The 57,391-nt window shown below is 61.1% G+C and carries 54 protein-coding genes (1 of these 54 only partly in view); 24 read left to right on the top strand and 30 right to left on the bottom strand.

The features are described 5' to 3' along the window. A protein-coding gene (locus tag ARUE_RS23330; RefSeq protein WP_162486292.1) for a hypothetical protein crosses the window boundary here: on the top strand, positions 1-589 show its 3' portion. The gene continues 65 nt to the left of window position 1, outside the view; 589 of the gene's 654 nt are visible here — the last part of the coding sequence; its start codon lies off the left edge, out of view; the stop codon is at positions 587-589. On the opposite strand, the gene ARUE_RS23325 is transcribed toward ARUE_RS23330, so the two are convergent. The 6 genes from ARUE_RS23325 to ARUE_RS23305 form a co-directional block, all read right to left on the bottom strand. Then, the gene (locus ARUE_RS23325) at positions 586-1,218 is read right to left on the bottom strand and encodes a helix-turn-helix domain-containing protein (RefSeq protein WP_011928079.1); all 633 of its coding nucleotides are present in this window, start codon (positions 1,216-1,218) and stop codon (positions 586-588) included. The two genes, ARUE_RS23330 and ARUE_RS23325, sit on opposite strands and share 4 nt — an antisense overlap. 3 nt (positions 1,219-1,221) lie before the next feature. Beyond that, a complete protein-coding gene (locus ARUE_RS23540; RefSeq protein ID WP_011928078.1) occupies positions 1,222-6,345 on the bottom strand; it encodes a telomere-associated protein in 5,124 nt (1,707 codons plus the stop codon). Positions 6,346-6,575: 230 nt separating this feature from the next. Beyond that, a complete protein-coding gene (locus ARUE_RS24405) occupies positions 6,576-6,821 on the bottom strand; it encodes a hypothetical protein (RefSeq protein WP_051025169.1) in 246 nt (81 codons plus the stop codon). A gap of 475 nt (positions 6,822-7,296) precedes the next feature. Further along, positions 7,297-7,425, bottom strand: coding sequence for a hypothetical protein (locus ARUE_RS24900; protein WP_286140417.1), 129 nt, complete (start codon positions 7,423-7,425; stop codon positions 7,297-7,299). Positions 7,426-7,917: 492 nt separating this feature from the next. Next, on the bottom strand, positions 7,918-9,270 hold the full coding sequence (locus tag ARUE_RS23310) for a hypothetical protein (RefSeq protein ID WP_011928075.1): 1,353 nt from the start codon (positions 9,268-9,270) through the stop codon (positions 7,918-7,920). A gap of 2 nt (positions 9,271-9,272) precedes the next feature. Further along, positions 9,273-9,500, bottom strand: a complete 228-nt coding sequence (locus ARUE_RS23305; protein WP_043472115.1) for a hypothetical protein — start codon at positions 9,498-9,500, stop codon at positions 9,273-9,275. Between the two features lie 154 nt (positions 9,501-9,654). Between ARUE_RS23305 and ARUE_RS23300 the strand changes: the two genes are divergently transcribed. The 3 genes from ARUE_RS23300 to ARUE_RS23535 are packed head-to-tail and all read left to right on the top strand — an operon-like array spanning position 9,655 to position 11,561. After that, positions 9,655-10,464 (top strand): hypothetical protein, encoded by an 810-nt coding sequence (locus tag ARUE_RS23300; RefSeq protein WP_162486291.1) that lies wholly within the window; start codon positions 9,655-9,657, stop codon positions 10,462-10,464. Next, on the top strand, positions 10,464-10,904 hold the full coding sequence (locus ARUE_RS23295; protein ID WP_011928073.1) for a hypothetical protein: 441 nt from the start codon (positions 10,464-10,466) through the stop codon (positions 10,902-10,904). The genes ARUE_RS23300 and ARUE_RS23295 overlap by 1 nt, the downstream gene beginning before the upstream one ends. A 9-nt stretch (positions 10,905-10,913) precedes the next feature. Next, positions 10,914-11,561 (top strand): DUF7255 family protein, encoded by a 648-nt coding sequence (locus tag ARUE_RS23535; protein WP_011928072.1) that lies wholly within the window; start codon positions 10,914-10,916, stop codon positions 11,559-11,561. A gap of 66 nt (positions 11,562-11,627) precedes the next feature. On the opposite strand, the gene ARUE_RS23530 is transcribed toward ARUE_RS23535, so the two are convergent. The 16 genes from ARUE_RS23530 to ARUE_RS23210 form a co-directional block, all read right to left on the bottom strand. Then, positions 11,628-12,143, bottom strand: coding sequence for a hypothetical protein (locus tag ARUE_RS23530; protein ID WP_011928071.1), 516 nt, complete (start codon positions 12,141-12,143; stop codon positions 11,628-11,630). Positions 12,144-12,203: 60 nt separating this feature from the next. After that, on the bottom strand, positions 12,204-12,794 hold the full coding sequence (locus ARUE_RS23280; protein ID WP_011928070.1) for a prepilin peptidase: 591 nt from the start codon (positions 12,792-12,794) through the stop codon (positions 12,204-12,206). Positions 12,795-12,810: 16 nt separating this feature from the next. After that, on the bottom strand, positions 12,811-15,759 hold the full coding sequence (locus tag ARUE_RS23275) for a LysM peptidoglycan-binding domain-containing protein (protein WP_011928069.1): 2,949 nt from the start codon (positions 15,757-15,759) through the stop codon (positions 12,811-12,813). A gap of 4 nt (positions 15,760-15,763) precedes the next feature. Continuing rightward, a complete protein-coding gene (locus ARUE_RS23990) occupies positions 15,764-16,441 on the bottom strand; it encodes a hypothetical protein (protein WP_051025166.1) in 678 nt (225 codons plus the stop codon). 335 nt (positions 16,442-16,776) lie between these two features. Next, complete coding sequence (locus tag ARUE_RS23265; protein ID WP_011928067.1) at positions 16,777-17,391, bottom strand: hypothetical protein; 615 nt, start codon at positions 17,389-17,391, stop codon at positions 16,777-16,779. Positions 17,392-17,407: 16 nt separating this feature from the next. Then, positions 17,408-17,809 carry a Tad domain-containing protein gene (locus ARUE_RS23260; protein WP_011928066.1) on the bottom strand — a complete coding sequence of 134 codons (402 nt, stop codon included), beginning with the start codon at positions 17,807-17,809 and terminating at the stop codon, positions 17,408-17,410. Between the two features lie 4 nt (positions 17,810-17,813). Further along, the gene (locus tag ARUE_RS23255) at positions 17,814-18,248 is read right to left on the bottom strand and encodes a TadE/TadG family type IV pilus assembly protein (protein ID WP_011928065.1); all 435 of its coding nucleotides are present in this window, start codon (positions 18,246-18,248) and stop codon (positions 17,814-17,816) included. After that, positions 18,245-18,664, bottom strand: a complete 420-nt coding sequence (locus ARUE_RS23250; RefSeq protein ID WP_011928064.1) for a TadE family protein — start codon at positions 18,662-18,664, stop codon at positions 18,245-18,247. The genes ARUE_RS23255 and ARUE_RS23250 overlap by 4 nt, the downstream gene beginning before the upstream one ends. A gap of 82 nt (positions 18,665-18,746) precedes the next feature. After that, positions 18,747-18,956, bottom strand: coding sequence for a hypothetical protein (locus ARUE_RS23245; protein ID WP_043472109.1), 210 nt, complete (start codon positions 18,954-18,956; stop codon positions 18,747-18,749). 107 nt (positions 18,957-19,063) lie between these two features. Next, on the bottom strand, positions 19,064-19,948 hold the full coding sequence (locus ARUE_RS23240; protein ID WP_011928063.1) for a type II secretion system F family protein: 885 nt from the start codon (positions 19,946-19,948) through the stop codon (positions 19,064-19,066). After that, positions 19,948-20,820, bottom strand: a complete 873-nt coding sequence (locus tag ARUE_RS23235) for a type II secretion system F family protein (RefSeq protein ID WP_011928062.1) — start codon at positions 20,818-20,820, stop codon at positions 19,948-19,950. The genes ARUE_RS23240 and ARUE_RS23235 overlap by 1 nt, the downstream gene beginning before the upstream one ends. 2 nt (positions 20,821-20,822) lie before the next feature. Next, positions 20,823-22,388, bottom strand: a complete 1,566-nt coding sequence (locus tag ARUE_RS23230) for a TadA family conjugal transfer-associated ATPase (protein ID WP_011928061.1) — start codon at positions 22,386-22,388, stop codon at positions 20,823-20,825. After that, positions 22,389-23,195: a CpaE/TadZ family protein gene (locus ARUE_RS23525; RefSeq protein WP_011928060.1), complete on the bottom strand. Its 807-nt coding sequence runs from the start codon at positions 23,193-23,195 to the stop codon at positions 22,389-22,391. It lies immediately after the preceding gene. A 3-nt stretch (positions 23,196-23,198) separates the two neighbouring features. Further along, a complete protein-coding gene (locus ARUE_RS23220) occupies positions 23,199-23,885 on the bottom strand; it encodes an SAF domain-containing protein (RefSeq protein WP_051025164.1) in 687 nt (228 codons plus the stop codon). Next, positions 23,882-24,496 (bottom strand): DUF2339 domain-containing protein, encoded by a 615-nt coding sequence (locus tag ARUE_RS23215; protein WP_011928058.1) that lies wholly within the window; start codon positions 24,494-24,496, stop codon positions 23,882-23,884. Before ARUE_RS23215 ends, ARUE_RS23220 begins: the two co-directional genes overlap by 4 nt. Further along, positions 24,493-25,425, bottom strand: coding sequence for a ParA family protein (locus tag ARUE_RS23210; RefSeq protein ID WP_043472106.1), 933 nt, complete (start codon positions 25,423-25,425; stop codon positions 24,493-24,495). The genes ARUE_RS23215 and ARUE_RS23210 overlap by 4 nt, the downstream gene beginning before the upstream one ends. Positions 25,426-26,090: 665 nt before the next feature. Between ARUE_RS23210 and ARUE_RS23205 the strand changes: the two genes are divergently transcribed. The 7 genes from ARUE_RS23205 to brxL all read left to right on the top strand — a co-directional run bounded on the left by ARUE_RS23205 (position 26,091) and on the right by brxL (position 39,162). Beyond that, positions 26,091-26,294: a helix-turn-helix domain-containing protein gene (locus ARUE_RS23205; protein WP_043472103.1), complete on the top strand. Its 204-nt coding sequence runs from the start codon at positions 26,091-26,093 to the stop codon at positions 26,292-26,294. Positions 26,295-26,367: 73 nt separating this feature from the next. After that, positions 26,368-26,997, top strand: coding sequence for a DUF1819 family protein (locus ARUE_RS23200; RefSeq protein WP_043472100.1), 630 nt, complete (start codon positions 26,368-26,370; stop codon positions 26,995-26,997). Then, positions 26,994-27,593 carry a DUF1788 domain-containing protein gene (locus ARUE_RS23195; protein WP_011928055.1) on the top strand — a complete coding sequence of 200 codons (600 nt, stop codon included), beginning with the start codon at positions 26,994-26,996 and terminating at the stop codon, positions 27,591-27,593. Before ARUE_RS23200 ends, ARUE_RS23195 begins: the two co-directional genes overlap by 4 nt. Positions 27,594-27,596: 3 nt before the next feature. After that, entirely contained in the window at positions 27,597-31,097 is a 3,501-nt protein-coding gene (gene brxC, locus ARUE_RS23190) for a BREX system P-loop protein BrxC (RefSeq protein ID WP_011928054.1), read from the top strand. Beyond that, entirely contained in the window at positions 31,097-34,522 is a 3,426-nt protein-coding gene (pglX, locus tag ARUE_RS23185) for a BREX-1 system adenine-specific DNA-methyltransferase PglX (protein WP_011928053.1), read from the top strand. Before brxC ends, pglX begins: the two co-directional genes overlap by 1 nt. After that, entirely contained in the window at positions 34,515-37,007 is a 2,493-nt protein-coding gene (gene pglZ, locus ARUE_RS23180; RefSeq protein ID WP_011928052.1) for a BREX-1 system phosphatase PglZ type A, read from the top strand. Before pglX ends, pglZ begins: the two co-directional genes overlap by 8 nt. Before the next feature lie 13 nt (positions 37,008-37,020). Then, positions 37,021-39,162, top strand: a complete 2,142-nt coding sequence (brxL, locus tag ARUE_RS23175; protein WP_011928051.1) for a BREX system Lon protease-like protein BrxL — start codon at positions 37,021-37,023, stop codon at positions 39,160-39,162. A gap of 99 nt (positions 39,163-39,261) precedes the next feature. Here brxL and ARUE_RS23170 read toward each other — a convergent pair whose 3' ends face one another. Beyond that, positions 39,262-40,002, bottom strand: a complete 741-nt coding sequence (locus tag ARUE_RS23170) for a hypothetical protein (protein ID WP_011928050.1) — start codon at positions 40,000-40,002, stop codon at positions 39,262-39,264. Here ARUE_RS23170 and ARUE_RS24400 point away from each other — a divergent pair. The 13 genes from ARUE_RS24400 to ARUE_RS23110 all read left to right on the top strand — a co-directional run bounded on the left by ARUE_RS24400 (position 40,001) and on the right by ARUE_RS23110 (position 53,670). Continuing rightward, positions 40,001-40,177, top strand: coding sequence for a hypothetical protein (locus ARUE_RS24400; protein WP_162486290.1), 177 nt, complete (start codon positions 40,001-40,003; stop codon positions 40,175-40,177). The genes ARUE_RS23170 and ARUE_RS24400 overlap by 2 nt on opposite strands. Then, on the top strand, positions 40,174-40,503 hold the full coding sequence (locus ARUE_RS23165) for a hypothetical protein (RefSeq protein ID WP_162486289.1): 330 nt from the start codon (positions 40,174-40,176) through the stop codon (positions 40,501-40,503). Before ARUE_RS24400 ends, ARUE_RS23165 begins: the two co-directional genes overlap by 4 nt. A 74-nt stretch (positions 40,504-40,577) precedes the next feature. After that, positions 40,578-41,555, top strand: coding sequence for a conjugal transfer protein (locus ARUE_RS23520; RefSeq protein ID WP_051025162.1), 978 nt, complete (start codon positions 40,578-40,580; stop codon positions 41,553-41,555). A 5-nt stretch (positions 41,556-41,560) separates the two neighbouring features. Next, positions 41,561-41,902: a hypothetical protein gene (locus ARUE_RS23155; protein ID WP_043472093.1), complete on the top strand. Its 342-nt coding sequence runs from the start codon at positions 41,561-41,563 to the stop codon at positions 41,900-41,902. Positions 41,903-41,908: 6 nt separating this feature from the next. Beyond that, positions 41,909-42,454 (top strand): hypothetical protein, encoded by a 546-nt coding sequence (locus ARUE_RS23150; protein WP_011928047.1) that lies wholly within the window; start codon positions 41,909-41,911, stop codon positions 42,452-42,454. A gap of 193 nt (positions 42,455-42,647) precedes the next feature. After that, positions 42,648-44,987, top strand: coding sequence for an ATP-binding protein (locus ARUE_RS23145; RefSeq protein ID WP_043472090.1), 2,340 nt, complete (start codon positions 42,648-42,650; stop codon positions 44,985-44,987). Then, the gene (locus ARUE_RS23140; RefSeq protein ID WP_043472087.1) at positions 44,984-46,969 is read left to right on the top strand and encodes a hypothetical protein; all 1,986 of its coding nucleotides are present in this window, start codon (positions 44,984-44,986) and stop codon (positions 46,967-46,969) included. Before ARUE_RS23145 ends, ARUE_RS23140 begins: the two co-directional genes overlap by 4 nt. 9 nt (positions 46,970-46,978) lie before the next feature. Next, positions 46,979-48,541, top strand: coding sequence for a peptidoglycan DD-metalloendopeptidase family protein (locus ARUE_RS23515; RefSeq protein ID WP_011928044.1), 1,563 nt, complete (start codon positions 46,979-46,981; stop codon positions 48,539-48,541). Between the two features lie 17 nt (positions 48,542-48,558). Next, positions 48,559-49,218, top strand: a complete 660-nt coding sequence (locus ARUE_RS23130; protein WP_043472085.1) for a hypothetical protein — start codon at positions 48,559-48,561, stop codon at positions 49,216-49,218. 68 nt (positions 49,219-49,286) lie between these two features. Continuing rightward, a complete protein-coding gene (locus ARUE_RS23125; protein ID WP_011928042.1) occupies positions 49,287-49,724 on the top strand; it encodes a hypothetical protein in 438 nt (145 codons plus the stop codon). After that, on the top strand, positions 49,721-50,737 hold the full coding sequence (locus tag ARUE_RS23510; RefSeq protein WP_011928041.1) for a zeta toxin family protein: 1,017 nt from the start codon (positions 49,721-49,723) through the stop codon (positions 50,735-50,737). The genes ARUE_RS23125 and ARUE_RS23510 overlap by 4 nt, the downstream gene beginning before the upstream one ends. A gap of 516 nt (positions 50,738-51,253) precedes the next feature. Beyond that, positions 51,254-53,386, top strand: a complete 2,133-nt coding sequence (locus ARUE_RS23115; protein ID WP_011928040.1) for an FtsK/SpoIIIE domain-containing protein — start codon at positions 51,254-51,256, stop codon at positions 53,384-53,386. Positions 53,387-53,394: 8 nt separating this feature from the next. After that, positions 53,395-53,670 (top strand): hypothetical protein, encoded by a 276-nt coding sequence (locus tag ARUE_RS23110; protein WP_011928039.1) that lies wholly within the window; start codon positions 53,395-53,397, stop codon positions 53,668-53,670. Positions 53,671-53,797: 127 nt separating this feature from the next. Here the strand turns inward: ARUE_RS23110 and ARUE_RS23105 are convergent, their stop codons facing one another. The 7 genes from ARUE_RS23105 to ARUE_RS24395 form a co-directional block, all read right to left on the bottom strand. Next, a complete protein-coding gene (locus ARUE_RS23105; RefSeq protein WP_011928038.1) occupies positions 53,798-54,337 on the bottom strand; it encodes a hypothetical protein in 540 nt (179 codons plus the stop codon). Continuing rightward, entirely contained in the window at positions 54,334-54,771 is a 438-nt protein-coding gene (locus ARUE_RS23100; RefSeq protein WP_011928037.1) for a hypothetical protein, read from the bottom strand. Before ARUE_RS23100 ends, ARUE_RS23105 begins: the two co-directional genes overlap by 4 nt. 18 nt (positions 54,772-54,789) lie before the next feature. Further along, positions 54,790-55,209 (bottom strand): hypothetical protein, encoded by a 420-nt coding sequence (locus tag ARUE_RS23095; protein ID WP_011928036.1) that lies wholly within the window; start codon positions 55,207-55,209, stop codon positions 54,790-54,792. A gap of 36 nt (positions 55,210-55,245) precedes the next feature. Then, entirely contained in the window at positions 55,246-55,902 is a 657-nt protein-coding gene (locus ARUE_RS23090) for a hypothetical protein (protein WP_162486288.1), read from the bottom strand. Between the two features lie 137 nt (positions 55,903-56,039). Then, complete coding sequence (locus tag ARUE_RS23085; protein WP_011928034.1) at positions 56,040-56,270, bottom strand: glutaredoxin family protein; 231 nt, start codon at positions 56,268-56,270, stop codon at positions 56,040-56,042. 74 nt (positions 56,271-56,344) lie between these two features. After that, positions 56,345-56,881: a hypothetical protein gene (locus ARUE_RS23080; RefSeq protein WP_011928033.1), complete on the bottom strand. Its 537-nt coding sequence runs from the start codon at positions 56,879-56,881 to the stop codon at positions 56,345-56,347. Between the two features lie 119 nt (positions 56,882-57,000). Beyond that, positions 57,001-57,294: a hypothetical protein gene (locus ARUE_RS24395; RefSeq protein ID WP_043472083.1), complete on the bottom strand. Its 294-nt coding sequence runs from the start codon at positions 57,292-57,294 to the stop codon at positions 57,001-57,003. Positions 57,295-57,391 lie beyond the last annotated feature (97 nt).

The raw sequence follows: 57,391 nt of genomic DNA, 5'->3' as shown, positions 1-57,391 counted from the left end.
GCGGCGGCTGGGGGTTGTTCTGATGCATGCTTTCGAGGCGTACGGCGGACCGCATGGTTTCGATACCCATGTTGTGGCGAGACGTGCGGGAGTATCCGAACGGACCGTGCGCCGCTGGGTGCAGCGTGGCCTTCCAAAGAGCCGGCGTCCTGACATTGAGTCCAAGGTCCTCCCGCCGGCCCCGCTCGTGGAGCAGGAAGCCAAGGAACTGGAGTACGCCCGGGAATCGGTGGCTCGGATCAACGTCCCCAGGTCACGGCTGAATGATGCCTGGGTAGAGAAGGGATGGATAAAATCCCACGTTTTGGCGGTGGTGTGGATGCCGGCGCTTAAGGTGTGCCTGGCCCGAATCGCCCACAACGATGAAAAGTCAGTGAAGCGGCTCCGCCAAGGTGGGGTGATCATCGAGCGCCACATGTTTGAGAACAGATTTGCTGCCCAGGCCGCAAAAGGTGAGTTGCTTCTGGCCGTGGCTCGCTGGCGGCTGGTGCTTCCCGAGGATCTGATTGCGAGGGGAAGAACAGAGGCCTGGCTGGAAAACGCGCCTCGGCCGCCCCTGGAGAGCTTGGCGGGCGGCCGCCAGGACTAGAGGGAACGCGGGTCCCTGGATCCGCGGGTGCTCAGGTCATTGAAGGTCAGCTCCCGAATGGTCCCGAAGCTCCAGTCGGCTACGTACTTATCGTTGTAGATGCCTTCCAAATACGCCACGGCACTCTTTTCTCCACCCTGTTCGAAGGCGTCCATGAGTGCACTGAACGTATCGGGATCGAGCTCTAGCTGTGAGAGCCGGTCTCGGGTGTAGGCCTTGCCGCCGGACCCGGGCGGAGGGCCCTGGACGCCTTTGACGGTCAGGTGGGCTCCGTACTTCTTGAAATGCACGTTTTTCGGTGAAGCTTTGAGTGCCGTCTGGCGGCCGCGCTTGGTCGAGGCCGCCTGGCGGGACTTCGTCTGGATCTTCTTTAGATTGTCCAACTTGGGCTTGTTCTCCTCCTTGAGCCAGCGCTGAATCGTGCGCTGGCTGACTCCAAGATCCTTGGAGGCCTTGCGGGTATCAATCGAGGTCTTCCCGCGCCGTTCGATTCCGTAGGTCGTGGCCAGCATGGCGTGGATGTCCGTGGACTTCCCGGAGGTCTCGACTTCATGGCGCCCCGTGAACGCGGAAAACAACAGATTCCGGCGTGATGCATGGTCAACGTTGCTGACGTCTTCGTAGATCACAGGCTATGCCTCCCACATTTCCAGTTTGTCTTTGCCCTTGTAGCCGCTCCCTGTGAGGAACTGCTGGTGGTCTGCCATCAGCGCAGATCCTTCGTATTTGAACTGGCCCAAACCGCGGCCGTAGTGCTTCTGCAGGCCGGGCCACGCCGCCACTGGATCGCGCTCATCGCTGGTGTAGAGGATGGTGTCCTTGGTGACAGCAACCGGCCAGCGGCCGTGGTCATTGCCGATCTGGTTGATCCTGCGGATGATGTTGGCTCGCGAGCGCGCCTGAATGAAGTGGTAGCGCTCGGGGGCGAACATCGGTTTGCCTTCCATCCAGTCGTAGCTGGCCATGAGGCCCAGGGACTGGACGTACAAGGTCTTCAGGAGGTTTCTGGCCTGAATGTCATCGGGATCTGGGGTGTCCAGCAGGGTCCTGGCGTCCCGTACGCGCTCGTACCAGGTGTCCAGGATCCGGGACTTCTTCTCCCATACGTAGGCTTCGGTGACTTCGAGCTCGTAGCCGAGTTCGACTGCGACATCGAGGGTCGGAGTGCTGACCCAGGTGAGGCCGTTGATTGCCCTGTTCTGAGGGTCCAGCGGGTTGGGGGCGAGCCATTCTGTCTTTTCGGGCATGTTCACGCGCCAGTAGCCGGGCTTCTTCTTGTCGAAGGCCACACCGGACGGGTGGTAGGTCGGGTCACCGATTCCCAGATCGAGGCCGGAGACTCCTGCCAGGTAGGAACCTCCGCGGTCGTAGGCGTGGAGGTACTTGTGTTCCAGTTCGGTCGAGGTCGGCACACGGGACCAGAGGGCGTCAGCTTCCAGGGTGCGGATGCGGGACGGCTCGATGGGGGTTGAGGGTGCGAACAGGGTTTCCCGGTCCTTCCAGTGCAGGGTTTTCATCAGGTCCAGGCCGGTGGAGGAAGCAGCCACGGTGTACGGGTAGTTCAATGCTGAAGCGAACTTCTGAAGCCGCCGCGCAATGGTGGCGGGCGTGGGGTTGCCTTCGGTTATGGCATCGAAGTCGTCACGCATGGCTGGCAGCATCACGAGTACGCCGCGGTGGTTGCTGTTCTTTTCGGACCAGGCTCGGGTTGTGGCGTTCATCGAGATCTTGTCCTCTTTGAGCCCGCCGATCTTCCAGCCGTCGGCCATGGCGTCCACCAGGAACGGGTGGTCCTTGGTAGCGGCTTCAATGGCCTTGGTGTACGCGTACCGGTCCTGAGGCATTTCGCTGAGATCGATGCCGACAGAGGCCAGGCCTTCGGCCGTTGCGTACAGCTGGCCGGCTTCGTTGCGCCAGCTGGTCACGGCCGTGCCCAGGTTCAACTGAGTGATCAGGTTGATGGCGTCACCGATGTGCCGCAGCGGTGCCGCGAGTTCGATGCGCTCCCCTGACGGCAGCCAGACTCCGTCGTCGTGGAGAACGGCCAGGCTGGCCCGGAACTTTGTCATCGTCCTGGCGGCGGCGGGCCGGCGCTTGTCATTGGCAGGAACGATTGCCCGGGCATCGGAAGGCGCCTCCGGTGCCTGGATCTCGGTGGAGGCTTCTTCACGGTGCAGCGGCTCGATCGAGGGAGCTACCGGAGCTTCCTTGCTGTGTTCAGCGCCGGCGTAGCAGCTCCAGTGCAATGGAACCTCGTCCACGGCCGTTTCCGTCTGCTGGGAGCACCATGCACATATCTGGGGCTCGCTGAGTCGGGTTTCCACGGCAATGCGTCCGTCCGGTCCCGTCTTCTCGATGCCCGCCGGTCCTGCGGTCGGTGCGGGGGGTGTGGGAGGTGCGGTTGGTGAGGGTGCCGCTCCCGGGTTGTCGAAGAGTGCCGGAGGCGTGGGGCCCTGGCCGTCATTGCCGTCGTTGTCGTCGTGCTCGTCACCGTTGAGGACAGCCAGCGGGATGTCCCAGACGCGTGAGAGCACCCCGTCGATCCGGCGGCCGACAGCGCGCTTGCCTGCTCCATCAACACGCAGCCAGTTGTGGGCTGCCAAAGCGGAGGCAATGGAGTCCTTGGGTGCGTCGAAAATTTCGTCCGCCCGCTGGGAAACCTGCATGACCGTCCCCAGGGCGACGCTGGGGATGATGTAGGCCCGGTCGTCCTTGATCACGCCGAGGCGGGCACCGCTCGGGCGCCACTGGAGGTATTCCCCGGATCCTTGCTGGACCCATCCCTTCCCTGAGGGGTTTTCCGGCGCCGTACCGTGCTCGTCAGTGAGGTGCGCGCTGTGGCTGCCGAGAGCTTCACGGAGGTAGTGCAGGAACTGTTCGGCGGAATCGCCGCCGTCGGTGTCCTGGAGTGCGATCGCCTGATAGATGCCATCCTCGGCCCAGCGGTAGAACTCATTGGCCTGGTCGGTTGACAGAGCATCGTTGGAACGGAGCATCCGCAGCATCAAGCGGATGCCGTGGTCCATGGACATGGCACCGGTGATCAGGCGGCCTTTGTGGCCCTCGTCGTGGGGCAGGGACTCAAGGCGTTTGTGCCAGTAGTTGTAGGAGCTGCCCGGGGCAGTGAGATTGTCCAGCTGAGTCTTGTGCTCGGCCTGCAGCTCGGTCCGGTGGTCGGCGATCCATTGGATCAGCGATGCGCCAAGCTGGCCACGGGCGCTGCGCAGCTCTTCGCGTTCGAGCAGCCCGAAGGTTTGCCCGGGGCTGGGGATGGTCCCGGGATCCAGGGGCAGGCAGATCATTCGGGTCAGGCTGGAACCGGTGATGCCCATCTCGCCGGTAGTGATCACCGTTGCCCTGGTCGGTTCGTCAACACTGACGCCACCGCGCTGCTTGCCAACGACACGGCCGGTGCCGTTGAAGATCAGTCGAGCCAGATCCATCAGCTTCTTCTGGGCCTTCTTGACATCGCCGTCCGGGGCTATGTCATCGATCAGGATCGGCACGTCATGTGCCATTCCCAGGGAACGGACGAGACCGATGGTCGTACCGCCCATGTTGGCTCCGGAAAGGATCTCGGTGTCACCGAGGTACTTCATGGACGGTGCGAAGTAGTGCATCGCCTGCCGTGCCGTGGAGGTCTTTGCCGAGGCGCGGCCGCCCTGGAGGTGGGTGATCATGGGAACCGGGTGGAACACCGATTCCCAGACCACGCCCAGGAGCGGCGCCATGATGCGGGCCGGAAGGTCCATCAGCGGAACGGTTCCGGTAGCCCAAGCCTCGGCCAGGGCGGCGCCGTCGGTAACAGGCTCGGGAAGCTTGAAGGGGCTGAGTGCTTTCGGCATTCCGGTCTTGATGGACAGGGTGCCGCCCTTAGCGATCGCGCCCCCGCCATGGACAAAGAATGGTCCGGTTTCGCTTTCCCTCCAGCCGGGAGCTGTGTAGACCGTGTCCCTGTTTGCGGGGGTCGGGCGGGCAAGGAAGATGGCGTCCCAAGCGGCGTCCTTGCCCTTGCGGGAGGAGGACTCCACCATGCCAGGGAAAGGCAGCCGGCTCACCCATGAGCCGTCGCGGATGCACTCGGAATCAAAGACCTCGACCTGTGATTCCACGACAGGCCGGCCATTTTCGTCGATCTCGTGCTTCTTGCCATCATCCAGGGGCTTGAAGCGGGAAAACTTGATGGCAATTTCATGCGTCAGTGGCGCCACGGTGGTCGCTGTGCCGTCGTCCTCGATCGACATGGACTGAACTTCGGCCCAGCCGCGCATGATGCGCTTGTAGCGTTTGCGGAAGGTGTCGCCGCTGCGCTCCCACTTCAGTTCGACGGTGTCGCCGTTGCGCACCAGGTACTCGATGCCCTCGTTGGCCCCGGCCTCCGGGTCGAAGCCGAACCCGCCGTCGAATCCAACCAGCGTGGCAGCGGTATTGGCCGTCGGCAGCACGATGACCTCGTGCAACGGGTGTGCAGGCTTTTCGGGTGCTTCAGGGTCAAGGATCCGGGGAAGTTTTACCTTCGCCACGGTGTGGGCCTGACGGGCCTTGTCCGCGGCTTCCTCCAGGGCAAGCCTCATGTCCTCATGGGTACTGGTCTCCAGCTCGGACGCCGTCGCGGCATCGAACGGAACTGCCTGGTACATCTCTTGAAGCCGCTCAAATTTGAGCTGTGCTTCCTTGGCCCAGCGGCCGGCGCTCAGCAGCTCGTCCTGGGCGTCCAGCTTGCTCATGGTCTTACGGCTGGCGAGCTGGACCCTGGCCCGGGCTTCATCCAGGCACACATCCAGGGCCTTGATGGCCCCCCGCACATCCCCCAGTGCGGCCAGCATCCGGGCTTCACCGGCGGTGAATTCAACCAGCCCGGCAATGCCGTGACCGGCTTCCAAGTGGTCCGTCAGATCAGATTTGGCTTCCAAGGTGGCCGGCAGCAACAGCCGCACGGACTTGGCCACCGGGGTCAGCACTGCGTGGAGATTGGCTGCCCGCTTGTAGCCGGCGGTGTCCCGGTCAGCCACCACGTTGACGACAGCGCCGTGGAACGGCTCAACAAGGACCTCAGGGAAGGAAAGGGCGCCCTGGGCGTTCGTCGTCGCGGCAAGGCCAGCGGCGCGAGCGTTGTCGGTGTCCTTCTCTCCTTCACAGATCCAGATTTCACGGCCCGCTGCAACAGCCTGAACGATGTCGGGCTGGTGGTACAGGGCAGGAATGAAACCTTCCGGCTTGGTCGTGACTTCCTTCCCGGTGAAAGGGTTGATGAATGACTGGGTGAAGCGCTTGTCAGGATGGGTCGAGACCTTGCACTCCTGGCGGATGACCTTCTGTACGAGCTCCCCGTCAGCGTTGGCATACTCATAGGTCGCCGTGGTCACCCACTTGTGCCGCGGCGCGGGAGTGTTGTCCTTCTCCGGTGCCGTGAGGCGGGCAGGCAGCTTGGCCAGCTTGGCCAGCTTCCGCTTCTGCGTAGTCCGGGTCCAGGCTGGCCGGGGCTCCAAAGGAGCATCAAAGGTTTCGGTCGCTTCCAGACCCAGCGCGTGGACGATGTCCGCAAAAGGGGCCTGGCAGCTGTGGCACCACATCGTGGTCAGTCCCGTGTCCTTCTTGTAGGTCACGGAAAGCGAAGGGTTGTTGTCCCCGTGCACGGGGCAGCAGGCCATGAAGTGATCGGCATGACGGGTTGGGCGGAGGCCCTGCTCGGAAAGGGCGTTAAAAACGCGGTCCAGGGACGAGCGGGCGTAGTTCTGATCCGGCTGGCTGCTCATTGCACCTCCCCGCGAAATACGGCGGGAACGGCGCAGCTAAGCCACGCCGAAACCCGGCTGTGGTCTAAAAACTGCAAGACATGTAAAATCATGTCAGAAGGGTCCTTTCACCGAAGGTCCTACGAAGGTGTATTGCAAGGTTCGGATCGCATTCCCGCCAAAGATTGACGATCAGAACCACATACTTTTTGAAGGTCCTCCAGCTGCCAGGCTCGGAGGGCCTTCCTCGTTTAACCGGCAGCCAAGAGATCCCCCTGACCACTGATCTGACGCCTTGCCCGGGCCTTGTCCAGATCATGCTGAACGAAATCCGGAATCGGCAGGCCCTCGGCTTCGGAGAGCCTGAGCAGCACGTAGGAACCCAACGGAATGCCGAGTTCGTCCGCGTGGGCCTTGAATGTGTCGTAGTGCTGGCGAGGGGGGCGAAGAGGGAACTGCCTTCGATCGCCTCTTGAGGGTGCTCCGGGCTTTGCCATGAGTCCGTTCTATCACTCGCGGGATTCTGAATCAGGAACGCCGCCTGCGTCGGCGTGGCGTTAATAATCCCTTGCGAATCCATTTCAGCCCTCATGACACGTCAAGGGTGGGCCGCCCGGAGGTTTTAGACAGAAGTCTGCGGATTTTTCTGGCCGCGGCAGAATCGGCGCCGACTTACATGGCGCATCCTCTTAGTAGTTTTTGGGGTAGGTATGTCGTTTCTAGGGTGTAACAGGTGTAACAGCGCAACGTTTTCGCAGGTCAGGCGGGTTTTTTGCTGTTACCCACCCCATTTTCACGGACCGTGCCCGTTTTGGCCCGATGGCGTGAAAATCCGCGTAAATCCGCGGGTTTGGGGTGTATTCGTCGTCATGGTGCTGTTACACCCTTTTGTCGGGTCGAGGTGTAACAGCACCATTTGGAGTGCCCCAAAGTGCACGGTTGCATGTACTTGGCACAGAAACCGCCCGGCTGTTACCACCGTCCGGTCAGGATCCAGACGTCGACGATCGCCCGGAAGATGGCCACGGCCAGGCTGGCTGCACCGATCCAGATCCCTGCCACCTGGAGTTTCCGGCCATTGTCCTTGTGTTCGCGGTTCACGCACCTCTCACCTTCTCCGGGTTGGTCCCGGCCCACGATCTTAGGTCTTCGCTGGAGGGCTGTGGGCGCCGGTCGCTCAGTGCCTGGGCTGTGTCCACAGGTGGTCCACCGGGTGCGGTGCGGGCTTGCGGGCTGAATTGTGCTGGTGGGGAAAGGTTCTCCGCACAAATGTCATGGCGAGTCGCCTCATCCGGGTGTGTCGTACCGTGTGGTGCACTTACGTTCAAATTTTGGGGCATTTTTGGGGTATGCCGTGTTTTTAGGTGTAACAGGTGTAACAACGTCCAGCGCGGCACCAAATCGGTGCCGCGCTAGATGTCCTGGAGCCGGGCCTGGTGGCTAGTCCGGTAGGTGATCCTTCAGATACTGGAGTCGCATGTCGAGCAGCTCATTGCTCGCATGGTCGTGGGCGTCCCTCAGGGTTTGGCCTCGATGTGCCTGGCGTCGTCGGGGTACTGGAAATTGCGAAGGAAGCTGCCGAGGGTTTCGGTGTCAGTAGAATCCTGGTGCGACTTTGACCGCCTTTTGGGCTGCGTAAGGTCGGTCTTTGACTGGTAGCCATCCATCGGTGCCTGCTTTCTTCAGGGAGAGGCCGGTGGGGTCCTGCATGTGGGGGCCTGCGTTTGTCCAGACGTTCTGGGCTCGTGTTTCACACCAGAGCGCCAGGTGGGCATCGCGCGGAAGCGAGTTGCGATGCGTCCACCAGGCGCGCTTTTCGCCTTTTGGACCGAATTGGAATCCGTCGCCGTGGGCGAACGCGTCATGCACGGCGCGGAAGACGTCGTTCACGGGTGCTTCGGATTCCGTTCCGTCTTTGTGCCGGGTGGTGACGGTCTGAGCCATAGGGTGGTTTGGTGGCAGCGCGCCATCGGTAGTGTCGGAGACTTCAGTCCGGTAGAAGAACAAGTGCTTGTTTTCGCGGACGTCTTTGAGCATTTCTGCGGAGTCCCGATAGGGCTGCTCCTGCTGGCCGTGCCAGGGCTCGAAGGTGTAGCCGGCCTCCGTCAGTGCGTTGTGCTGTTCGACGATATGGCGGCGCAATGCGGAGTAGGAGCGCTTTACGGCCGGATCGTCTGGAGCGTGGCGGGCGGCTTCGTAGGCTTTCGCTGCTGCGATGTCGTCCAGTTCGCTCATGTGCGGAAGGGGCCGGCGCTTTTCAATCCCTTGTGCGCTGGCGTATTTCTGCCTGATGGCCTGGATTTCCTTGATGGGTGCATGGTCCAGGTGTTCGGGCGTCTTTTCCACGAAGATAGCGCGGACAGGGGTAAATTCGGGTTCCCCGTAGCGCAGCTGGAGTCGCTGGAGTGCCTTGGTCGATGGCCCATTGTCATCCTGGATGATTTGCAGGTCTCCGTTGACTACGCGGCCGCCGTCGATTCCTGCGAGCTGAAGGTCTTCTAGCGCCTCGGCGGTATTAATCCCGCTCTGTTGCTTGAAGGTGTAGAGGGTGTCCGGCCCGTTGTCGTCAACGAAGGCCACCATGACGGAGTCCTGGTTGTATCGGCCGGCGACTTCTCCTGCCCAGGCCTTGATGTCTTCCTCACGTCCCTGAACGATATAGGCGCCGGCCGGTTCGGCGTCGCCTTCCCAGAGTCCGTCGGCAGGCCTGTTGTCTATCAGGGCGATGTTGTGTCGTTCGGCCGCGAGCTGGATGGTGTCGTCGTACTCGCGCCATTCCTCGGAGTCGTAGTACGCAGGCCGGGAATTGAGCTTGAGCAGTTCGGCTGACTCCGGCCTGAATGGCGTTGCGCCGATGAAGGCGGTTAGTTCGTAGGCGGCAGCGGAGGCTTTGCTGATTGGATCCCCGCACCGGTATCCCCCGGGTTCAGAGAGATTCTTGCACATGGCTACTCCCCCGGTTCATTGCGCGCGGGGGAATCGAAGAAGGCGACGGCGTTGCCGGTAGTGAGGTTGCTTCTGCGTCCGATCCGGCCGCGTTGCGGCGTGTCGTCCGTGGATACTTCAGCGCGCTTTAGTGCCTCGACGAACTCTTCCCTGGACATGTCCTTAGGGTGTTTGCCGTCTTCTGCGACGATGCGAGCCTCGTCTTCAGGTGTGAGTCCTGACTCAACCATGATGGATCTCCTTTCTGGTCCTCGTAGCAATACCAAGGGGCTCGGACCGGCAGCTTTTAGACAAGCACCCCTCGGCAATCTTTGAGGTCTACCCTATTGCACGAAAGGTCTAATTAACTAGACCAAACGGATATATTGAGTTATCTTCGGAGTTATGGCCATGTTTTCACGTCGCAGCAGCCCGGTAGAAGCCCCTGCACCCGCACCGAGTCTTTTGGACACGATCGCCCAAGCTGTTCGACGCATGGACCGTGCCCGCTCCGATAGGGACAATGCGATTTTCGCCGCCCGCGGCCGGCATCCGCAGCGGGAGATCGCAGAGGCCGCAGGATTGAGCGTCAGCCGCATCAAGCAGATGGGTGAGGGGCCGCATCGGTTCCACGGCCCGGATCCGGCCAGGTTTGATCCTGTCACTGACGTCGACGCACCTGTTGCAGTGACGGACCGGGGCTCCACTGTGGACCGCGTCCTCTCCATTCGGGACATCGATCCCTTCATCCCGGAGTGGCCTTCGGAGCGGGCCTTCCTTGAAGAGAAGCCCGAACGGGGATCCCGCAATGTGTGGGACATCAGTCATCGCTTTTTCGATCTTGACCCCCGGGAAGCCTGGAATATTTGCTTCCTTCAGGCGACCAAGGAGGTTTATGCCTTCAGGTCGATCCTTCGATCACCGAACGATCCCCCTTTGCCTCCCGAGGAGCAGAATATTCCGGGTCGGGGCTCCGCCAATGGTCCGTGTATTCTTCTTGGCCACGTCGCCAGTCAGAAGCTCATGGAACTGGCGTTGGACCGGCCTGCTTCGGTCGTCCGGGAGCGCCCGGGCGGCCTGGCCTGGGCGTATGGCAGGATCCGCCTCACTAACACCATCCTGAAGGCAGTTGCCGATCCTCTGACGGGTCTGACCGCAGACCCTGAAACCATCTGGACGTACCTGCGTTCACTACCTGAAAGCGAGCAGCCCTGATGCATCCAGCACATGCACTCGACGAGGCCCTGTCCACTCTCCCGGGAGACGTCAATGCACTGAAAGATGAGTTGTCATCGCTCATGCGGTTCTCGTTCCGCAGCACACGTGACAACGCGGAAGCCAAAGCGGTCCTTGAGAAGGTCGAGGCCCTGGTACGGCGTATGCCCAGCGGTGGCGCCACCAGGGTGGCGGGAAGCGCCAGGGGATGGCACATCCGGTGGCACGCGGAATGGTGGATGCTCTACGGCACTCTGTATATCAATAAAGACAATGACATCGACATCACGTCCCCGATCATGATCGTTGACCGGCGCTCTGGTGAGGGCGGCCACGATGCCGTCTATGGCCCGGAAGTTCCCGGAATCGCGAAGCACTGCCTGGCCGCCGTATTGCTCTGGCACGAGCTTCGTGGAGAGACGCTTTCCACGGCTCGCTAGGATGCGGTCATGGGAAAGCACGGGAAGCGGGCCAGCGCGTTCAGGGCCTCTTTGGTGGCGGCCGGGTACGACGTTCTGGAAACGCCCCGCGAGCATGGCGTGGTGGCAGCCACCACGAAGCAGCTTTCTGATGACGTCCGGGGCTCCATCGTCGATGTCTACCGCGCACTGGGTGGTGTCAGGGACGACGCTGAGTTCACGGCCGGGGTGTGGGACTTTGTATGTTCGGACGGGTTGTTCGTCGAGTTCGACGAGGCCCTGCACTTCAACCGCTACCGGCCGGTGACTCTTCAAACGTCGTGGTCATCTGAACTCCCCTGGGCGCAGGAGTACAGCGGCTACAGCGGGGCCTTGGAAGGAATGTGTTTGAAAGACGGGAAGTCCGGCGGCAGATGGGCCAGCCCGTCATCGGACGCCATGTTCGGTGGCTCCGACGCTCCGGGGGTGTTTAGCGACAAGGGTTCATCCCGGTGGAAGCAGCGCGCGCTCTATGATGCGGTGCGCGATGCCTACGCCTGGTCCACCCCGGGAGTAAACCTGGCCCGCGTCTCGATTCACGATGAGATTGGCGGCCTTAGCGTCAATTGGGCGACCAGCCACGGGCTCCTGTTGGACCCGATGGAACTGAGGGCATTCATCGAATCGCGCACAGCTTAGGGATCCCGACACTGGATCGCCACGACCCCACGTCCACGCCAATTGCCAAATTAATGAATGCTCAACTTACTGCCCGGTATGGCTTATGCCGGCGGGTACGAGCTCGGGTCCACCGAACTTGTCAGGCCGGGTACAGGGGCGGTAGCCGGCGTCCAGGAAGAGCCGGAAGTACATCGTGGTAGCCCTTCCGCCTACTCCGGACAGGGTTCCTTGCTGGTAGGCATGGGGTGCCCATTTGTCCCCTAAGACGACTCTGATCCAGGCTTTTGCTTCTGCGATGTTGACAGGGACACGTGAGTCTATGACGCGATGGTGGCCGGCGATGGAGACGGTCACGCAGGTCCCTTCGAGTGAAGGGTTTTGTTCGAGGAAGACGAGATCGGCCATGTCAGCCACGATGGTGAGTTTGGTGAATCTGTCGGTCAGCGAGGCTACGGGGCCGATGCGGGGAGTTTTCCGGTTTTCGTTGTCGATGGTCTGCTTCGAGAGTGTGCCATCCTCGCCGAACAGTTCATGGTGAAGGGCGGAAATTTCCCTGCGGTGTTTCTGCCGGATTGTCTGTGCGAGCTGATCGATGTCCACGCCATTACCCTAGCTTCCGTGCCGGACGATAGACCGGACCGTACGTTAACCGTGGACCGGTCAGGATCCTGCTGATGTGTAGAGAATGACCAGTGCGCCGGCGACAAGGTACGGGCCGAAGGCCAGATGGGTCTTTGACGATTTCGTGGTGATCAGGACTACGATGCCGGCGATCGCGCCCAGGAGGAATCCGAGGGCGGGCCCGTAATATCCGGCTGTCCAGCTCGACCACCCCAAGGGTATGGCGAGCATGCCGGCAAGCTTGACGTCGCCCAAGCCCAGGGAGGTGTAGCGGTGCAGGAGGAAAAAGACGGCCAGGGTTGCAGCTGCCACCAGCCCGGCGCGGGCTACATCTGACCATTCCTGCGTGATGACACCCTGGGAGACCAAGAGGGCCCCCAGGATGCCGTAGGAAGGCCAAATGAAAGCATTGGGCAGTCTATGCGTCTTGAAGTCGGTCACAGCCAGGACAAGCCCGATCATCGTGGTGTAGATGATGGCCGCGGTGAGGAGCGGGCGGTCCCCCAGGCTGCTGCGCATGCCCAGTGTCAGCACAAAGGTCCATGCGTAGGATCCCCCGAGAATAAGGTGGACCAGGCCCCGCCTCAGGGGTATGGAATCGCGATCTGAGGCAGGGCCTGGTCCGGTCATTTGGGCTGGCTGCACGTCAGCTGGCCAGCCGGAGGCGGCCGCGGAGCTGATCAATGAGCTCTGCGGTCTCGCCTTCGGGTTCGTCTTCCATCTCCGCCAGGCGGGCTGTCAGATCTTCCGACACCTTGTCGAAAGCTTCCCAGTCCTTGGCCATCGCTTCAGTCCGGAGCCGGTCCCTCACCGGAATTTCACTGGCGGGGTCCACGATGCACGCCTTTGTTGACGCGTTCCTTGCCATGGCCACGTCACCGGCGAGCAGAGCCCTGTCGGTCAGCTCGTGGGCGACGTCGACGATTTCACTGATCATGTCTTGCTTGTCCAGATCAGAGAATGAGAACCACTTGGCAGGTGCGGCTGTGAACGGCTGGCCGTTGACAAGGCCCATGGCGGCCGCGAGGTCTGCGGTGGATGTTGTGCGGTAGTCATCTCCCACCAGGGCTTTCCAGAGGTTCCAGTCGCTGGTGACGTGGTCCAGGAGCGCGTGGCTGTCCGAGGAGACAACGGGAAGGTAGTTTTCGCCCTCGTCATCTGTGCCGAGCCAGCGGCGGGTCCTGGATACGTACTGGTTCCGCTTCTGGGCGTTCTTCTGGTCATCGTGACGTTCGTTCGGCCAGATCGCGTGGTGCAGCTCCGCGCGGGTGGCCCCGGGGTGCAGTACCAGGAACGTCGCTATGGCGGAGCAGCCTGCGACATAGCTCGCTTTCGCTGTGCGGGGTTCGATGCCTTTGGCCCCTTCAACACGGACGGAGCCAAGGACACGGATCATCGGATGATCCGCTTCCGGCAGTTCAGTAGCGGTTATCCCCTCGTGGGCGGGGGCTTCGCTCTCTGCGGCCGCCGGCTGTTCTTCCGCGGGAAGCGGCAGGGTCTCGTCCGGGCCCTCTGACTCGGCGTTCACTTCGATGGGCGCCTGGATAGGGTCCGGGTCCTGGGCGGGGGAACCTTCGGGGTCAATGGGTGTCTGTGGTGCAGGAGCCTTATCACGGGAATTGGAGAGCGCGGCTTTGGCGGCAACAGCTTCTTCTTCGGCTACAGCGAGGGTCTGGACAATCTGTTCGTAGTTCTTGCCCATGATCACCTGTGCCTGGATCGGGATCCCGGCAGGGGAAAGGGTCGCGGAGAAGTCCTTCTCGATCCGCAAAGCCCAATCTCCACTGAGCTGGCCGTTGGTGATCGCGGCGATACCGACGCGCGGCACTCGCTCGATAAGTGCTGCCAGCTCCTTGCAAGTCTCCTCGTCGGGCAATTCATTGAGCAGGACAATCTCTGGCGTCCAGGTGTCCGTGTCAGCAACGACGCGCGCGTGTGCAATGTCGTCCACACCGAGATCCTTGAAGGTCCGGCTGTAGGCGCGGGCGCGGCCGCGGAGACTGGACATCAGTGACCGAACATCGTCAAGGTGCTGGACGCGGCCGGTCTTGAAGGCATCCGCCAGTTCCGGGGCGAATCCAACAACGGTGACTTGAAGATCGTCGGCCCATTGGCTGCATGCCAGTTCGACGGCGAGGGCTGTGAGGGCGCCCTCGGTGATTTCCTTGTTCGGGCCGGAGATGTTCAGCGAGCCGATCTGTTCGACGTCGACCAGGATGTGGCCGTCGCTGGCGTCCTGTCCCAGGGTGACCAGTCCCGGATAGGGAGCTGTGGGCCGAGGATCGAATGCGGGGATCTCGTCCGGGTCCACAACCCATGCGGTTTTGTCGGGAACCGTCATGGTGAATGGCGCAGGGAGTTCAGCCGGCTCATCCAGGTAAAGCTCGACGTTCGTGGGAGACAGTCGCAGTGCGAAGAGCTTAGGCAGACGCTCGTCGTTCTCACGTGCCCATGCGGCCAAGTAGCGAAGGGCCTTGTCGATGTCGTCAACGCCCTTGGGGTTCTCGACGGCGCGCAGTTCAAGCTCAGTGGAGGTAATTTCCGGGGACGGCATGCTGATTCGCTCCCCGACCTTGCGGCGTCGCCTCTGCTGGAAACGACGAATGCCCAGGACACTCAGGACGGAGGCAGCCAGAAGACCCCCAATGCCGCCTACGGTGCGAACCTCAAACATATCTGCAATCGGTTCTTCGTCCGCTGCTGAGTCGTTGGCACCTGTTGATGTAGCCGGCGCTGACTCAGAAGAGTCCCCGGCTGGCTGTTCAGCGGACGTCGCTGATGCAGCCTGGTTCTGGTTCTGGTCTTGGGCAGGCGCCACTGCCGGGGCAGCATTCACCTGATCGCTGGGTGCGGCCCCAGGGACGCCTTCGGGTGCCTGCGCCTGGGCGTCGGGCTCCTGCTCAGGGGTAGGTGCAGGAGCGGGCGGTGCCGGTGTCGGCGTTTGAGTCATCGTTGGGACGTTGATCGTCCAGCCAGGTTGGATGATGTCAGGGTTTGAGATGGTCTGGCCATCTGCCTGAACAATGCCCTTGGATGCTTCGTACAGTTCGGGATACCGATCGCCGTCGCCAAGACTTGACTCGGCCATGCCCCAGAGCGAATCGCCTTCATTGACCGTGAGCGATTTCATCACCACGCCATCGGTAGCGGGGGGTGCCACGGACGGTGCAATTGTCTGGGGTGCCTGCTGGGCGGCCACACTGTGTGAAACGGCGGGTGCCGTCGGTTCTGCGGCTGTTGCAGCTCCTGCGCCGGCCAGGCCACCGAACATCACGATGACGGCTCCAAGAAGGGCACTGGCTGTCTTCTGCTGAATTGCGAGCCCGCGGATCTGCGGCGGCTTCACTCCTCGAAGTGCAGAGGGAATGACGGTCAGTAGAGAAAAGACGAAGCTTGCCCAGGCAATCCAGGCGATGATCGGCAGGAGACTTCCCATGAGGAAGGATCCGCCGTAGTCCGGGTGGGTGAAGAGCCCTGCGATTGTGTCCCAGGAAGGGATGGGGTTTCCGGCGACGGTAAGCAGCAACCACGGCACTCCGGCTACGATCACCGCGAGACCTGCGAGAGCTGCTAGTCCTTTGAGGAGCTTTAGCATCGTCCTACCCCTGTCCTGGATTCTTTACGTTGACGGATTGAAGTTCGCCGATTGCAATCTGGGTGACTGACTGGGCAGTCGTCGTATCAGTGCCCGTTTGGCCGCCGGCGGCCCATTGGAATTCCCAGTGGGACGTAGCAGTCACTGTGTACATGCCGCCAGCCAGGCTCTTGGACATGGTCTGGTAGACGTATCCGCACGTCGGGGACTGTTGGAGGCCGTAGGCGGTGACATAGGGCGTGCCGATGTTCGCGCAGCTGACAACCTGACCGTCGCCCATGCCCCAGTCAATTCGGGTCACTCTGGCAGTGGCCGTCACGGCCAAGCCCTGAATGGTGTCGCTTTGAGTCCACGGACCGTAGCTGTCCTGCCCAGGGTTATTGACCCACATCCAAACCGGGAGACCGACAGAACCTTGGAACCCGGGCTGATTCTTCGGGACAATCCCCACATCGACACCCTTGAACTGGAACCGCTTCATCAACTCCGCGGCAGCCTGAGCCGGAGTGATTGTGGGCGTACCTGGTGGGACATCGAGCCAAATAGGCACCTGCGCTGCGTCGACATAACTTGCACCGTCACATCCGTAGTAAGTGCCTATGTCGTTCTTCGGCTCAACCAGACTGCCGTTGTTCCAGATTTCTCCCTCTGGATGTCCAGGTTCGCCGCGGTATTCGGACATGTAGCATTGGTGCGCGTCGTCCCAGATAGCTCCGCGATTATTGACGCACGGCAGTGGACCGGCTTTGCGGATTGTCTTTTGAGAGCCAAGGACTCCTGTTCCTGTTGCGGAGCATTGCCGAGGTCCAGGATCGCCGACACTTCCGCCGGTGTTCCCTCCACCGCCTGGAGTGGGCTCTGTAGAGCCTCCACCGGTCCCCACGGAAACGACACAGGCCCCAGGAACGGCTGGATCTGGTACTTGCCCGACAGGGCAGCCTCCGGTTCCCTCCGCATATGATGGCCCAGCTGCGATCGTTGCTCCGATGACAAGGGAAGCAGCGACGAAGAAAGCTCCTACGAGGCGTCGCACGCTGTCACCTTGTCGTCAGTGATCCAGTCACGATTAATAAGCCAGCGCTCTCCGTACCAGATTGCGCGAACGCTATACAGCATCTGCTGCGGACCATGCTTTCCGGCGTCGGTGCCGTCTGCCCCCACAACACGGAAATCATCCTTGTTGAGGCATAGCGACATATCGACCTGACCCAGAGGTACTTCGGCGTCGCCGTTGATCGGTTTGAAGGATGTGACCTCTCCGGAGAGGTACTTGTAGGACAGTTTCCCGTCGAAATGGCTGTTTGTTCGCTTCAACGAGTCGAATGCGTCGCTTACATGGCCGCCGTCGATCAAAGATTGAGAGACGGACCTAAGAGGTTCCTCATTCTTGCCGCCTTCGGAACCGACCGCCATGTAAACGTCGAGGTATTCCTTGTAGGCGGCCTGGGCGCTTTCGATGGACTCTTCCTTCGACACGGGAGGAAGAGACTGTTGAGGAGTGGGCGCGGCGGTTGGTGTTGCGGAAGAGCTCGTGGGGCTTGGGGTGCCCCCGCCTACGGCGCAGCTGGTCAGGGCCAGTGTGGCGATTGCCAGGGCTCCGATGATTGAGCGCTTGGTGCGTGCTGTGGTCATGGTGTTTTTCTCCTGGTTATCGCTGCGCCAGTTGCGCGGTTGATGTTGCGGAGCCTGTGAGTGTGTTGATGCCGGCCAGGCTCAGGAAGACCGTTTGGTAGTTGCTGGTGACGGTTACAGTGACATTATTTCCGTTGATGGTTACGGTTCCGGTTTTTCCTGCTGCGGCTATATAGGTTTGGGCTGCTGCTTGGGCGCTGGCTGTGTCGATGACTGGCGTTCCGCCGGTGGCGTCAGAGATGTTTACGACTGCGGCTCGGGCTGCGGATTGGGCGACGCTGTTGGCCTGGTCTTTGGCGTTGACTTGGCCTCCACCGTCGACGACGAGCCCGACCATGATGAGGAGTCCGACGGCCAGGATCAGGATGAAGGGTGTTGCGGATCCTCGTTCCTGCTGCGCATCGTTCTGGTTGCTCATGGCGTTATCTCTGACGGTAGGGGTCGACGGGGCTGATGCTGTCTTTGGAGATGGTGATGCTTCCTGGGAAGCCCGGGAGGGCAGCTGCGCTGAGGTCAACACTGCACGTGATGGTTGCTCGCACGGATCCTGTGACTCCGAGGGGCGCGGCGAACGCGCTGGTGTCGACGGAGGTTGACTGGTTGATGCAGCTGAGTCCGCTGTTGACCAGTGACAGGCCGGCGGCGTTTGATCCTTGCGTCTGGGCTGCACCTTCACTTCGGGCGAGTGAGGCGTCGCGCGCGGCAGCTGTCGCTGCGCTCTGGACGGCGTTGTGGGCCATGGCGATACGGCCCCCTGCGATGAGTGCGCCGATGAAGAGCAGCATCGTGACGCCCAAAATGGCGAATTCGACGGATGAAGAACCGCGTTCATTTTCGTCGGGTTTCCTGGTTCTCATGGCGCCGTGAACCTTTCGACCGGACCCGTGACTGTCTCGGAGATCTGGGGAATTCCGAGGAAGCTGAGGATGGTTGGTGCTGTGCCGGTCACGGTTACTGTCACTGTGGTGGCGGACCTGGTGACTGCGACATTGCTTCCGTTGAGTGAGCTCTTGCTGCTGTCCAGGATGGTGTGCCCGGCCAAGGTGCCATCAGCTTCGCCGGCGTCATTTAGACGTGCTTGGAAGTATGCCGTGGAGGCTGCGCTGTGGGCGATGTCCCGGGCGTGGAACCAAAGGGCGCCTTGAATGACGCCGAAGACGACCAGGATCAGTACGGAGAAGAGGATCGCCGTCTCAACCGTTTCGGATCCACGCTCGGAATCCCCTGCGCCGGGTCGGCCGGGGGAAGCGTCTGTGTTCTCGAACTCGGTCATTGGATGTTGCCTCTTTTCAGTGAGGGCTTCTCCTTCATACTGTCAGGTGCACTTGCGTTTGGGCAAGGAACAGCGGTTGCTCTTACTTGGGCATCTCGGCAATTTTGCCGTTCACCAGACCGGTGATTGCGGCGCCCACAGCAATCGCGAGGCCAGCGACGACGACTGTGATGATGATCTTTTCCACGGTGGTTGATCCGCGTTCGTCGGACATTGCGGCCTGGCGGACTCTGGCCGTGAACATGGTTGCGGTCATCTGGGCCAGTACCGCGAGTTTCATCAGAGGGGACATTGGTTCGTTTCCTTTGTTCGTTGGTGATTCTGTTGTGGTGCTCCTGTTAAGAGGGTTTTGAGGCCCCTCAGTGAAGCAAGGGGCGCGCAGCTGTCTGCTTTAGACATCTAGACGGCCATCAATGTGAGAAGTGGTGCGGTGATGAGGATCGCCATGAACACGGCGCCGAGGAGAGTCATAGGCACAGTCATGCGTTCGGTCTGCTTGTTGCCTTCCTGGTGCTCATCGGTCACCATCTGGCTGCGCAGGGACTTACCGCGAGCCCTGAGGCTTTCGTAGACGGCGGCGTCCTCTTCACCGCTGAGCTGCATGATGTCGGCCAGGTCCCGGAGTTCCTTGACTCCGATTTCCTCCGAGAGTTCGCGGAGTGCGTTCCAGGGCATCTGTGACTGGAGGCTGGCTCGCAGCAACTCCTGGCGGATCCTGCGGAACACCCATGAATCGGCGACGCCGGCAGCTTCGCTGAGTGCATGTTGAGCGGGGGATCCACGACGGCGCTCAGCGGCCACGAGCTCGAAGTAGGTTGCGACAGCCCGGGAGAATTCTTCACGTGCCTCCACTGCCTGTTGCTTGACGCCTGCATCGACCAGCACGGCGAGTCCAAGGCCGAGGGGAACGGCTGCAATAGCCGGAACTGCCGGGAACAGAGGAGGTAGGCCGAAGAGCCAGAAAACCGCGCTCAACACGATTAGGGCCAGGATGCCGGCGGCCGCTGCCTTGACCTTGGTGGCCAGGTGGGTCTGGGCAGTGATGTTCAGCAGCGACAGGTCCCGTGCCGGGATCCCGAACCCGGTGATTCCGCTGAGGTGGCGTTGGGCCCAGCTTCCGAGGAGCGAGTTGATGTTCCTCGACGTCGAAACATCTTCCACGGTTGTGGTGCCGAGCCGTTCCAGGGCGGCCGAAAGTTTGGGTTGTTTGGGGACGAGCTCAAAGATGAGCAGAGTCAGGCCGAGGCCGGCGACCGCTCCGATGATCAATGCAAGTGGCCACATCAGCTGGCCCTCCCGGTATCTGTGAGGAATCGGGGTGCAGGCTTCCCTATGGTCATTTGACGCATCCAGATGAGAATCATGACGTAGCCGGCCAGATAAATGGTCAGGAGAAGCTGTCCAAGTGGTTCTTTGTAGGCGGCAAGGAACTGGCCGGCAAACAAGGCCATGAAGGTCAGGGACACTGCGGTGATCAAGGTGACGAGCTTGGCGGTCGTGCGTGGCTTTTCGCGGTCGGTTTCGATCTCGCGGCGGTGCCGTACTTCGTCGTTGATGATGGAGGCCAGGTCATCCAGTGCGTCTGCGAGTCCGCCGCCGCGGATCTTGTAGGCCAGCAGGAGATGGGCGACGACGATGTCAGCTGTTGCGTCGTTGAGCTCATCGGCGAATGCCTTCAGTGCCGCGGGCGGAGACCAGCGGTAGTTGAGGCGGCTGACTAGGTTGCTGACCTGGGGTTTGATCTCCTCCGGTGCATTGCGGAGGGAGACCTGGAGGACGTGTTCCAGGATTGCGCCGGTGGTGATCAGGCCGGAAAGGCTGTGAGTCCAGGTTGCCAGGGCTTCAAGTTTTTTGATGTCGGCGGTGGCACCGGACTTTCCCACGAGCGCGGGAAGGCCGAAGGCGGCCAGCGGGACTGCGATCAGGCAAACGATCCATCCCGTGGCGTACCAGGCGACGATCCCACCTACGACGGAGGCCGCGAAGATCATCCATTTTCGGCTGCCCCAGGTGCCAAGAAGGCCGTTGGTTTTGCGTCCGAGCATGCCTTTGGGCCGGGTTGCATCTTTGACGGGCTTGGGTTGGAAGGCGACATAGAGGAGCAGGAGCCCAGCGCCAAGGGCTGCGGTAATGATCGCGGCAATTATTGGCATCATGGCTAAGCCCCCTCCCCCAGATTCGGACGCAGCCGATTTCTATCAAAGCCGACGGCTTCGAGCCGCGCAAATTCCTGCATCCGCGGCAGGTTTTCACACTGGGCTTGGGTGGATCCGCTGGTGGTCTTGAAGATGGGCAGAACGGAGGGCCGGTCGCCTTCGCCGGGGAGGACCTGGCTGATGTCGGAGATGAATCGTTCCCTCGTCCTGGTTCCGTCGACCTGGTTACTGATCTGGACAATGAAATCGATGTGCTGCCCGATTTGGCGGTAGGCGAAGGAGGGTGACGTCTGCATACCTTGCTGGAGAAGGGTGGCCAATCGCTCGATGGCGTCGGCGGGACTGTTGGCGTGCAGCGTCGACATGGATCCCGCACCGGCCTGCATGGCCTTGAACATAGCCACCACCTCGTCACCACGGACCTCGCCGACGATTACGCGGTGGGTGTTGAGGCGAAGGCTGGAAACCAGCAGGTCCTCAAGGGTGATCTCACCCGTTTTGCGGCCGTCCTGGGAGGCCTCGCCCTGCCCGGGCCTGGCTTCCAAGGGCCGGATCCGGTCATGCAGCCCGCTCTTGTCCAGGTGGAGCTCGCGTTCGTTTTCTATCGTGACGATCGGTTCGTGGGGAGGCAGAACGTGCGCGAGGGAGCGCACGAGCGTGGTCTTGCCAGCGCCTTGGTGGCCGGAGACAACAATGGACATGCCGGCTTTGACCACGGCGGACAGGAACTCGGCCATGTCCGGGGTCAGCGTTCCCCAGGAGACCAGATCCATAAGCCTGGTAGCCACGATCGGGTGGCGGCGGATGACGATGAGGGGCCGCGGGGAAATCGGCGGGTGTAGTGCTTCCAGGCGTTCACCGCCAGGCAGAGTCATGGACAGGATGGGCGTTCCGGCGCTGAAGGACCGGCCGCGTTCACCTCCGCCGCCGGCAATGAACTGAATGTCACTGATGAGCTGTTCGTCGGAGTCCGCTACAGGGGGAACGAGCACGACTTCACCGCCGCCGTAGTCAACGTGGACGACGTCGCCGTAGATTTCCACGTTCTCGACACGAGGGTCATCGACCAGGGACTGGATACGGCCCAGTCCGTAGATGGAATCGTAGAGAGCCTTCGTCATGCGATCTTCGGTTTGCTGGTCCCACGCGGTTTGTCCCCCGCGGACCAGCGCATCGGTGTGTTCCCGGATGACCTGCTGGATCATGCTCCGGCCAAGATCCTTGTCCGAGGTCTGGCCGTCACTTCCATCCGCTGTCATGGCGCTGGACATGCGCTTGGAGATGTCCTGCCGGAACGCGGCTACCAACATCCAGTCAACGCCCTCAGTGCTGGTGCCCGCGGCGGGGAAGGAACCATGCCGAGGCTGGGCTGGCTGTGGTGCGGGAGGAGGGGCAGGCTCATCCGGCGTTTCCACCGTGAGAGTTCGTGCGGTGCCGATGGCCGCGGCGAGGTGATTTGCGGCAGCTGACCTACGGGGACTGGCTTCGACGTCCTTTTCCGGAGACTCCGTGAAGAGCGGGAAGCGGTTCAGATCCAGCCCGATGTCGTCTGGTTCAACGGCATTCATTTAGACGCGCTCCTTTGTTGATGAGGATCTTTCGGACAGACGTTCCCGACGTTCCCGGACTTCCTGTTTCAGGGTGTCCATCGCCGCTGCCAGAGCCTTCATGTAGGGGCTGCGGTCCAGCCGTCCAGGTTGCGGCTGACCGGTATGGAAGACGGGGGCGGTCTTCGGATCCCAGGGAAGCTTGCCCAGGACGGGGACGCCAAGGTTCTTGGAGATATCCCCGGAAGAGTACGACGGACCCGACGACGGGCTGACCAGGAGGAGACCGAGGTGGTCGGGGTGCCCGTGCTCGGCCAGAAGGGTTTGAATCGCCGGCAGGCGGTCCCGTAGGGCCGTGATGTCCGGAAGTGTGGGATGGGCAAGGATGACAACGGCGTCGGCAAGGGTCATCAGCGGCGAACGCTGGTCCGAGACGGACCAGCGTCCGGCGTCGAAAAGGACGTCGATGTTGGACCGTTCGAATGTACCTGCAGCGGTGCCGAGTGAGCCCCAGAGCCCGGCGAGGGAGGGCGCGGCTGCCGGCGTGACCAGTCCCGGGAGGAGCCAGCGGTCTTTGGCCAGTTCGACGGTCTGGGACCAGATCTGGTCCGAGTTGATGGTGCCACTCCCCCGGGCCGCCACGGCGAGGTTAATCAGGCTCCGGGTGTGTGGCTGTTCTCCGCGGAGGTAACCGGGCAGGATGCAGCTCGTCTTGGAGGTGTCGATTTCTGCCAGCATGGCGGGGTTTGGCCAGGTCATGGTCATGGACAGTGTCGTGTTGGTGACGCCTGGTGATCCGGTGACGCTCATGAGGAGGATGTTGGCCATCGGTCAGCCCTTCAGTGAATCAAGAATCAGTGCGACGCGTCCGGTAGCAGCGCGGGCGGCCAGGTCCGGCGCCTTGGCTTCCAGGACTTCCACGGCCACGGTGGTCTTCCCGCTGACGCTGTCGGTTTTGGAGGTAATGACAGTTGCCTTGATGCTGTTCGGGGTTTCCTTGGGCGGTTCGCCCTGGTTGATCGGTGTATCGACGATGCGTACTTGGTCGCCGGCTTTGAGCGGGTAGGGCGGGAGTTGGGCGCTGGTCAGTGAGATACCGACGATCGAGTTGCCTGCCTGGAGGCCTGTATCTGATGTCGTGTTGTTCTGCGAAAGGAGGGTCCCCTGGGGGATGTCGACGGCGGCTGTTTTGCCGATGACATCGGATGCATTGGATGCGGAGAGTGCTGGTATGGGCTGGTTCGCGGGGATCTGGACTGTTGTGAGGTCTGAGGCCTGGACGATGGCTCCCCGCGTGATGTCTTTGCTGGCGGAGAACACGGTGATGTTGTTCCCGCTGGAGTTGACCAGCCATGCGACTCCGAGCGCCGCGGCGATGATCAGCGCGAGTGCGCCGGCCAGCATCCCGGGGCGTACGCGGCTGCGGACTTTCGATTCGACGAGAGGCTTTACAGCCTTCGCCGGCGTTTCCTTTTGTTTGCTGCGACGCTGTTCCGGCGCTGCGGTGTCGGTACTCAAGGGGTCTCCTCCAGATAGGCATCTATGCATGTGATGATCAGGTGGTTCCGGCTTGGTGCGTTGTAGGTCGCCTTCAGGTTGTCCAGGACCTGGATGTTGTGGGCAGTGACGCGCATGGGCAGGTCTTCCGTTGCTTCCTTGGCGAGATCACTGACTTTTGAGACGGCTGTCGGCAGATCGAACAGGTTGTCTTCGTCCTTGGCCAGGTCGATGGTGCTGGTCGCAAGGAGCTCCGGGAGCCGTTTGTGGGTTTTACTGACGGCCGTGAACATCAGGTTTGGGTAGCTGATGCCTTCGCGTTCCTTCCGAGCCTTGAACCGGTCGTAGAGACTCTTGGGCATGCGAAGCGTCAGTCCTTTGTCCGCCCTGCCGGGGTCCACTGGTGAAGTTGGCGCTTGGTAGCGGGGCCGGTCCTGGGCTTCTGCCTGAGTGCCGTGGGAGGTTTCTGTCGCGGCTGCCTCGTCACGTGGCGGGGGTGACGGTTCCGGCGTAGCTACTTCAGGTGTGGGTTCTGCACCAGGAACTTGAGGGACGGCCGTCCGCTTGAGGGTGAATGACTCCCCGAGGCTGGGGCGCTTTTGCTGGACCGGGTCCTTGCCAAGTGCGGTCACTTTGCCGCCTCCTGGGCGAGGATTTCTTCTTGGGTTTCGAGTTCCTGGACTACTTCCCTCGCGAGGGACATGTAGTCCTCGGCCAGGTTGCTTGCACTGCTGGCGATGACGGGACCCGTAGCTTCGCCTCGCAGGCGCTTCCAGAAGGGCTCGGCAGTCTGAGCATCGTTGGCGAGCTCATGTGCGAGCTGTCCGCGCCGTGATCCGTCGGCGTCGGCCGCGGAGACGTAGCGGATGGTGCTTTCGAAGATCGGGGCGGCATCGCCCAGCATCTCTTTGAGGTCCTTGCGGGCCTCGGCTTCCATTTTGGTGGCACCCTTCGTCACGCCATGGAGAACAACGCCCAGAAGCGCAAGGGAGTCGTTGTGGCCGCGGATGTTGCTGATCCGTCTGGCGAGCTTGGCCAGACCGCGCAGATTCTTCTCCTCGCCTGTGGTGGGCACAAGGACCCAACGGCTGGCCAGTAAGGCCTCATCGAGCAGCGCCGGGTAGAGCGGCGGTGTGTCGATGACGATGACGTCGTACAGGTGGGCGACCTTTGCAAGCGCCCGGCCGACGGCTCCTTGCTTGCTGCCACCGCGGCGCATGTCACTGAGGATCACATCGGCAAGGAGTTCCGTGTACTCGTCCCCAGCGGGCAGGACGTCCAGGTTCGGACGGACGTCCTTGACCGGAACGGGTGCTTGATCGAAAGTGACGGCCTCGTACAGGGCACGGCCTTCGTCGCCGAGTCCGGCAGCGTCATAGCCGAGATTGATACCCGCATTGCCCTGCGGGTCCATGTCGACGAAGAGGACCTTATAGCCGGCCTCAGCCAGGATCCCCGCCGTGTTGGTAGCCAGCGAGGTCTTGCCCACTCCCCCCTTGCCGTTGGCGACGACTATGACCCGTCGGAGCAGCAGTCTGAGTTCAGAGTTGATGACGGACATGCGCCCGCCATGTGCAGTTACGGCGACAGCAGGGCGCGATCCCTGTGCTCCGTTAGCGCTAAGAGCGCGATTTGATAGCGATTCCATAGCAACAGCGTAGTGCTTCCCATGCGCATGATCAACACTATGAGCGCGCTTTGCATGCGCATATCCAACGCTCTCGTGCAACTTTGCAAGCACCGGGATAGCGCAGACTTGGTGCAGCACTTGCGCATAAGCAGCGCTTCTAACGCGCAGACAAGGCGAGGAGCAAGCGCAGGTAGGATGCTGGAGAAGTGCAGAATATGCGCTATGAATGCACATTCAGAACGCATTCAAAACGCATTCTTGATGCGTTCGATGCGCATTCAATGCGCTTCTTCCTTTGTCTACCGCTGTTGGGCGCATTCGCTACGCAGTCAGCCACGTTAGCTCAAAAGCGTCCTGCAACTCCGGGTGCCAGAGCCAACCGGAGGAGGGCTTGCACTCCAACAAGCCGATGGGACGCACGCACAGAGCGCCACACCGGCCGGCCGCGGACCCGGGCGTGACGGACGTGGTCGATGGCCATCCCGTGCACAACGTTCCAAAATGCCGTGCTTAACCCGCTTAGACCCGGTCAAATCCTCCTGAAGCCGGTCGTTTGCGATAGCCTAGGCGTCTAGTGCCTGACTGGAGGTTCCACCTTGGCCGAACCTTGGCTGTCCGCCGATGACATTGCCGCCCATCTGGGGATCACAAAAGACACTGTCTATACGTGGATCAACGACAAACGCATGCCGGCCCACAGGGTTGGCCGACTCTGGAAGTTTCAAACAAGCGAGGTCGATGAGTGGGTCCGTAGCGGCGGCAGCGACGTGTCAAAGGACGCCGGTGACGGGATCAACTGACGTCCGAGTGCCCAAGTGCCAGCATTCGACAGAACGCCATTTACTTACCGTGACATCTGAGATGAGGCCTCCTATGGTTGAGCAGCATGCGGCGACGCAGCGCTATGCACTCTCATTTACCAGTGGAGCCCTCCTCATGCGTGAGGCAGCGATCGTTGCGCCCATCTATTTGCGCGAACGCCACTGGGCAAAAGTTCGATCGGTGATCGCTGAGGAGAACCTACTGCAAGCCCGCACGGTCTCCTCTGGGTCCAGGCTCGCGCGCGAGGTTGTGCAGCGGCTCGCAGTCCTCACCGGCGACGAGATCGAACTGCTCATTGAGGCAACGGCAACCGAGCGCGGACATTTGCTGTGGGCGGCGGCGTGCCGCCGGTACGAACTAATCGGCGACTTTGCCGAGGAGGTCGTCCGCGAACGCTTCCTCCTGATGACCCCAACCCTGGCCTACGAGGACTTCGACAGCTTCGTTCGCAACCAGGCAGTGTGGCACGGGGAACTCGCCGAGTTGAAGAAGTCGACGTTGCAGAAGTTGCGGCAGACCGTTTTCCGAATGCTCGCGGAGGCGGGACTCCTTTCTGGCTCGGGTGACCTGGTCCCAGTTGTGATGTCGCAGCGAGTCGCCCAGGCCCTCGCCCGGCGGGAGCCTAGCGACCTTCGCTTCTTCCCGCTGTCGCCCGTCGGAATTAGGAAAGGAGTGCGATGACCGCCAAGACTCTCTCTCAGCAGGAGGAGCACCTGTTCAGGATCCTGAGTAGCCAGCGGTTCCTCCGCATGGAGGGTCTCGGCAATGAGGTGCCGTTCTTCATCTACCCCTACGACCCGGAGCTCGCGCTTGAGGTCGCCGATGTGAAGAAGCGGGTCAAGAACAAGCTGGCGAACGCCGGCATCCAGGTTCGCGAGATCAACCTCTACGACCTGGCCGTCGCCCTGATCAGGGAGCGCGGTGATTGGGACGACGTCATCGAGCTGGAGACCTCAGTCGGCAAGTCTGAGTTTGGCGAGGTGGTGCGCTCGATGCTGAACCCTGAGGTTCACTTGGCACCAGCCATCCGCGAGCGTCTGTTGGATGGTGCGTTTGACATCTTCTTTCTGACCGGCATCGGAGAGGTCTTCCCGTTCATCCGGTCTCACAACGTCCTCAACAATCTCCAGAGCGTCGTGACGAACAAGCCGATGCTCATGTTCTTCCCCGGGCGGTATGAGTTCTCTGCGACGCTTGGGTCATCACTAGTGCTCTTCGGACGGTTGAAGGACGACCAGTACTACCGTGCCAAGAACATCATCGACCAGGAAGCGTGACCGGTGCAGCTCAACGAGATTTTCGCCAAGGACGTTCAACGCCCCATCGAGGGCGTCGTCAAGGCCGACGACGTCGTCAACCTCGGAGTCGAGGTCGATGAGTATGTCCTCACCAACGACGCGGCCAAGGGAGTGGCCCCACTTCTGGAGGAATACACCAACTACACCAACGCCAACGGCGTGTGGATCTCCGGATTCTTCGGATCCGGTAAGTCACACCTCTTGAAGCTGCTCGCTCACCTGCTGGGAGACGTCGAAGGTCAGGACTTCCAGCGGGACCAGGTCACCGCCAGCTTCGTGGGCAAGACCGACGACGCCATGCTCAAAGCCTCGCTGACCAAGGCGGCTTCGATCCCGGCCACGAGCCTTCTGTTCAACATTGATCAGAAGGCGACGCTGATCGCCAAGGACCAGCGCGACGCGCTCCTGCGAGTGTTTGCCAAGGTTTTCGACGAGTCTCGTGGCTACTTCGGCGACCAGGGCCATGTCGCTCGCTTCGAACGGCAACTGGACGAAGAGGGTCAGTGGCAGGCCTTCCAGGACGCCTTCAAGGACCTCGCAGGAAACGATTGGAAGACGCGAAGGTCCAGTTTCGGGCTTCCCAAGGTCCGTGAGCAGGTCAACCGGGCCTATGCGCAGGTCGCCGGCGTCGACATCGAGAGCGTGGGTGACATCCTCTCCACATATCAAGCGACCTACAAGCTCTCAATCGAGGACTTCGCCGATGAGGTGAAGGCGTGGCTGGATACGAAGGGCCCCAACTACCGCCTGAGCTTCTTCGTCGACGAGGTTGGCCAGTTCATAGCGGACAACGAGCAGCTGATGCTCGACCTCCAGACGATCGCTGAGACCCTGGACACCAAGTGCAGGGGAAGGTCTTGGGTCTTCGTCACCTCGCAGGAGGACATGGAGAAGGTCATCGGTGACCAGACCAAGCGGCAAGGTAACGACTTCTCCAAGATCCAGGCTCGCTTCAAGACGCGTGTGAAGCTCACCAGTGCGGACGTCGAGGAGGTCATCCGCAAGCGGCTTCTTGAGAAGAACGATGCCGGTGACGCTGAGCTTCAGTCGATCTACGCCACGGAACACGCTAACTTCAAGACGCTCTTCGATTTTGCCGATGGTGCCAAGACCTACCGCAACTTCGTGGATGAGTCTCACTTCGTTGGGTCGTACCCGTTCGTCAGCTATCAGTTCCCGATGTTCCAGGCGGCGATCGAGGGTCTGTCGGACCACAACGTGTTTGAGGGCAGGAACAGTTCGGTAGGTGAGCGCTCGATGCTTGGGGTGGTCCAGCAGGTCGCCAAGGACATCGGCAATGTAGAGGTCGGCCGCCTCGCTACCTTTGACCACATGTTCGCCGGCATCAGCGCATCACTGAAGGCTGCCGCTCAGAGCGCCATTCTGCGCGCTGAGCGCGATCTGCCCGACCCTGACTCCGACCTCACGAAGCTGGCCGTCCGGCTCCTCAAGGCGCTCTTCCTGGTGAAGTACGTCGACAACTTCACCGCGACTCCCCGGAACCTGACGGTGCTCGTATACGACCACTTCGGGATCGATCTGCCTGCTCTCTCGAAGCGAGTCGACGAGGCCCTCGCTCTTCTCGAAGCGCAGACCTACATCCAGCGCAACGGCACCGCATACGAGTACCTCACCAATGAGGAACAGGAGATCGAGAAGGAGATCAAGAACGTCGACCTCGATGCCTCTGAGCTCTCAAACCGGCTCTTCAAGATCCTGAACGGCGACATCCTCAAGGCGACCAAGCTGAAGTACGCCAAGAACGGGCAGGACTTCCCGTTTGGCTACAAGCTTGACGACCAGGCCCACGGCCAGCAGAAGGATCTGACGATCCACTTCATCTCACCCTCGACTGCATACTCGTCCGAGGAGATCCGGATGCAGAGCGCCGGTAAGGACGAGCTCCGCGTCGTGCTCGAAGCTGATGATCGAGTGATCGGCGATCTCCGACTGCTCCTGCAGACCGAGAAGTACACCAAGCAGAAGCAGACCACGGCACTGACCTCCTCGGTGAGTTCGATCCTCCAGTCAAAGGCGATCCAGAACTCGGAGCGGGAGAAGGAACTCATCGAGCGCGTCAAGCGTGCCGTTGGACACAGCAAGCTGATCATCAATGCGGCCGACATCCCGTCTGCCTCGCATGACGCTGTCACCCGAGTGACGGATGGTTTCCAGGAGTTGGTGGCTCGCACCTACACGAGCCTCAGCCTGCTCGGCGGGATGAGATACAGCGAGAGCCAGATCGCAGGTGCCGCCAACCCCGAGGGTGGCATGTTCGACGCCGGTGGCCTGTCCGCATTCGCCACGCCCGGCATGGAGATTTTGAACTGGGTGACCCTCCGTACGAACCAAGGTGAGCAGGTCACCGTCAAGAAGATCTCAGACGCGTTCCAGTCAAAGTCCTACGGCTGGGACTTGGCCTCGATCGAGGTGATCATCGCCTGGCTCGTTGGGTCGTCAAAGTTGGCGCTCACGCTCGACTCCAACCTCGTGAAGCGATCCGAGATCGCCATGGTTCTTCGCAACACGCAGAAGCACCAACACCAGGTTGTATCCCCACAGAAGTCCTACGATGCTGGCAAGGTCACGGCCTTCCGCACGTTCTGCATCGACTTCTTCGATGAGGGCAACCCTCCGACTGACGCTCTGGAGCTGGCACGCCACGGATCTGACAAGCTCAAGGGGAAGCTGGACGAGTTGAAGGCTCTCCAGACGGCAACGGCCTACCCGTTCATCGCCCAGCTGGAGCAGCCGATCGATCTGTTGGAGCAGGTCGTCGGTAAGCCCGACGAGTGGTATCTGGCCGAGTTCGCCCTCGCCGACGAACTGATCGAGGCAAAGACCGACGTCGTTGACCCTATTCATGCTTTCCTCAACGGACAGCAGCGCTGGATCTACGACGGCGCTGCAGCTCTGCTTGCCACGAACTTGGGCAACATTGCCTACCTGCCGCAAGACAGTGACGCAACGGTCAAGGGGCTGCTCGGCGATGAGAACGGCTTCCGCGGCAACAAGATGAACCAGCTCAAGCAGGCAACTAACGCGCTTGCGAATCAGATCGACCTGGTAGTCGCCTCCAACCGCACGAATGCCTCGAGGGCTGTCGATGGTAGGAAGGAGGAGATCCTCGCCAGCGCGTACTTCGCTTCGGCAACGGATGACGCTCGGGCCAGTGTCCTCAGCAAGGTTGACCAACACCTTGCCAAGATCAACGCTGAGCCTCAGATCGCTATGATCCGCGAGTTGGCCCACAGCTTCGAGGAGACGATCTACCCAGCCCTGATCGACCAGTTGGCCTCGTCGTCGAAGAAGTCCGATGACGAGGATGCGCCGCCACCCAAGCAGACAGTGGCGGTCTCCACGATCAAGGCCGACGGTGCTCCCAACATCCTCGAAACCGCGGGAGACGTGGAGAAGTACCTCGCCGCGCTGCAGGTGGCGCTCGTCGCCACCATCGATGACGGAAAGCGGATTTCGATCTAATGGAAACTGCACCACTGAAGTCCTTCGCAACCTGGGCGCGCACATCACTCATCAAGGAGGTGACTGCTCGCCTTGCGGCAGTGTTGGCCCCGGGTTCGCCCGAGAGGGTTGAGCGGCCTGGCGTTGTGTCCGCGCTGGAGAAGGCCATCGCCGCCGCTGGAGGCGAGGCCGGCAAGGCCGCGATCGCAGATCGCGTCGCCTACACCTGGTTCAACCGCATCATTGCCCTTCGCTTCATGGACGCCAACGCCTACACCGGGATCGGTGTTGTCTCGCCCGGCGCGGACGCTGGCGGACAGCCCGAAATCTTGTCTGCGGCGAAGGGCGGCCAGATCGACGCGGCGGTCGTGACGAGCGCGCAAACACGAGACACCGTTCTCGGCCTCCTGGGCGGGACCCGCAAGAGTGCCGACGCACAGGGCGAGGCTTACTCGATCCTGTTGGCGGAATATTGCCGTCACTGGAACAAGGTCATGCCGTTCATGTTCGAGCGCGAGGGCGACTACACCGAGCTTCTGATCCCGAGCAACCTGCTCGCGGATGCGTCAGTCCTCAGCCGCGCGGTCAGCGTACTCACGAAGGAGGTCTGCCAGGACGTCGAGGTCATTGGCTGGCTCTACCAGTTCTACATCTCCGAGCGGAAGCAAGAGGTGTTCGACGGGTTCAGGAAGAACAAGAAAGCCGGCGCCGACGAGATCCCCGCCGCCACCCAGCTCTTCACCCCGCACTGGATCGTCCGCTACCTCGTCGAGAACTCGCTCGGTCGACTCTGGATGCTGAACCATCCAGCATCCGGGCTGGTCACTCAGATGGAATACTACATCGCCCCGGTCGACGAGGAGACCGACTTCCTCAAGATCACCAAGCCCGAAGAGCTGAAGGTCATCGACCCTGCCTGTGGCTCCGGCCACATGCTCACCTACGCGTTCGACCTCCTCTACGCCATCTACGAGGAGGAGGGCTACACGCCGTCCGAGATCCCCGGTCTGATCCTCACCAACAACCTCTACGGCACTGAGATCGACGCGCGCGCGGGGGCCTTGGCCGCCTTCGCTCTGACGATGAAGGCGCGATCGAGGCAGAAGACGTTCTTTAGCAAACGGGTCGAGCCGAACATCTGCGTGATCGACCCGATCTCGTTCGGTCCCGAGGAGCTTGACTTCCTTGTCACTCGGGGCGGCGACCGAGATCGCGAGGTCGCCCATTGGAATCAGTTCGCGCGCGCAGACATCTTCGGTGCGCTCGTTCAACCCAGCGAAGACCTGATCGTCTCGCTCTCAGCACACTTGGCCATGCACCCACCGGCAGCCGGCGACCTGATTGCAGCCGACATCCATGACCGGGCATGTCAGGTGCTGCGATATGCGCAATTCCTCAGCCCGCGTTACCAAGTTGTGGTGGCGAATCCCCCATACATGGATGCGCGAAACATGGCTCCAACGCTTTATGAATACCTGTCAGACAAATTCCGCGCGGGCCACACGGGTGTTGATCTCGCGTTCGTTCTGCGGGCGCAATCGCTTGTCCCGCGTGGCGGGTATCTTGGCCTGCTTAGTATGGACAGTTGGCTGGGCAATGTGGAGTGCGCTGACTTTCGGGACATCGTTCGAGCCGACCTGCCACCCCAGCTGGTACTTCACCTCGGCGCTCGTGCTTTTCCAGAAATCGACGGCGAGGTAGTCCAAGTCACCGCAACGCTGTTCCAGCGAGGCGCAAACAGCTCGTCCAAGACGACCTTCATCGGCGCCACCGAGGGGACGACTGTTAACGCGAAGGTCGCTCAGTTCCATGATCCCGAACGACGATTCAGACACGCACTGGACTGGTTTGACGTCTTTCCGGGCAGGGTTCTTACCCCTTATGCCGCCTCCGAGAAAGCACATGCGACGTTCGGTACCGCTCCTGCCATGAACACCATCGCTGAGGTTCGGACAGGGCTCCAAACTGGTGACAACGTGAGATTCTTGCGCCACTGGTATGAAGTTTCGTTCGAGAAGGTTCGCACGGGCACCGCGTCTCCGGGAGCGCGATGGGTGCCCTACGTGAAATCAAGTTCGCCAACTAGGTGGTTTGCTCGCGAGGACCTAGTCGTAGATTGGGCGAACGAGGGCGCGGCAGTTCGCTCTCACCAGAGTTCGGTAGTTAGAAACTCGTCCTACTATTTTCGGTCAGGGCTCTCGTATGGGGGACTCGCAGGTAGCCTCAAGGCCCGACTCGTTGCTGCTGATGCAATCTTCGACCAGAAGAACTCGATGGTCTTCCCGATCGGACGGACCACTACGCATCAGCTGCTTGCGCTGATGAACAGTTCCGCATTCGAGACTCTGGCGCGCCTGGTATCACCGAAGGGTTTCGGTGTTGGCACGCTGGCCCAATTGCCTATCCCTGCTGAGGCGTTGGTTGCTCCGCGGGTCGAAGAACTCGCCGAGCGGGCGGTGGAATTGACGGCACTGCTATTTGACCGATCTGAGACTTCGCGTGGCTTCGAAGGTCTCAGTTCAATCTTCTTGGGTCAAGGAACTAAATCTGGTTTGCAGTTCGCCGTCGAGCTTACCGCCAAGACTGAGACGGAAGTCCGTACGGAGTTGCACAACCTAGACCTTGAGAACCACGCCTTCTTTGCAGAAGCGCTACCTGCGACGCGTGCTTCCGAGGACGGACACAACCCAACACGTGCAGATGCTGTTGCTTCGTCCGTCGTGGTCAAGGATCTCCTGTCCTACGCCGTCGGTTGTATGTTCGGGCGCTACAGCCTCGATGAGCCGGGCCTGATCCTGGCCGACCAGGGCTCGGCGTTGCAGGACTACCTGGCAAAGATTCCAACGCCGACCTTCAAGCCGGACGCGGACAACGTCATCCCAATCGTGGAGGGCGATTGGTTCGCGGACGACATCGTCGCTCGCTTCCGGCAGTTCCTTCGGACCGCCTTCGGGGAGGAGCACTTCGAGGAGAATCTCCACTTTGTGACGACGTCGCTTGGCGTCAAGGACATCCGAGACTACTTCGTGAAGTCCTTCTACAAGGACCACTGGCAGCGATACAAGAAACGGCCGATCTACTGGCTGTTCTCCAGCCCGTCGGGCGCCTTCAGCGCAATGATCTACATGCACCGCTACACGCCATCAACGGTCTCCACTGTCCTTAACGAGTACCTCCGTGAGTACCGGGCCAAGCTCGAAGCAAGCCGCCAGCACCAGGAGAAGCTCGCCGTCTCCGGCACTGGCCGCCAGCAGGCGACCGCGCTCAAGGAAGTGGATCGTATGCGTAAGATCCTGTTGGAGCTTGACGACTATGAGCACAAAGTCCTCTATCCGTTGGCGACGCAGCAGGTTGCGATCGATCTGGACGACGGAGTGAGGGCAAATTATCCTAAGCTGGGTGCCGCGCTGAGGAAGATCCCAGGCTTGGAGGCAAACGATGACTGAAGCCTCGACCGTGAAGTCCCACCTGGAGCAGCGATTCACCGAGAAGCGCGTCGTCTTCTGGCACGACGCAGATGGCGACTACATCAACGACCTGGATTCCCTCGGGATCGACGGAGTCCAGATCATTCGTGTTGCAGGAGACGAGTTCGCGATCAAGAACCGGCTCCTTGAGATCGAGCCCAAGGCCAAGTTCCTCATCTACCGCCAGGGCGCTGCCCCTGCCGGGCTCGACAACTGGCTCCTCGACTTGGAGTTGGCCTACGGCGTGTTCACCGCGGACAGGGCATCGCTGCTGCAGCAGGAACTCGGGCTCACGGACCCAAGAGTGATCCCAGTGCTCGAGGCGCGAACGAAGTTCTTCGGCGCCTCCGCGCGCCGCCAAGCCCTTGCCAAGCTCCTGTCGCCTAGCGACGACCCGACGACGCTCCAGGCCAAGATGTGCGCAGCCCTCCTCAAGCAGAGCGAGCACAGCCTGCTCGAGATCACGCGCGCACTCCTTCTCGAAGCCGCGGAGTGGACGTCGGCCAAGTACGAGGAACTAACCGCCTATGGACTCGATGGGTTCTACTGGGAGGGCGTCGCCTCGATCTATGGCTACTCCTCAGCTACGCCGACCCTCCCGGACTTCGTACTCTGGGTGTTCCGGAAGGCCATGGACAACTTCAAGGCCGATACCCCCAACTCACTACGCAACATCCGACTCGACTTCGCGGCCCTGCGGTACGACATGCGCAGCAAGGAGGCCTTGGCCACCCTTGCCAGTCGCGCGGCAGACGACCTGGACGTCAAGCCAAAGATCGCAGACGTCAACCTCGGCGAGCTGATCGGCAGTGACCTGTTTGAGCAGATCGACCAGAAGATCATCACTGACCTCGCCCGCGGAGTCGTCGAGCAATCGATGACCCCGAGACAGGTCGCCGATGTAGTCCGGCAGCGCCAGAGCAGCATCTGGATCGACCGATACCGCAAGCTCTACACCGCCATCGAGTCGGCCTCGGAGTTGCTCTCGACAATCGCTGCCCTTCCGGGGACCATCGATTCCTTCGACACAGGGCTAAAGCGTTACCAGACGGAGTGGTTCCGGATCGACCAGCTGTATCGACGGTTCACCTACGCCGCCAAGACCGCCGACTTCCAGGCCCCGCTCACCGCGCTGCGGGCTGAAGTCGAGAAGTTCTACGCCAACAAGTACCTCTTCAACTTTGGGACTGCCTGGCAGCAGAAGGTCGACCTGGTCTCGGATTGGACGTCGGGATCCTTCCGCTCGCAGGCGTCGTTCTACGCCGGCTACGTGGCACCGCTTGTCAGCGACGGGCGCAAGGCGGTCGTGATCATCTCCGACGGCATGCGTTATGAGGTGGCCGATGAGCTCGGTGCCCGGATCCGCCGAGAGAACAAGTTCGAGGCTGAGCTGTCGGCAGTCCTCGGCGTCCTCCCCAGCTACACCCAGCTAGGTATGGCCTCACTCCTGCCACACTCTATCCTCGAGCTGTCCCCCGAAGGCATGCCGGTCTACGCCGACGGGAAGCGCACGGATGGAACAGTCAATCGTGCGAAGGTCCTGGAGTCCGTCCACGGTTTCGCTGTCCAGGCTGAGGAACTCCTCGGGAAGACCCGTGACGAGGTGCGTGCTGTGCTCCAGCAGCACCAAGTGATCTACGTCTACCACGACCGAATCGACGCGACTGGCGACAAAGCCGCCACGGAGAGCCAGGTCTTTGAAGCCGCTGAGGAGACCCTCCGCGTGCTCGTCGACCTAGTGAAGAAGATGGCCAGCGCTGACGCGAGCAACATCTTCATAACCGCGGACCACGGCTTCCAGTATCAGGACACGCCACTGGACGAGACCTTCTTCCTGTCCACGCCCCCTCAGGGTGATCAGATCACCCGCACGAACCGGCGGTACGTGCTTGGCAAGGGACTGAAGCACGACCCTGCCTTCATGACCTTCCAGCCAGCACAAGTCGGACTCGGCGGCGAGATCGAAGTCCAGATCCCCAAGTCGATCCACCGAATCAAGCAACCCGGCGCCGGCACCCGTTACGTCCATGGGGGAGCCTCACTCCAGGAGATCGTCGTCCCGGTGGTGACCGTCAGCAAGAAGAAGAAGAGCGATGTGCGCCCGGTCAACGTTGAGATCGTTCCCGAATCCGACAAGATCACGACTGGCCAGCTCGCCGTACGGCTCTACCAGGTCGACCCGGTGAGCGACAAAGTCCAGTCTCGCACTGTCCGGGCCGGCATCTACGTCGGCGAGACGGCGCTCTCTAACATCCCGGAGCTGGTGTTTGACCAGACTTCGACAGACAAGCGCGACCGCTACCAGACCGCGACGCTCTACCTAAGCCAGGAGGCGGACGACTTCAACAACCGCCCCGTCGAGGTCCGATTGGAAGAGCCGATCCCGAACACCAACCAATGGAAAGTCTTCACGAAGGCCCCATACACGTTGAAGCGCTCGTTCACGGCAGACTTTGACTTCTAGGAGGAGCAGAAACATGACGGAAGCTGAAGTTGAGTTCGAGGACCCGGCAGGGGATTTCCCTGACCCCGATCCTGGCCTGCAAGCCCCCGAGAAGTCGGCGCTCGACCAGAAGATCAACGACCTCTTCGCAGGCGTCGTCGTACGCAAGGACCTCGTCAAAGCCGTCAAGGGCAACGCGATCGTCCCCTCCTTTGTCCTGGAGTACCTGCTCGGCCAGTACGCGGCATCCGACAATGAGGCCACCATCCAGACCGGCATCGAGACGGTGCGCAAGATCCTCGCCGACCACTACGTCCACCGCAATGAGGCCGAACTGGTCAAGTCCCGGATCAAGGAGAAGGGACACCTTCGAATCATCGACAAGGTGGGCGTCACTCTCAACGAAAAGGATGACGTCTACCAAGCCGAGTTCGCCAACCTCAGCATCAAGGGCGTGCTGGTCAGCTCCTCGACAATCAAACAGCACGAAAAGCTTCTGGTCGGCGGTGTCTGGTGCATCTGCGAGATCGAGTACTCCCACACCGATGACCACCGTGCCGTGCCCTGGATTCTGAGCTCGATCAAGCCCATCCAGCTCTCGAACTTCGACTTCGACAACTACGTCAGCACCCGCAAGAAGTTCACCACCGACGAATGGATCGACTTGCTGATCCAGTCGATCGGCTTCAACCCGGAACTCTTCGGGCGCAGAGCGAAACTGATTCAACTCGCCCGGTTAATCCCGTTCGTCGAGCGCAACTACAACCTCGTCGAACTTGGGCCGAAGGGCACCGGCAAGTCACACATCTTCTCGGAGTTCTCGCCCCACGGCATGCTCATCTCGGGCGGCGAGGTCACCGTGCCGAAGCTGTTCGTGAACAACGCCAACGGGAAGATCGGCCTCGTCGGGTACTGGGATGTCGTTGCCTTCGACGAGTTCGCAGGCAAAAAGAAGCGCACTGACAAGGCGCTCGTGGACATCATGAAGAACTACATGGCAAACAAGTCCTTCTCCCGCGGCGTCGAGACGCTTGGCGCAGAGGCGTCCATGGTGTTCGTCGGCAACACCTCGCACACGGTGCCCTATATGCTCAAGCACTCCGACTTGTTCGACGAGCTTCCCGAGAGCTACCACGATTCGGCTTTCCTGGACCGACTCCACCACTACATCCCTGGCTGGGAGGTCGACATCATCCGTGGGGAGATGTTCTCTACCGGATACGGATTCGTCGTCGACTACATCGCCGAAGTCCTCAAGTCCATGCGCTCCTTGGACTTCTCTGATCGCTACGAGTCGACCTTCACGCTTGATCCGAGCATCTCGACCCGCGATCGAGATGGGATCTACAAGACCTTCTCCGGCCTCATGAAAGTCATGTACCCGCACGGTGCGGCAACGAGCGAAGAGATCGAGGAGGTCCTTCGATTCGCCATCGAGGGGCGGAAGCGTGTTAAGGACCAGATCCTCCGCATCGATTCCACGATGAACAAGGTGAACTTCGGATACGTCGACAAGTCCGGCGAGTGGCACGCGGTCACGACTCTCGAAGAGGACGAGTACCCGGAGTATTACCACCGAGAGGGCAGTGAGGGTGCTGAGGTCGGCGAACCGAAGGCGGGTGGTGCCGTAGCTACTGCCGGGGGTGCTCAGTCGCCTTCGGCGGAAACAGTCGTAGACAAACCGCTGTTCGAGGGCCACCGGGAGTTCCAGGAGAACCAGCGGGGAGTCTCGTTCGACACCCTCCTCGTCCCGTACCTGCGTGGAGCTACGCAAATCACCATAACTGACCCATACATCCGGCACTTCACCCAGGCCCGCAACCTCATGGAACTCATCGAGTGCATCGCGGCCACCAAGGACGCGGCCGACGAGGTAAGTGTCAATCTCATCACGTCGGAGAACAGCGAGGGAGGGGACAAGCTCCGAAAGCAGTTCGAGCTTTTGCTGAAGGTCAAGCAGGGAGCGGCTGTCGGCGGTATCAACGTCGACGTCATCTTCGACGGCAGCATTCATGATCGATCTATCGTCACCGACACCGGATGGAGGATCCTTCTCGGCCGCGGGCTAGACATCTTCCAGTACGTCACTGGCGACGCCTTTGACCTCGCCACCCGCCTCCAGGCGTTCCGTCAGGTGAGGGCGTTCGGAGTGACCTATATCCGCGAGAGTGAGTGACCGCGGGGAACTCGTGCGAGGAACCCGTCGTCTCAGATGTACACGAAGGCCGGCCCCGTGGGGCCGGCCTTCGTGTGTGTTGTGGGGGAGTGCTTGTTGTTACCAGGTGCCTTCGTTTTGTACGTGCTGGCGAACGGCGGCGATCAGCTTGATCCTGATGCGGCTGGCTCGCTTCTGGAAGGCGAACTTGGACAGGCCGAGTTCGGCGGCGCGTGTGTGCAGGGATTGTGGGTTTGGGGCCAGGTAATAGCGGCTCATGAGTGTTACTTCGTCGCGGCTGAGAATTTCTGTTTCCAACGCCCACATGAGAACTTCTGCCAGATCTTGGTCGGCGTTGGATTCTGTGGGGGCTCCGCGCTCCACGGCCCAATCCAGGGCGTCTTGGGCTAGGAAGACCTCGGCGCCGGCTACGCGCTGGCGGTCGATGATTTCCATGGCGTTGAGGTAGAGGTTGGCGGCTGTCTTGCTCTTGCGGTGCAAGGGGTAGGCCCGTGCGGCTTCCCAGAACGCGGCGATCGAGCAGGAGACGGCTTCGGTGTGGGGGAGTGACCGCAACGCGGTGCAGGACCGTGCCAGACGCACGGCCTTTGCGATGAAGAGGCGAACCACCGTGAGGGTTGCCAGGTCATCGCCCGCAGCAGACTCGCTGAGTAGTGCATAGAGAATGCGGTCCTTCTCTTCGGCGGAAGCTGAATGCAGGAAGTGTTCATGAAGATCTTCGAGGGCGATGGCGCCAAGGAACGGGTACGTGCCAGCTGTTGCCGATTGGTCGGCCCACATGTCCTCAATGGCACGGACGCTGGGTGCGTAGTTGCGTGGGTTTGTTTGTGTGATGGTCATGGCCGTCTCCTGGCGTGTGTCGCGCGCGGGTGATTTGTCTGATGGCCATGCTTCTCAGCGGGTATTGGTTGCTTTCTTGGTTGGATTTGAACAGGCAGTCGATGGAAGCGCTTTGGTTGTTGGTTTTCATGAGAAACCGCAGGCCAAAGGGGTAATGCCGGCCAAAGAAAAGTGACTGAAATTTCGGTTCCCGGGGTGTCTAAAAGTGCCCTCGCCGTGGCCCTTGTGGTGGTGAAGAGAAACAGGTTCGCGACTCTGCGGGTCTGTCCACCACTGAAAGGCGCAGTGACGATGAGGAAGAAGAATCGTGAGGACCGGGACGAGTTGGATCTGGCTGTTTCGGCATTTCATGTGTATGAGGAGCTGGACGCGAAGCTGGCGTCGGTATGGCAGCGGCCTACTGATGTGAGCGCCAGGCGACAGCTCGGGGAGTTGCTTGAGTCGCCAAGGCTGAACGCGTTGTCCCATCTCGGCGGCCAGGACCAGGGCGCGGTGGCGTAGTGGCTTTCTGGACGAGGAAGGCCACCACGGAGGAGCCATCGGGTAGTCGCCCTTTGTCACCTGGTGACGCGAGCATGACGGGGGAGGAAAACTCCGCTCCGCAGCCTGCCAAGGCGCAGGCCTGGACGAAGGGTTCCGAACTTAAGACCCGTGCCGTCAAGGCGGGCATCTGGTCTGGGATCTTTGTCTGGCCAGTGGCCGTCGCCATCGTCCTGAGTGCCGGGGGAAGCCCGACCAAGGCCGACGTAGCGGACAGTGTCCGCCCTGGAATCACCGAGCAGTCCGCTGGAGCAGTCGCCAGTGGATTTGTCGGTGCGTGGCTCTCTTCCACCAAAAAGGACCCGTCAGCGCTGAAGCAGTTCCTCGACCCCTCGACTCTGACCCTCAACGACCAGCCCTGGGAGTACAGGAACCTCTCCGTTGTTTCCGCGACTGATCCGGGGCCCGCTGGGCTCATCGCTGTGCAGGTCTCGGCTGAGGTCAAGGAATCGGCCTTGGATGGTGAGGGAAAGCCAACCACGCAGTGGCCGCAGCGGTTTTTCAACGTCACCATCCGCGTTGATGGGTCTTCCGTCGGCGTCCTGGGCTTACCGTCCCCGGTGGCCGGGCCGAACCGACCTGCATCCGACCCTTCACTGGTGTACGGAACCAGGGTTTCTACGTCGGACGCTGCTGGTCAGGCCGTCGTCGCATTCCTCGCCGCTTATCTCACGGGAAACGGTGATGTGAGTCGCTACGTCAAACCCGGATTCCAAGTCACGCCAGTGCTTCCCGCACCCTACGTCTCGGTAAAAGCCGGAGACATCTCGGTCGACAAGGACGTTCCGGCATCTCCAAAGGACGGCTCAGTCCTGCGAATCAAGACAGATGTCCTGCTCACCGCAGCGGGAGGCCAGCAGTTGCCGGCCCAGTACACCCTCACCCTCACTGCAAGGGCCGGACGGTGGGAAACCAGTTCGATCGATCCAGTCCCCGCGGTGCTCACCAGCAACAAAAAGACCAACAGCACCTCAACCAAGACACCCACAAGCACGCCAACGGAAGGCAAGTAACCCAAATGAGCATCATTTACACACTCGTAGACCCGAGCACAATGGTCGCGGCCGAAGGCGTCACCGATTGGCTCAATGGCAAGATCGCGGACTGGACCACAGTCGTCAAGGGCGCGTCGGTGCTTGGGGGCATCGGTATCGCCTTCTTTGCAGGGCTCAAAGGGAAGGGCCGCCTGCCGGCGGTCATTATGGGGATCATCGTGGGCGCCCTCTTCATCTGGGGTGTCATTGCCGGCGTCGACTGGTTCAAGGTCAAGATCGAGGGCGAAACACAGGTAAGCGCCGCAAGCCGGATTCAGCAGATCGAGGTTGCCGCACCTGAATCCCAGATGTACTTGCGTCAGTAGCCCGTGATGGAGGAGCAACCAGAAGTTGCGCGGTTCTATCGGGTAAAGAAATTCACCCGATATCTCGGTCGCTTTCCCGACGGAACGAAGATCTGGGGCGGCCCCTACAACATGACCCAGGGGGTTGTGGGTGCTATCGCCGGCCTGATCGCCATGCAGACCAACGGACTGTGGGGTACAGGAAACATTTTCTTTGATCTGCTGCTCGGCGGCGGAACTGTCTATCTCATCGTCCGAATGGCCGGGCGGATCCGCACCGGGAACCGCAATCCGGCCTCGCTGCTCCTGGGACTGTATGCGGCAATGACTGCCCCTTCTACCGGCATGTACAACGGCGCTCCACCACGGGACCGGACACCCCGGCAGGTCAGCGGCCGCGTCCTCATGACTCCCTCGGACCCCGGACTTGTGGCGCCGGTGGAGGTCCTTGACCAGGAACAGACCGGGCTTCAGGTCGTGTCCCAGCAGGCTCCCGCACCCGAGCGGCCGGTCGGAAGGCCGGACGCCGTGACTGCCGTCGAGCGACTGCTGGCTCAGTCGAAATCCAAATAGAACAGAAGGAATCCAAACCATGCGAGTACCGGCAACAGCGCTCCACCGCCACCTCATGTGGACCCGGTCAGGAACAGTCTGGGCCACATGGCGGCTATCTCCTGTCTCTTACGCGTACGCACCTCGAAAACGGAAGAAGCTGGTCCGCAGAGCCCACACGGCGCTTTTCCAGGCGCTCCGAGGAGATTCCCTCATGTTTGGTCTGACAGCTGACCTGGACCCTGCATCCGTTGCCATGAGAATGCTCGAAGGACTTGACCCTGAAAACTGCCCCGACTGGGTCGACGAAGTCGAGGCAACCCTGGACACGCTGGAGACCATCCCGCTGGGCACGAGAGCCTTTTGGCTGTCGGTTCCCCTGGCAACGACGGGCCCCCTCCAAGCCATCAAGGAACAGGCCTCGGCCGCAATTGCGGACATCAGCGACGTCCTGGCCATGCCACGGACCATGCCCTCGGAGAAGACGATCGACGAGGCGCTGGCCCGTGCCAACGAAATAGGCCGGGTCATTCCCAAGGTCTTTGAACCACGGCCGATATCGCCGGCAGAGCAGGTCTGGATGGCCCTTCACTCCCAGCAGAGAGGCCTTGGCAACGACACCACTGTGCCCCTTAGCACCGTCGGCGGCGACGTCACCGAAGAAATCATCCACACCGGCTCCCAGATACCCAATCCATGGCTGGACGAAGGCGGACAGTCCGACCTTCCACGAACGTCCCTGGAAATACTGAAGCCGTACAAACGGAAGTTCCTCAAAATCGCCGGCCCCACCGGATTGGAGTCGTATCAGGTCATCCAAGGACTGACCGGCATCCCTTCGGCCGGTTGGCAATTCCCCGACGCCGAGTGGCTGTCCTATCTGGACAAGCTCCCTGTCGACGCAGACTGGGCCATCAGGATGTCCACCACGGACGCCGAAACGGCCAAGAAGGAGGCAAAAACCCAAGAGAACACCCTGGACGAGCAGTACACCCAACGGACCGACGGCGAGCGCATCACTGGGACCGGTAGCGAGCTGGACATGGTGGCTGAGGACATGGCGTTGCTTCAGTCGACGCTGAATGCTTCGGATCGCGAGGTGAAGGTTGAGGTCACTGCCATGATTGCGGTCGGCGGTCGTACTGCGGAGGAAGCTCAGGAGAAGGCTCGGTTTGTTGCCGAGTCCTATAAGGGAAACGACTTCATTTTTGATCCTCCTCTGGGAGGGCAAGAGGACCTTTGGTGGCAGATGCAGCCGGGGGTTCCGCATAGCCGCTTGTGCCGGGAGCTGTCCAAGGTGACGACGGGTTCTGATCTTGCTGCTGCGGTGCCGCTGGTTTCCACGGGCCTCGGCGCCTCGAAGGGTTCCTTCGTGGGGAAGAATATTTCCACTGAGCGGCAGACTCCGCTGTTCCTGGATCCGGAGGGGTCCATGATGGGCAATACCTCGGGATCGTGCGCTGTCGGTGGGGAGACCGGGGCGGGCAAGACCTTCTTTATGAAGAAGGAAGCTGGCAACGTCATCGGGATGGGTGGCCGGTTCGTTGCCGTGGATCACTCGTCAACAGGGGAGTGGGGCTTCTTCGCTCAGTCAGTTACCGATGCCACCGTTGTTGAGATCCTGAACCCGCAGTATTCGCTGGATCCGTTGAGGATCTTCGGCCTCCGGGCGGGATCCCGGATCACGCAGTCATTGTTCGCCAGTGTGCTGAACATCGAGCCGACATCTGACCTGGGTATTGCAGTCGCTGACGTCCTGGATCCGGAGTACCTGGCCGAATGGAAGCTGACGTCTTTGGGCGGCGTGCTTGAACACCTTCAGAGTGAGCAGTGCGAGGTCAATGGGGCTGATCAGATTGCCCGGCGGATCCGGGTGTTCTCGCGGAAGGACATCGGGCGGGTCTTGTTTGATCCGGACCTTCCTGCGCTGTCGTTGGATTCGCGGGGAATTGTGTTTCTCACCAGGGAACTGGAACTTCCCGACGGTGATGACCTGAAGACCCCGCACCTCTTCGCCCGGATGAGTGTGGAGAAGATCCTCGGACGGGCGATCTACACGCTGCTGTCCGGTATTGGTCGTGAGATCTGCTTCAAGGACGACTGGGACCTGGCCGTCATGTTCATCTCCGAAGCGCATCACATGACGAGCTCCCCTGAATGTGAGCGGGATATCAAGGCTTTCGTTCGTGAAGGCCGCAAGGCCAAGGCGGCCATCTACCTGGATTCCCAAGACCCGGACGAAGACTTCGGCTCCGAGACTACGAAGGGCCTCATTCCGGTCCGTATCCTCATGCGCCAGCGCGACGAGACCCTGGCCCGGAAGTCTTTGAAGTGGCTTGGGGCCGATCCTGAGGACGAGGAACTGCTTGAGATGGTGATGAAGGACCTCTCTCCGGTGGATGAGAACGAAAAGGTCATCCCTGGCCGCGAAGGGGAAGGCTTCATGCGTGACGCGAGGAACCGGTACGGAAAGATTCAGGTACTGCCGCCTGCTTTGAAGGCCCGTGATATCGCCGTCCGAACCACGCCCAAAGAGTCAGTGGACGCCGCATGAGGTTCGGTTTCGCACCACCTTTGTTCTTCTGGGCGGCCCGTCATCCCGGCGCGGTACGCGCGATAGCCCTCGCACTGTTGCTCATGTGCGTCCTGTTGGGCCAGGCTGTCCCGGCGCACGCTGATGATGGGTCCACGGTTCCGGATCCAGGCGAGGGGCTTACTGACTCGAAAGATGTTCCGATCGAGAAGTACACGGTGCTCCCGCAGGACCGTGGCGGCTGGGATAACTGGGGCAAGTCCATGAACGGATGGTTCCTGGATCTGTTCTGGCAGATGCTTCAATACTCGATGGTCATGCTGATCTGGCTCCTGCAGTGGACCCTTAGCTTTGAATGGGTCGACGGACTGACCAAGCCCTTTCAGGACCTTTCAACAAACGTGCAGAACTTCACCGGCGGAATCAACTGGATCCCGTTCGCTCTGATGATCGCAGCTGTTGTGTGCGGCATCGCGATGGTGCGCGGGAAGATAGCCGGCGGACTCATGAACATCGTGATTTCCTGCCTCCTGGCGGTAGCCGCAACCGGAATCCTCGCCAATCCCTCGACCATGGTTTTCGGCCCTGGCGGAGCACTGGACCAGGTGAAGCAACGCGGAGGACAGATCGCCGTCGCAGTAAGCACCGACGGCACACAGAACCACGGAGACCTGACACCGACGAAGATCATCAACCAAAGCGTCGTCAAACCGCTCGTGGACGTCATGCTCCGCCACCCATCCCAGCTGATCAGCTTCGGAAAGATCCTCGACGGGCCCTGCAACGATGTCTTCACCGAAAAGATGAAGGCCGCACCAACCGCGAACGCAGGCGACAACTCCGTCCGCGACGCCGTGGCAGCCTGCGACCCGGAGGTTGCTACGTTCATCAAGTACCCCTTCGGGCAGTTCGTCACCGCCTTCGTCGTCGGCCAGGCTGTGCTCTACCTGGCACTGCTGGCAGTGTTCCTGGCAGGGGTCCTGATCCTTACAGTCCTCTGGGCCGGCTACCAAACGGTCCTGTTCGGAGTGAAGCTGCTCGCCGCGATCATCCCCACCGACAACCGCGGCGGCGTCTGGAAAACCGGCATGGATCTGGTCGTATCACTGGCCCTTGTGGGAGCCTCCATCATTTTCCTCACGCTCTACCTGAAAATGATCGTCGCCATGAGCGAGGCGACAAAAGACCTCGGCCAAGGCCAATACCCAGTCATCGACATCCTGTTCGTCGGCGGAATCATCGCCTTCTGGATCATCCGCCGCAAGCTGAAAAAGGCCGGAGAAAGCGTCGCTGAACGCCTCAGCAGACTCGGGTTGGGCAATGCAGTCAAGAAGCAGCCAGTGAACATGCTTAGCAACATGGCCAGCCTCGGACGCACCTACTCCGACCTGAAAACCATGGGCAACAAGATGTCATCACGCAAAGGGCTGCCAGTCAGACGTGAACCACAACCGATGCCTAAACCACAACCGCTCCCCGGCCCTGACACTTCCGGGCCAGGCGGACCGGGATCCATGCCGCAACTCGGACCAGGGAAACCGCAACAGCCCGGCCCCGGAGGAGGATCCTCGGCGAGCGCCCCCAGCGGTGCCATGCGCGCCCTTGGGGCGGCCGCAATGAAGACCGCGGCACTAACGCCCACACCTGTCGGCGCCGCGGCCAAGACGGCAATGGCGGTCTCGGATGGAGTATCTACGGCACGGTCCCTGGCCGGAGCTGGTCACGAGGTGGCCGGAGCTGGTCACAATCTGGCCAGCGCTGATCACACGACCTCCGGACGAGCACCCGAAGGCCCGTCCGGAACTGCCACGACACGGCGCAGCTACCCGATGGGCCCGGCTACTAGCCGGACGAGCAAGGACACCGAGGTCTTGACCGGACGTATCGTTGACGCCAGCGTCGGACCGGCGCAACCCACCCACACGGTCAGAACCGCACGCAACTCCGAACTCCGTGACCGCCTCTCCGCCGTGCGCACATTCCAGACGGCCTCCCGGCTCTAGGTGGGATCCATGAAGAAATGGATCGCAACCGGCGCCGCCGTCTTTCTCCTCCTCAGCCTCTTGGTTGCCACCCCCATAGTCGCCGGCGTGAGCCTCTTCATCGGGAAGAAGGCACAAGCCTCGGGCCTCAGCTCCGGCGGCGTGTGCCTGGCCGGAAGCGTCAACTCGGGCGGCTGGGCAAACCCGGTCAACGGACCGCTCACGTCACCGTTCGGTCCAAGAAGTAATCCGACCGGCGGAGGCAGCGAAGTCCACATGGGCCAGGACATCGCCCCACCGGAAGGGACGCCGTTCTACTCCGCATCCTCGGGCACGGTCGTGGCCGCATACGGCAACGGAGACACAAACCCTGAAGGAGACACCGGAAACGGCATCATCATCAACGCCGGCGACGGCATCCAGATCTGGTACTGGCACGCGCAGGACGGCAGCACAAAAGTACGCCGCGGTGACACCGTCCGGGCCGGGCAACAGCTGGCCTCCGTCGGAAGCACCGGAAGGTCGACCGGGGCACACCTTCACTTCGAGGTGCAGGTCAACGGATCCGCCGTCGATCCTGTCTCGTTCATGAAAGCTCGCGGCGTGACTCTGGGCGCAGATGCCACCGCTGCCCCGTCCAGCGATCAGCCTGCCTCGAAGGCCACAACAGCCCTGGGCCTTACGGCGACCCTGACAACAGGGGACAGCTTCACCCTGACACCCAAGCAATATGCCGTCGCGGAAAGCATCATCCGCACCGGCCAGGAAAAGGGCGTTCCAGCCAAGGGTCTGATCGTTTCCATGATGGTCGCCCTCCAGGAATCCAAGCTCAAAATGTACGCCAACAGCACGGTGCCGGAATCCCTGAACTACCCTCACGATGATGTTGGCAGCGACCACGATTCTGTAAATCCATTCCAGCAGCGCCCGGCGTCCGGATGGGGGACCGTGCCCCAGCTGATGGACCTCACCTATGCCTCCCGCGCCTTCTTTGGCGGCCCGGACGGACCCAACCACGGCGAGCCGCGAGGTCTTCTGGATATACCCGGTCACGACCAGATGAGCCTGGGCGCCCTGGCACAGAAGATCCAAGGCAGCGCCTTCCCTGACGCCTACAACAAATGGGAACCCGTAGCCCGCAGGATCGTCGAACAAATCACCGGCAGCCCCTCGGCTTCCTGCACACCAGGAACGGACCTTCCCAACGGGACACCCGCGCTGGCCGGTAATGCCAGCGAGACCAGGACGAAGATCATCGACTACGCCAAGCAAGGACTTGGCGGTTCCTACGTCTGGGGTGGAACATCCTTCAAGTCCTGGGACTGCTCAGGATACTTCCTCTGGGTCTACACCCAGGCCGGAATCAAAGGTGTGCCCCGCGTCGAACAATGGACCTCCGCGAAAAAGACCACCACGCCCAAGCCCGGGGATCTCGTAGTCCAAAACCCCGACGGACCCAACCACTGGGCCCACGTCGGCATCTATGCCGGAGACGGTCAAATGTACAGCGCCCTGAACCCCTCAGCTGGAACCCTTCTGCACCCGGTGTCATGGAACCCGGGCTCCGAATACTTCACTTATCTCGACGACTAAGAACGGGCCGAAGAACCATGCAACCCATCTCCCTGCGGAAAACACTTCTGATCGCCGGCGCCATTGGCGTCCTCATCATCGTCATGGTCATCAGCGCCCTGAACAAAGCCGCCGGCCAAGACCAGGACAATGACTCGGTCGAGGGACAAGAGAACATCCAGCCAACCCTCGCAGCATCACCGGAACCAAACCCGGTGCAGGGCCTCCACGAAGGGGACAGGGACCAGATCCCCCAGGTCATCCAGCAGTTCGTCACCGCCTACGCCTCCCACTCCTGGCTGGACAGCGGAGCCGGCGTCTGGCTGGAAAAGACCAAGCCCTTCACCACCGCCGCGTACCAGAACGCACTGGAGGCCGAGTTCGCCGGCAACGAAGACAGTCCGTCGTGGGCCGCCTTCAAAAGAGCACAAACCAAGACCGCCCCCGAAGACATCAGCACGGTCATTGTCACCGCGGACGTCGGGAAGGTCAGCGTGATCATCGACTACCAGGTGCTTACTACAACAACCGGGGGATCCCCGGCCGGCCAGCCAGAACCTTTCCACCGTATGGCAACCCTAAAGAAGTCCGGCACCACTTGGTTGGTGGACGGCTTTACCGAGGCTGTGGGCGTGCCAGTTCCGCCATCGAACCCTCCACTTGCACCTCCCACGGAGGGCACAAGCGTGGGCGACTGACACCCCAACCAACAGACTATACATTTTGTATATAGGAAATGTATAGTGGAAGTAGAAGGGAGAAACCAATGACGATCACAGCAGCAGAAAACCTCACCAAGGTCTACGTCGACCGCGAGCTGAACAAGCTCGAACAGCTGAGGGCATGCGCGGCGGCCAAGGCCGAAAGAATGACTCAGGTGCAGATCGCCAAACTGCTCGGCATCTCCCAGCCCGAGGTCCATCGGACCCTTCGCCGTATCAACGACTTCCCGGCTGAACTGGAGCGTTCCCCCAAGGAAGTCATCCTCCTGCAGCTGGCAGGGCGGCTCAGCCACGCCGAAATGATGGACGAGCTGAAGGCCTGGCCGTACACGTTCCGCACCGAGGCCGAACCAGGCAACCCGGAAACCGAATACACCTGGGGAACCTGGGACCAGGTCGAGGACCAGTTCTATGCCGGCCGGCTCAGCTCCGCGGACCACTTCGCCTTGGTTGCCCACGTCCATCCGGCCTCTGCCGCTTGAGCCGCACGGTCCAACAGGCGGTAGAGGACCAACTGAACTCCCTCACTGCCGCCGGCGGGGAACTGCACCGGAGCTCCGCGAGAGCGACAGCCAACCTCTACCCGCGCAGTGACCGCGCCCGGCACAACTTCCACCGCGAACTGATAGACGCCTACCTGAGGGCCGCACCTAATGTCCGGCAGGACGGCAAAGCGGCTCTTATTACCGCCGGCCCTCCAGGCGCCGGCAAATCCACATCCATCGCCCGACGAAACCTTGCCGGTGACGGATGGCGCGTCATCGATGCCGACCGGATTAAGGTAATGCTCCTTGAGCGCGCCGTCCATGACGGCATATACAAAGACCTGCTCAGCCGCGACCTTGCAGACGGCCACCCCATCATGGCCAACGAGCTCGCTTCCCTCGTCCACAGCGAATCCACCGACCTGGCCGACAGGATCCTGCGCCGCAGCCTCAGTGACAGGGAAAACGTCGTCGTCGAAGGAACCCTTTCCTGGTCGGGCCTTCGCGACCGCTACCTTGAACAGTTCGCCAGCAACGACTACCGCAAGATCACCATCCTCGATGTCGAGGTCGACCGGCCCACAGCAATCCGCCAGGCGCGGCTCAGATGGTGGGACGGCCGCCAGGAGACAATCCAGGGTCTGAGCTCCCTGGGAGGTCGTTTCACCCCCCGGGAAGCCATCGACTTCCTCTACAGCGGAGGAAACCGCTACAGCGCCTGCAACACCAACGCCGTCGACTTCTTCAACGATCCACGTACCGGCGTTTTCGACAGTGTCCGGCTCATCGTCGAAGATAAAACCGCTGCCATAGTCCAGTCACGAAAGTACAAACTGGAAAACGGCGCCCTCACCAGCGCCGCGCCGCGGTACCTGGCCGAGGAGATTCCGCCGCCGGCTGCGGCTGATCCGGGAGCCGGTTCGGCGCGATGCGTCGTGTGCGGTCGGCCGCTCACGTCGCCGGCCTCGATAGCCAGGCGTGCAGGCGCCAGCTGCGCTCACAACATCTGAATCGCGATGCGCACGTCAGGCGCCCGGAGTGCGATGCCATCCCGCGTTCATGGACGCAGTCGAGATCCCCTTGGCAGCGCATTCGCAGTGTTTGGTGACTCCGCTATGGACGATGAGGGAGTGCGGGGTGAATGCGTTCTGCCTGCGCGTTCCCTGCGCCGTGAAGTCTTGGTTTATCTCAGCTAAGTTGGTAGTCCAAATTACACACGATTCGATACATCTTCGATACGCTCTTCATCGAGTGTAATTGCGCTGTCAAGTTAAGTGCAAGTGCACCTGACGTATAAACAGGCGCCTACACCAGCTGTCATTTCGTGTCATTCGACGGGCGAAGTGCTTCACAAGACCGGCTGCGGGGGAGGGTCTGGTGACGTCAAATCCGGGTGCGACCAGCCCCACCCGGCCCACTCGGGGTGAACGTCAAGCGTGGTGCGCTGTCTAAAAGTCACCCCATTCGGCCCCTTGGAAGGATGACCTGCCCCGCATGGGCGACCATCCCTCTGAGGAGAAACGGCGATGACCGGATTGCTTTCACCACCCAAAGGAAAGAGGAAGGCTCCGCCTCTGCAACAGCAGCTGCTTGAGCCCCAGAAGAACAGATGGGCATGGAACGCCGTAATCCTTTCCGTCCTCGGGATCCTCGTCTACGGCCTGGCGCTGATTGCATCCTCACCCTTAGCCGGGGTCCTGGGATTCGCGGTCCTTCAGCTGGCGTCGTCCGCAGTGATCTACACCGGCATCCTTTCCCGGCGACGCGCAGAGCTGATGGATAAAGTCGTTGAAGCTGTGGGCCCCCTCTTGGGCGTCCGGCTCGGCCGGTCGTTGGTGTGTGCCAGTCGGTGGAAGGGGAAGGGCGCCGGCACTCCAGGGCGGATCCGGATGCGGTATGTGGCAGGCATCGATGACACAGACGCCGCATGGGTCGGAGAGATCCGCGCCCACCTGGAGCGCCGCATCGGACACCCCTACGCGGTAGCGGAACACAACCGCAAGAAATGCGTCATTACCTTCGCCCCGGCTGAAGCCGAGGAGGAGAAGGAATCCCTGCCTGTCGAGGTCAGGGCGGAGAAGGTGGTCAAGGAACTCCTTGGATCACCCACCGAACCCAACCCCGACGTGTCAACGGAAACCGACGGTGGGGTCCTGACCGGAGTCGTCGTACGTCACGGCGTAGGCACCCGCATCGCCCGGCCTGTCTACAGAAACCAGGTGGAGCGAACTTTCTCCACCATGCTCCCTGGACGATGGAGGGCCACCTGGGATCTTGAGTTGGACACGGTCAGGTTTGAACTGCGGCCGATGCTGCCCGAACGGATCCCGCACCCCATACCGGCAAGCGTCGCCGCGTCAGCGCGCGAGGGCTATTCCAAGCTGGAAGTTCCTTACGGTGTCGACGAAGACGGCAACGTGCTCGTCTGGATACCGAGCATCAATCCCCACTTGCTGATCTCAGGAACATCCGGTTCCGGAAAGACCGTAACCGTCCAGGGCATCGTGGCCGAGCTGGCCCTAGCCGGATGGCAGATCCGGATCAACGACGCCAAGCTCATCGAATTCCTCGGGTTCCGAGACTGGCCGAACGTTGAGCTCGTGGCCGCCAGCACTGAAGAGCAGGTAAGACTCATCCACTGGGCCTGCGATCTCATGGAGGAACGTTACGAGGCGATCGTGCACAGGGGCGCCAGGATCTCAGACTTCGAGCCGGTCCTTCTCGTTCTTGACGAATTTGCCGACTTCCGGGAAAGCGTCACCGATTGGTACGCAGACATTAAACAGAAGGGCGACCCCACCAAGGTCGCAGCGCTCAAAAGAGTCCGGTCCGTCGCCCGCAAAGGCCGAACGGCCAGGGTCCACTTCCTGGTCAGCCTCCAGCGCCCCGACGCGGAATTCCTCACCGGGGAGGTCAGAGACAATTTCAGTGCCCGGATCTCCATGGGACGCCTCTCACCCAACGGCGCACTCATGATGTGGGAAAACGCATCCATCGGTGTGTCACTGCCGCGCAAGTCCCGCGGCCTGGGCGTCACCCTCAACGACAACAGCCAGCCGGTGGAATTCCGCTCTTACTGGACCCCGGACCCCTACAAGCCCGAAGACCACAACGAAGAAGATACCCAGATCCTCGAAGCACTTAGGCCGAAGGAAATGAAACACCCCCGCATGATGATCCTGCCCCCGGACGGTGACCTCGATGACGAAGGGGAAGAAAAGGAAGCCACCTACAGCGAGTGGGCCACGGCGCCGATCGTCCCCTACAACGAGGCCCAACTGGCAGCACTCCGGCCCAAGTTCACCGTTGTCCGGGGTGACGGCCGAACTGACGGCAAGGAAACCTCCCGGAAGGCGAAGGCTGGCCTGAGCATCGTTTCGGACGTCGACCCCGAAGAGACCGACAATCTCGATGACGAGTACGGAGATGCGCAGAGCGCGACCCCGGACCAACTCATTCCCGGAGACCTGGTGCTTCTGGATGAAACCCTGGGGCTCTGGGGAGTCGTCGAATCCGCCGAGGAAGACATCCTCGATGAGGAATGCATGTGCATCGACTATCGGACTGATGACGGAGAGATGGAAAGCATCTCCTACCCGGCCGACGAGCCAATCACCTATCGGCGTTCCATCGACGCCGACAAAGTCACCAGGAAATAGGAGCCACAATGTCCGACGACGATGACCTCTTCACCTTGATCATGCTGTTCACCGGGCTCGGAGGTTTCGGCATCTTCAGTGCCGCTACCCTCCTCGCCCCCGTCCAGACCTGGCTCATCGAGACCGGGATACTGCTGAAGGCAAACGGACTGCTCGTTGAGCTTCCCTGGGCGCCGGGAGTTGGCTTGGATCTGGGCCGATGTATCGTCGGCGGATGCGTCGTCATACTGCTTCTCGTCCTGGTGGTCTGGGCCAGCGCCAGACTCCGGACCGACGACAAATAGACGGCCAAACGAAGGGGCCTTTCGGACTGTGTTCAGCCAGGAAGGCCCCTTCTGCTCGGGTGCTCGGTATAGCCGGGGCAAGATGTTTTGGTCTTACGCTTACAGGGGTACCTACCGAGGTTCCGGCCTACTGGTCCCACCCGCCTACGCCATAATGTGCATCCAGTAGTCCCGGAACACTGCCTAGTGGCGGCCCTGAACTTTTCCGGCGAGCCGCTTCTTGAGCTTTCCCCCCGAGGATGCCCCTTAGCGATTCAGCGGAAAGCCCGCTCAGGGAGACCAGCTCGTCAACGGTGATTACGGAGTGCTGAGCGAGATCCCTCACTAGGTTGAGGCGGCCTGCCCGCTCCTGCTTGAGGACGTCGTCCAAGTCTTCGATTTCACCACGGAGTGCCACGAGCTCATCAAGGGTTGACTGCTGCTCGTCGGTTACCGGGAGCGGTGTCCTACCGACGGCTGGAGTGTTCGGGGCCAGATCCGCCTTGTAGAACCAGGCCCGCGAGATGCCGGCGGCAGCTGCAATGTCCTTCTTCGTTGAGCCTCTGGCCAGGGCGGTGACAATCAGTTCTTCCTGACGCCGCCGACTCTCGCTGCGCCTGTCGGTTGCAGATGTGATGGCGTCCCTGGCCGAGGCCAGAGCGTCCTTCAGTTCGTTGGCGCCGTTCATTGGTCTTTTGTCCCCTGGATTGCTGCCGAGACATCGGCATCGTGTCGGGCAACAGCCAGCACACTGAGCCAGTGGAGTCCCAGACCCTCTACTGCCTGGCTGGGCTTGGCGCCCTGGCTGAGACGTTCAACAATGGTCGGCAGATGGACCTTGACCAGTTCAGCGTCCTTCTGTCGTTTGGCTTCTCGGGTGATGCTTTTCGAGGGATATTTGGGATTGGGGGTGCCCTTGGAGAACGCATCGATGAAGGGCTGGATGGTGGAGCGTTTCCAGGCGGGCGATTGACCAATGTGCAGGTCAGGCTCGGGGATTGTCGTCGGATCCGGTGACGATCCGGGACGCGTTTGCCTTCGCCGGGCGAGACGATTCCGCAGAACTGCTTCGCTCGCACCTGTCTCCCGCGAAACATCGGCATAGGACAAGTACTCAGTCATCAGCAGAGTCCCGGATGCTCAAGTAGTAACCTCAAGGTTCTCTTTGGGGAGGGCTCGCGTCCTGGCCTCACCTTCGATTTGGATATCCAGACTGAGTCTCGACGGCTTGGTTTGGCGCACGTCAGTGCCTGCAAGGGGGGCGCGAGTTCGGCGTCGTTGGCTTTCGGCCGCATCCCGGTGGGCGCGTTCATGGTGGTCCTCGTGGATGGATCTGGTATCGGAAACATTATACGGCGTAATGTGTGTCACCAAGGATGAATTATGGCCGGCCGACTGGCGTGCCAGCTGGCGGCGGACCACCCAGAAGCCAGCCGCGATCAGGATCAGGGCAAGCAATGATTGGCCATTGAAGTGCCTGGCGGTGAGCCCGAGAATTAGGGCGGGTATTGCGAAGCAGGCCAGTGTGAGGGCTGCATGAATGTTCTGTTTGGTTTTCACGGAGACTCGATTCAGGAAGCGGAGCTGACGGGTTGTTCATGCCGTTTGCCCGTGGTTCGGGGAATTGGCTGACAGTGCGGCCAGGCTATTGCGGATGGTTGACCAGAGTTCCATCATCTGGCCTTCGACATCATCCAGGTGGGCCCGTAGTTTTCGGGCCGGGGCGCTGTGAAGATAGGTGTCCTCCATCAGGTCCGAGTAGCGGAGCCAGGACTCTTCGAGGGGGCGGAGGGTGCGGAGACTGTCGGCTATGGTCCATACGGCCTGACGGTCGGCGTAGGTGGAACCGTGCATGGCCGCAAAAAGAAGATCCTTCTGATGTTCGCTGCCGATTTCATCCATTGTCACTACCTTGTCGAGCAGGCCTGAACGCTGGCTAACCCAGACACGGGCATCGGCTCTCATCGCCTGGATTACCCGGTGTTCCCCGATGGCCCAGAGGCATGTTCCGAGCAGGAACGCGACGGCAACGGACCAGGCGCTCCGCATCTGTGGAACCAGCCAAAACAGGCTGACCCAGACCATGGCGAAGCCGATGTTGAACCATTGCCACCTCGCCTTGGTTTTGCGGATTCCCGGCGTCATGTACCAGGCCGGCGGGGTTTCGAACTCCGATATTTCCTCGGCTGAGATGTCCGGGTGCCAGATGCAGTGATACCAATCAGTTGTTAGTTTCCATTCATTGCCTTCCATCCCAGTGGAGGCGGAGGGTGTGCAGGGTTCGTGGAATAGAGAGCGGAAAAGAAAACCTGCAGCCGGGCCGGTTGCGTGCCGCGTTCTGAGTCGTGCCAGCTTTTCGTGGGCTTTGTAGCGTAGCGGGCGCTGATCAATCATGCAGCTGCCGCCAGAGCGTTGATTTCATCAGAGAGGACGCCGGCGAAATGCTTCTCGCCATTCACGATGGTGACGGGAACGGTGGTGTATCCGAGCTCCTGCAGGCGCTTCTTGGCTTTGGGATCGGTGGAGACGTCGTGGGCGACGAACGGGATGTTTTTTCTTTTGAGAACCTTTTTCAGCAGATCGCACGATCCGCAGTCGGGCCGCCAGAATACTTCTACCATGGTGAGTTCCTTTCCTTGTGCGGCCCAGGGGGTTGGCCGGCTGTTCTTCTTCAAGGGCACGTTCGCTGCGGGTTTTAGACCGAGGCCGAGGGTGAGTGGTGAGGGAACAAATGTTCGGCGTGCCCTCGCGGTGTCGTGGCGAACGTGGGGGGATCGAACAGCGCGGCCGTGTCCGTTGCGAGAACGACGATGAACAGGTCAACGTTTGGATGGATGGTTAGGTGACTGGTGACGGCGGCATCGAATTGTTGAAGGTGGAGCCAGCTGCCGTTTCGGATGGGCGCGTAGTCGGTAATGATCATGACCTGGGGTTTTTCATCATCGGCAACGTCCAGGGTCCAACTCGACTGGGGGCTGGCGTCCGAGATGATATGCCCAACTGAACTACTGGTTCTCGCCCAGGTCTGGATGCCCTGGGGATCCACGACCGTGACGACGTGTCCGGACAGTGCTGCGTAGTCGGCCAAGTCAGCGGCCGTCTGCTGGGTCCCGGCATGCTCCTGGATGATGTAGCCGGCCTTCCCAAGCCAGATGTGGGCAAGCACTGCTCTGGCTGCCTTGTGGGATCTGCCAGTGGCCGACAGGTCCTGGGAATCCGAAGTGGTGGTCATTGGTTCTCCTCGTTCTTGGTGACTGGTGACACACAAACAAGGGGGCACCGATTGCCTTGGTTAGACAGGGATCGCGCACTGCACTCCCTGCTCCTGTCGGAGCTGCCGGTATGAAGGCACTATTCCTCTTGTCGGTGTATCGCCGTGATCCGTTGGCCCTCGGCTTGTACGATCTGGGAGCGCTTGGGATGCAGCAGGCGGGTAGCGTTTGTGTACATCTGGATAAAGCGGTCCCTGAAGTGCCTGTTGTTTTTGAGCAGCCGGCTGAGGTCTTCCCGAGTCACGGATTCCCCTTCAGGGGCGAGGGTTCGGACGTCGGGAGTTTGCCGGGCCCAGGCGGCGAGTTCATCGTCGTGGATGTCCACTTCCGTGCGGTAAGTCTTTGTTTCGGTCCAGGTGATGGTGTACCGCACTGTGGGCTCCTTCCCGGTGTTGTCGTTGAGTGGCGGGGCTGTTGCCCAGCCATGAAGGGATCAGTTGTCGCCGCGGACTGGTGGGCAATTGCTGTGA

This window comes from Arthrobacter sp. Rue61a (assembly GCF_000294695.2).
Lineage (GTDB): Bacteria > Actinomycetota > Actinomycetes > Actinomycetales > Micrococcaceae > Arthrobacter > Arthrobacter aurescens_A.
This window is presented reverse-complemented; position numbering and strand designations above follow the sequence as displayed.

What these genes read in the sequence shown, in the direction of transcription:
- ARUE_RS23100 (WP_011928037.1), bottom strand. Translation starts at nt 54,771, where the DNA reads ATGACTGAGTACTTGTCCTATGCCGATGTTTCGCGGGAGACAGGTGCG.
- ARUE_RS23145 (WP_043472090.1), top strand. Translation starts at nt 42,648, where the DNA reads ATGTTTGGTCTGACAGCTGACCTGGACCCTGCATCCGTTGCCATGAGA.
- ARUE_RS23195 (WP_011928055.1), top strand. Translation starts at nt 26,994, where the DNA reads ATGACCGCCAAGACTCTCTCTCAGCAGGAGGAGCACCTGTTCAGGATC.
- ARUE_RS23085 (WP_011928034.1), bottom strand. Translation starts at nt 56,270, where the DNA reads ATGGTAGAAGTATTCTGGCGGCCCGACTGCGGATCGTGCGATCTGCTG.
- ARUE_RS23125 (WP_011928042.1), top strand. Translation starts at nt 49,287, where the DNA reads ATGACGATCACAGCAGCAGAAAACCTCACCAAGGTCTACGTCGACCGC.
- ARUE_RS23520 (WP_051025162.1), top strand. Translation starts at nt 40,578, where the DNA reads ATGACGGGGGAGGAAAACTCCGCTCCGCAGCCTGCCAAGGCGCAGGCC.
- ARUE_RS23540 (WP_011928078.1), bottom strand. Translation starts at nt 6,345, where the DNA reads ATGAGCAGCCAGCCGGATCAGAACTACGCCCGCTCGTCCCTGGACCGC.
- ARUE_RS23990 (WP_051025166.1), bottom strand. Translation starts at nt 16,441, where the DNA reads ATGTCCGAATACCGCGGCGAACCTGGACATCCAGAGGGAGAAATCTGG.
- ARUE_RS23535 (WP_011928072.1), top strand. Translation starts at nt 10,914, where the DNA reads ATGGGAAAGCACGGGAAGCGGGCCAGCGCGTTCAGGGCCTCTTTGGTG.
- ARUE_RS23240 (WP_011928063.1), bottom strand. Translation starts at nt 19,948, where the DNA reads ATGTGGCCACTTGCATTGATCATCGGAGCGGTCGCCGGCCTCGGCCTG.
- ARUE_RS23295 (WP_011928073.1), top strand. Translation starts at nt 10,464, where the DNA reads ATGCATCCAGCACATGCACTCGACGAGGCCCTGTCCACTCTCCCGGGA.
- ARUE_RS23255 (WP_011928065.1), bottom strand. Translation starts at nt 18,248, where the DNA reads ATGAGAACCAGGAAACCCGACGAAAATGAACGCGGTTCTTCATCCGTC.
- ARUE_RS23280 (WP_011928070.1), bottom strand. Translation starts at nt 12,794, where the DNA reads ATGACCGGACCAGGCCCTGCCTCAGATCGCGATTCCATACCCCTGAGG.
- pglZ (WP_011928052.1), top strand. Translation starts at nt 34,515, where the DNA reads ATGACTGAAGCCTCGACCGTGAAGTCCCACCTGGAGCAGCGATTCACC.
- ARUE_RS23150 (WP_011928047.1), top strand. Translation starts at nt 41,909, where the DNA reads ATGGAGGAGCAACCAGAAGTTGCGCGGTTCTATCGGGTAAAGAAATTC.
- ARUE_RS23105 (WP_011928038.1), bottom strand. Translation starts at nt 54,337, where the DNA reads ATGAACGGCGCCAACGAACTGAAGGACGCTCTGGCCTCGGCCAGGGAC.
- ARUE_RS23525 (WP_011928060.1), bottom strand. Translation starts at nt 23,195, where the DNA reads ATGGCCAACATCCTCCTCATGAGCGTCACCGGATCACCAGGCGTCACC.
- ARUE_RS23155 (WP_043472093.1), top strand. Translation starts at nt 41,561, where the DNA reads ATGAGCATCATTTACACACTCGTAGACCCGAGCACAATGGTCGCGGCC.
- ARUE_RS23310 (WP_011928075.1), bottom strand. Translation starts at nt 9,270, where the DNA reads ATGTGCAAGAATCTCTCTGAACCCGGGGGATACCGGTGCGGGGATCCA.
- ARUE_RS24400 (WP_162486290.1), top strand. Translation starts at nt 40,001, where the DNA reads ATGGCCGTCTCCTGGCGTGTGTCGCGCGCGGGTGATTTGTCTGATGGC.
- ARUE_RS23130 (WP_043472085.1), top strand. Translation starts at nt 48,559, where the DNA reads ATGCAACCCATCTCCCTGCGGAAAACACTTCTGATCGCCGGCGCCATT.
- ARUE_RS23235 (WP_011928062.1), bottom strand. Translation starts at nt 20,820, where the DNA reads ATGATGCCAATAATTGCCGCGATCATTACCGCAGCCCTTGGCGCTGGG.
- ARUE_RS23265 (WP_011928067.1), bottom strand. Translation starts at nt 17,391, where the DNA reads ATGACCACAGCACGCACCAAGCGCTCAATCATCGGAGCCCTGGCAATC.
- ARUE_RS23230 (WP_011928061.1), bottom strand. Translation starts at nt 22,388, where the DNA reads ATGAATGCCGTTGAACCAGACGACATCGGGCTGGATCTGAACCGCTTC.
- ARUE_RS23305 (WP_043472115.1), bottom strand. Translation starts at nt 9,500, where the DNA reads ATGGTTGAGTCAGGACTCACACCTGAAGACGAGGCTCGCATCGTCGCA.
- ARUE_RS23170 (WP_011928050.1), bottom strand. Translation starts at nt 40,002, where the DNA reads ATGACCATCACACAAACAAACCCACGCAACTACGCACCCAGCGTCCGT.
- ARUE_RS23110 (WP_011928039.1), top strand. Translation starts at nt 53,395, where the DNA reads ATGTCCGACGACGATGACCTCTTCACCTTGATCATGCTGTTCACCGGG.
- ARUE_RS23210 (WP_043472106.1), bottom strand. Translation starts at nt 25,425, where the DNA reads ATGTCCGTCATCAACTCTGAACTCAGACTGCTGCTCCGACGGGTCATA.
- ARUE_RS23260 (WP_011928066.1), bottom strand. Translation starts at nt 17,809, where the DNA reads ATGAGCAACCAGAACGATGCGCAGCAGGAACGAGGATCCGCAACACCC.
- ARUE_RS23515 (WP_011928044.1), top strand. Translation starts at nt 46,979, where the DNA reads ATGAAGAAATGGATCGCAACCGGCGCCGCCGTCTTTCTCCTCCTCAGC.
- ARUE_RS23080 (WP_011928033.1), bottom strand. Translation starts at nt 56,881, where the DNA reads ATGACCACCACTTCGGATTCCCAGGACCTGTCGGCCACTGGCAGATCC.
- pglX (WP_011928053.1), top strand. Translation starts at nt 31,097, where the DNA reads ATGGAAACTGCACCACTGAAGTCCTTCGCAACCTGGGCGCGCACATCA.
- ARUE_RS23140 (WP_043472087.1), top strand. Translation starts at nt 44,984, where the DNA reads ATGAGGTTCGGTTTCGCACCACCTTTGTTCTTCTGGGCGGCCCGTCAT.
- ARUE_RS23200 (WP_043472100.1), top strand. Translation starts at nt 26,368, where the DNA reads ATGGTTGAGCAGCATGCGGCGACGCAGCGCTATGCACTCTCATTTACC.
- ARUE_RS23275 (WP_011928069.1), bottom strand. Translation starts at nt 15,759, where the DNA reads ATGCTAAAGCTCCTCAAAGGACTAGCAGCTCTCGCAGGTCTCGCGGTG.
- ARUE_RS23300 (WP_162486291.1), top strand. Translation starts at nt 9,655, where the DNA reads ATGGCCATGTTTTCACGTCGCAGCAGCCCGGTAGAAGCCCCTGCACCC.
- brxL (WP_011928051.1), top strand. Translation starts at nt 37,021, where the DNA reads ATGACGGAAGCTGAAGTTGAGTTCGAGGACCCGGCAGGGGATTTCCCT.
- ARUE_RS23090 (WP_162486288.1), bottom strand. Translation starts at nt 55,902, where the DNA reads ATGGAAGGCAATGAATGGAAACTAACAACTGATTGGTATCACTGCATC.
- ARUE_RS23250 (WP_011928064.1), bottom strand. Translation starts at nt 18,664, where the DNA reads ATGACCGAGTTCGAGAACACAGACGCTTCCCCCGGCCGACCCGGCGCA.
- ARUE_RS23245 (WP_043472109.1), bottom strand. Translation starts at nt 18,956, where the DNA reads ATGTCCCCTCTGATGAAACTCGCGGTACTGGCCCAGATGACCGCAACC.
- ARUE_RS24405 (WP_051025169.1), bottom strand. Translation starts at nt 6,821, where the DNA reads ATGGCAAAGCCCGGAGCACCCTCAAGAGGCGATCGAAGGCAGTTCCCT.
- ARUE_RS23115 (WP_011928040.1), top strand. Translation starts at nt 51,254, where the DNA reads ATGACCGGATTGCTTTCACCACCCAAAGGAAAGAGGAAGGCTCCGCCT.